The 55,198-nt window shown below is 72.4% G+C and carries 58 protein-coding genes and 1 pseudogene; 25 read left to right on the forward strand and 34 right to left on the reverse strand.

Annotated elements, in window-relative coordinates; genetic code table 11:
- The 7 genes from B073_RS0124040 to B073_RS0124070 all read right to left on the reverse strand — a co-directional run.
- A partial coding sequence (locus B073_RS0124040; protein WP_234025154.1) for an alpha/beta fold hydrolase occupies positions 1–923 on the reverse strand: 923 nt, incomplete at its 3' end.
- Positions 924–949: 26 nt separating this feature from the next.
- Positions 950–1,192, reverse strand: a complete 243-nt coding sequence (locus tag B073_RS40910; RefSeq protein ID WP_018540635.1) for an acyl carrier protein — start codon at positions 1,190–1,192, stop codon at positions 950–952.
- Positions 1,193–1,251: 59 nt separating this feature from the next.
- Positions 1,252–2,292: a beta-ketoacyl-ACP synthase III gene (locus B073_RS0124050; protein ID WP_018540636.1), complete on the reverse strand. Its 1,041-nt coding sequence runs from the start codon at positions 2,290–2,292 to the stop codon at positions 1,252–1,254.
- 289 nt (positions 2,293–2,581) lie between these two features.
- A complete protein-coding gene (locus B073_RS0124055) occupies positions 2,582–3,214 on the reverse strand; it encodes a GNAT family N-acetyltransferase (protein ID WP_018540637.1) in 633 nt (210 codons plus the stop codon).
- Between the two features lie 116 nt (positions 3,215–3,330).
- On the reverse strand, positions 3,331–4,545 hold the full coding sequence (locus B073_RS0124060; protein WP_018540638.1) for a cytochrome P450: 1,215 nt from the start codon (positions 4,543–4,545) through the stop codon (positions 3,331–3,333).
- Positions 4,546–4,606: 61 nt separating this feature from the next.
- Complete coding sequence (locus B073_RS0124065) at positions 4,607–5,974, reverse strand: NAD(P)/FAD-dependent oxidoreductase (protein ID WP_018540639.1); 1,368 nt, start codon at positions 5,972–5,974, stop codon at positions 4,607–4,609.
- A complete protein-coding gene (locus B073_RS0124070) occupies positions 5,964–6,185 on the reverse strand; it encodes a ferredoxin (protein WP_018540640.1) in 222 nt (73 codons plus the stop codon). Before B073_RS0124070 ends, B073_RS0124065 begins: the two co-directional genes overlap by 11 nt.
- Before the next feature lie 702 nt (positions 6,186–6,887).
- On the opposite strand from B073_RS0124070, the gene B073_RS40915 reads away from it, so the two are divergent.
- Both B073_RS40915 and B073_RS0124080 read left to right on the forward strand, forming a co-directional pair.
- Positions 6,888–8,045 (forward strand): acyltransferase family protein, encoded by a 1,158-nt coding sequence (locus tag B073_RS40915; protein ID WP_018540641.1) that lies wholly within the window; start codon positions 6,888–6,890, stop codon positions 8,043–8,045.
- Positions 8,046–8,112: 67 nt separating this feature from the next.
- A complete protein-coding gene (locus B073_RS0124080) occupies positions 8,113–8,385 on the forward strand; it encodes a hypothetical protein (protein WP_018540642.1) in 273 nt (90 codons plus the stop codon).
- A 54-nt stretch (positions 8,386–8,439) separates the two neighbouring features.
- Here the strand turns inward: B073_RS0124080 and B073_RS0124085 are convergent, their stop codons facing one another.
- On the reverse strand, positions 8,440–9,672 hold the full coding sequence (locus tag B073_RS0124085) for an FAD-dependent oxidoreductase (RefSeq protein ID WP_026247676.1): 1,233 nt from the start codon (positions 9,670–9,672) through the stop codon (positions 8,440–8,442).
- A 256-nt stretch (positions 9,673–9,928) separates the two neighbouring features.
- Here B073_RS0124085 and B073_RS0124090 point away from each other — a divergent pair, with 256 nt between their 5' ends.
- Complete coding sequence (locus B073_RS0124090; protein ID WP_018540644.1) at positions 9,929–10,390, forward strand: hypothetical protein; 462 nt, start codon at positions 9,929–9,931, stop codon at positions 10,388–10,390.
- 171 nt (positions 10,391–10,561) lie between these two features.
- Positions 10,562–12,469, forward strand: coding sequence for a serine/threonine-protein kinase (locus tag B073_RS48090; RefSeq protein WP_051094168.1), 1,908 nt, complete (start codon positions 10,562–10,564; stop codon positions 12,467–12,469).
- Positions 12,470–12,532: 63 nt separating this feature from the next.
- On the opposite strand, the gene B073_RS0124100 is transcribed toward B073_RS48090, so the two are convergent.
- The 3 genes from B073_RS0124100 to B073_RS0124110 are packed head-to-tail and all read right to left on the reverse strand — an operon-like array spanning position 12,533 to position 16,259.
- Positions 12,533–14,668, reverse strand: coding sequence for a xanthine dehydrogenase family protein molybdopterin-binding subunit (locus B073_RS0124100; protein ID WP_018540645.1), 2,136 nt, complete (start codon positions 14,666–14,668; stop codon positions 12,533–12,535).
- Entirely contained in the window at positions 14,665–15,675 is a 1,011-nt protein-coding gene (locus B073_RS0124105) for an FAD binding domain-containing protein (RefSeq protein ID WP_018540646.1), read from the reverse strand. Before B073_RS0124105 ends, B073_RS0124100 begins: the two co-directional genes overlap by 4 nt.
- Entirely contained in the window at positions 15,672–16,259 is a 588-nt protein-coding gene (locus tag B073_RS0124110; protein WP_018540647.1) for a (2Fe-2S)-binding protein, read from the reverse strand. Before B073_RS0124110 ends, B073_RS0124105 begins: the two co-directional genes overlap by 4 nt.
- Positions 16,260–16,730: 471 nt before the next feature.
- On the opposite strand from B073_RS0124110, the gene B073_RS0124115 reads away from it, so the two are divergent.
- Positions 16,731–17,312 (forward strand): TetR/AcrR family transcriptional regulator, encoded by a 582-nt coding sequence (locus tag B073_RS0124115; RefSeq protein WP_018540648.1) that lies wholly within the window; start codon positions 16,731–16,733, stop codon positions 17,310–17,312.
- Positions 17,313–17,362: 50 nt separating this feature from the next.
- On the opposite strand, the gene B073_RS0124120 is transcribed toward B073_RS0124115, so the two are convergent.
- Positions 17,363–17,848, reverse strand: coding sequence for a pyridoxamine 5'-phosphate oxidase family protein (locus tag B073_RS0124120; protein ID WP_018540649.1), 486 nt, complete (start codon positions 17,846–17,848; stop codon positions 17,363–17,365).
- A 158-nt stretch (positions 17,849–18,006) separates the two neighbouring features.
- Positions 18,007–19,410, reverse strand: a complete 1,404-nt coding sequence (locus tag B073_RS42940) for a globin domain-containing protein (RefSeq protein ID WP_018540650.1) — start codon at positions 19,408–19,410, stop codon at positions 18,007–18,009.
- A gap of 168 nt (positions 19,411–19,578) precedes the next feature.
- Here B073_RS42940 and B073_RS0124130 point away from each other — a divergent pair, with 168 nt between their 5' ends.
- Complete coding sequence (locus B073_RS0124130; RefSeq protein ID WP_018540651.1) at positions 19,579–20,313, forward strand: response regulator; 735 nt, start codon at positions 19,579–19,581, stop codon at positions 20,311–20,313.
- Positions 20,314–20,372: 59 nt separating this feature from the next.
- Here B073_RS0124130 and B073_RS0124135 read toward each other — a convergent pair whose 3' ends face one another.
- The 5 genes and pseudogenes from B073_RS0124135 to B073_RS0124155 form a co-directional block, all read right to left on the reverse strand.
- Entirely contained in the window at positions 20,373–22,022 is a 1,650-nt protein-coding gene (locus B073_RS0124135) for a GAF domain-containing protein (protein WP_026247677.1), read from the reverse strand.
- 359 nt (positions 22,023–22,381) lie between these two features.
- A complete protein-coding gene (locus B073_RS0124140; RefSeq protein ID WP_018540653.1) occupies positions 22,382–22,744 on the reverse strand; it encodes a putative quinol monooxygenase in 363 nt (120 codons plus the stop codon).
- A gap of 48 nt (positions 22,745–22,792) precedes the next feature.
- A pseudogene (locus tag B073_RS0124145) lies at positions 22,793–23,074 on the reverse strand (GNAT family N-acetyltransferase); the annotation flags it as partial.
- Positions 23,075–23,133: 59 nt separating this feature from the next.
- Positions 23,134–24,357: a globin domain-containing protein gene (locus B073_RS0124150; RefSeq protein WP_018540655.1), complete on the reverse strand. Its 1,224-nt coding sequence runs from the start codon at positions 24,355–24,357 to the stop codon at positions 23,134–23,136.
- A gap of 117 nt (positions 24,358–24,474) precedes the next feature.
- Positions 24,475–24,918, reverse strand: a complete 444-nt coding sequence (locus tag B073_RS0124155) for an RrF2 family transcriptional regulator (RefSeq protein WP_026247678.1) — start codon at positions 24,916–24,918, stop codon at positions 24,475–24,477.
- Between the two features lie 165 nt (positions 24,919–25,083).
- On the opposite strand from B073_RS0124155, the gene B073_RS0124160 reads away from it, so the two are divergent.
- On the forward strand, positions 25,084–25,533 hold the full coding sequence (locus B073_RS0124160; RefSeq protein WP_018540657.1) for a cupin domain-containing protein: 450 nt from the start codon (positions 25,084–25,086) through the stop codon (positions 25,531–25,533).
- Between the two features lie 186 nt (positions 25,534–25,719).
- Here B073_RS0124160 and B073_RS0124165 read toward each other — a convergent pair whose 3' ends face one another.
- Complete coding sequence (locus B073_RS0124165; protein WP_018540658.1) at positions 25,720–26,898, reverse strand: permease; 1,179 nt, start codon at positions 26,896–26,898, stop codon at positions 25,720–25,722.
- Between the two features lie 163 nt (positions 26,899–27,061).
- Here B073_RS0124165 and B073_RS0124170 point away from each other — a divergent pair, with 163 nt between their 5' ends.
- The 4 genes from B073_RS0124170 (at position 27,062) to B073_RS46605 (ending at position 29,861) form a co-directional block, all read left to right on the forward strand.
- Positions 27,062–27,643: a GNAT family N-acetyltransferase gene (locus tag B073_RS0124170; protein ID WP_018540659.1), complete on the forward strand. Its 582-nt coding sequence runs from the start codon at positions 27,062–27,064 to the stop codon at positions 27,641–27,643.
- 101 nt (positions 27,644–27,744) lie between these two features.
- Positions 27,745–28,590 carry a DUF4344 domain-containing metallopeptidase gene (locus B073_RS0124175; protein WP_018540660.1) on the forward strand — a complete coding sequence of 282 codons (846 nt, stop codon included), beginning with the start codon at positions 27,745–27,747 and terminating at the stop codon, positions 28,588–28,590.
- A gap of 107 nt (positions 28,591–28,697) precedes the next feature.
- Positions 28,698–29,255 (forward strand): hypothetical protein, encoded by a 558-nt coding sequence (locus B073_RS0124180; protein ID WP_018540661.1) that lies wholly within the window; start codon positions 28,698–28,700, stop codon positions 29,253–29,255.
- A 462-nt stretch (positions 29,256–29,717) separates the two neighbouring features.
- Positions 29,718–29,861, forward strand: a complete 144-nt coding sequence (locus B073_RS46605; protein WP_018540662.1) for a hypothetical protein — start codon at positions 29,718–29,720, stop codon at positions 29,859–29,861.
- A 15-nt stretch (positions 29,862–29,876) separates the two neighbouring features.
- Here B073_RS46605 and B073_RS0124190 read toward each other — a convergent pair whose 3' ends face one another.
- Positions 29,877–30,470, reverse strand: coding sequence for a TetR/AcrR family transcriptional regulator (locus B073_RS0124190; RefSeq protein WP_037812545.1), 594 nt, complete (start codon positions 30,468–30,470; stop codon positions 29,877–29,879).
- 100 nt (positions 30,471–30,570) lie between these two features.
- Between B073_RS0124190 and B073_RS0124195 the strand changes: the two genes are divergently transcribed.
- On the forward strand, positions 30,571–31,389 hold the full coding sequence (locus B073_RS0124195) for a class I SAM-dependent methyltransferase (protein ID WP_026247679.1): 819 nt from the start codon (positions 30,571–30,573) through the stop codon (positions 31,387–31,389).
- Positions 31,390–31,476: 87 nt separating this feature from the next.
- Here the strand turns inward: B073_RS0124195 and B073_RS40935 are convergent, their stop codons facing one another.
- From B073_RS40935 to B073_RS46610, 4 genes are all read right to left on the reverse strand, one after another.
- The gene (locus B073_RS40935) at positions 31,477–31,851 is read right to left on the reverse strand and encodes an SH3 domain-containing protein (protein WP_018540665.1); all 375 of its coding nucleotides are present in this window, start codon (positions 31,849–31,851) and stop codon (positions 31,477–31,479) included.
- 185 nt (positions 31,852–32,036) lie between these two features.
- Positions 32,037–32,681, reverse strand: a complete 645-nt coding sequence (locus B073_RS0124205; protein ID WP_018540666.1) for a DUF3558 domain-containing protein — start codon at positions 32,679–32,681, stop codon at positions 32,037–32,039.
- Between the two features lie 12 nt (positions 32,682–32,693).
- A complete protein-coding gene (locus tag B073_RS40940) occupies positions 32,694–33,314 on the reverse strand; it encodes a hypothetical protein (protein WP_018540667.1) in 621 nt (206 codons plus the stop codon).
- On the reverse strand, positions 33,311–35,053 hold the full coding sequence (locus tag B073_RS46610; protein ID WP_018540668.1) for a hypothetical protein: 1,743 nt from the start codon (positions 35,051–35,053) through the stop codon (positions 33,311–33,313). Before B073_RS46610 ends, B073_RS40940 begins: the two co-directional genes overlap by 4 nt.
- A 275-nt stretch (positions 35,054–35,328) precedes the next feature.
- Here B073_RS46610 and B073_RS0124220 point away from each other — a divergent pair, with 275 nt between their 5' ends.
- Entirely contained in the window at positions 35,329–35,520 is a 192-nt protein-coding gene (locus tag B073_RS0124220; protein WP_018540669.1) for a hypothetical protein, read from the forward strand.
- A gap of 104 nt (positions 35,521–35,624) precedes the next feature.
- Positions 35,625–36,794, forward strand: coding sequence for a macrolide family glycosyltransferase (locus B073_RS0124225; protein ID WP_026247680.1), 1,170 nt, complete (start codon positions 35,625–35,627; stop codon positions 36,792–36,794).
- Between the two features lie 50 nt (positions 36,795–36,844).
- On the opposite strand, the gene B073_RS0124230 is transcribed toward B073_RS0124225, so the two are convergent.
- Together B073_RS0124230 and B073_RS0124235 are read right to left on the reverse strand one after the other, a co-directional pair.
- Positions 36,845–37,735 (reverse strand): RNA polymerase sigma factor SigF, encoded by an 891-nt coding sequence (locus B073_RS0124230; RefSeq protein ID WP_018540671.1) that lies wholly within the window; start codon positions 37,733–37,735, stop codon positions 36,845–36,847.
- Between the two features lie 117 nt (positions 37,736–37,852).
- Complete coding sequence (locus tag B073_RS0124235; protein ID WP_026247681.1) at positions 37,853–38,224, reverse strand: ATP-binding protein; 372 nt, start codon at positions 38,222–38,224, stop codon at positions 37,853–37,855.
- 300 nt (positions 38,225–38,524) lie between these two features.
- Between B073_RS0124235 and B073_RS0124240 the strand changes: the two genes are divergently transcribed.
- Positions 38,525–40,015: a carboxylesterase/lipase family protein gene (locus B073_RS0124240; RefSeq protein ID WP_018540673.1), complete on the forward strand. Its 1,491-nt coding sequence runs from the start codon at positions 38,525–38,527 to the stop codon at positions 40,013–40,015.
- A 50-nt stretch (positions 40,016–40,065) separates the two neighbouring features.
- Here B073_RS0124240 and B073_RS0124245 read toward each other — a convergent pair whose 3' ends face one another.
- Positions 40,066–40,527, reverse strand: a complete 462-nt coding sequence (locus B073_RS0124245) for a hypothetical protein (protein WP_018540674.1) — start codon at positions 40,525–40,527, stop codon at positions 40,066–40,068.
- A gap of 167 nt (positions 40,528–40,694) precedes the next feature.
- Between B073_RS0124245 and B073_RS0124250 the strand changes: the two genes are divergently transcribed.
- Both B073_RS0124250 and B073_RS0124255 read left to right on the forward strand, forming a co-directional pair.
- Entirely contained in the window at positions 40,695–41,855 is a 1,161-nt protein-coding gene (locus tag B073_RS0124250) for a sensor histidine kinase (RefSeq protein ID WP_158690199.1), read from the forward strand.
- A complete protein-coding gene (locus B073_RS0124255; RefSeq protein ID WP_018540676.1) occupies positions 41,848–42,504 on the forward strand; it encodes a response regulator transcription factor in 657 nt (218 codons plus the stop codon). Before B073_RS0124250 ends, B073_RS0124255 begins: the two co-directional genes overlap by 8 nt.
- Before the next feature lie 66 nt (positions 42,505–42,570).
- On the opposite strand, the gene B073_RS0124260 is transcribed toward B073_RS0124255, so the two are convergent.
- A complete protein-coding gene (locus B073_RS0124260) occupies positions 42,571–43,839 on the reverse strand; it encodes a cytochrome P450 family protein (RefSeq protein WP_018540677.1) in 1,269 nt (422 codons plus the stop codon).
- A gap of 260 nt (positions 43,840–44,099) precedes the next feature.
- Here B073_RS0124260 and B073_RS44310 point away from each other — a divergent pair, with 260 nt between their 5' ends.
- On the forward strand, positions 44,100–45,041 hold the full coding sequence (locus B073_RS44310; protein ID WP_018540678.1) for a cupin domain-containing protein: 942 nt from the start codon (positions 44,100–44,102) through the stop codon (positions 45,039–45,041).
- Here B073_RS44310 and B073_RS0124270 read toward each other — a convergent pair.
- Positions 45,038–46,327, reverse strand: coding sequence for an MFS transporter (locus B073_RS0124270; protein ID WP_202487203.1), 1,290 nt, complete (start codon positions 46,325–46,327; stop codon positions 45,038–45,040). The two genes, B073_RS44310 and B073_RS0124270, sit on opposite strands and share 4 nt — an antisense overlap.
- A gap of 216 nt (positions 46,328–46,543) precedes the next feature.
- On the opposite strand from B073_RS0124270, the gene B073_RS0124275 reads away from it, so the two are divergent.
- Both B073_RS0124275 and B073_RS40945 read left to right on the forward strand, forming a co-directional pair.
- On the forward strand, positions 46,544–46,888 hold the full coding sequence (locus B073_RS0124275) for an ArsR/SmtB family transcription factor (RefSeq protein ID WP_026247682.1): 345 nt from the start codon (positions 46,544–46,546) through the stop codon (positions 46,886–46,888).
- Positions 46,889–47,021: 133 nt separating this feature from the next.
- Positions 47,022–47,945 carry an NAD(P)H-binding protein gene (locus B073_RS40945; protein ID WP_234025152.1) on the forward strand — a complete coding sequence of 308 codons (924 nt, stop codon included), beginning with the start codon at positions 47,022–47,024 and terminating at the stop codon, positions 47,943–47,945.
- Here the strand turns inward: B073_RS40945 and B073_RS0124285 are convergent.
- The gene (locus tag B073_RS0124285; protein ID WP_063740905.1) at positions 47,929–48,879 is read right to left on the reverse strand and encodes a CPBP family intramembrane glutamic endopeptidase; all 951 of its coding nucleotides are present in this window, start codon (positions 48,877–48,879) and stop codon (positions 47,929–47,931) included. The two genes, B073_RS40945 and B073_RS0124285, sit on opposite strands and share 17 nt — an antisense overlap.
- Positions 48,880–49,000: 121 nt before the next feature.
- Positions 49,001–49,186 carry a hypothetical protein gene (locus B073_RS0124290; protein ID WP_018540683.1) on the reverse strand — a complete coding sequence of 62 codons (186 nt, stop codon included), beginning with the start codon at positions 49,184–49,186 and terminating at the stop codon, positions 49,001–49,003.
- A gap of 20 nt (positions 49,187–49,206) precedes the next feature.
- On the opposite strand from B073_RS0124290, the gene B073_RS0124295 reads away from it, so the two are divergent.
- Complete coding sequence (locus B073_RS0124295) at positions 49,207–49,995, forward strand: phosphotransferase (protein ID WP_018540684.1); 789 nt, start codon at positions 49,207–49,209, stop codon at positions 49,993–49,995.
- Positions 49,996–50,033: 38 nt separating this feature from the next.
- On the opposite strand, the gene B073_RS0124300 is transcribed toward B073_RS0124295, so the two are convergent.
- Positions 50,034–50,678 carry a TetR/AcrR family transcriptional regulator gene (locus B073_RS0124300; protein WP_018540685.1) on the reverse strand — a complete coding sequence of 215 codons (645 nt, stop codon included), beginning with the start codon at positions 50,676–50,678 and terminating at the stop codon, positions 50,034–50,036.
- A gap of 84 nt (positions 50,679–50,762) precedes the next feature.
- On the opposite strand from B073_RS0124300, the gene B073_RS0124305 reads away from it, so the two are divergent.
- Together B073_RS0124305 and B073_RS47260 are read left to right on the forward strand one after the other, a co-directional pair.
- On the forward strand, positions 50,763–51,002 hold the full coding sequence (locus B073_RS0124305; RefSeq protein ID WP_018540686.1) for a hypothetical protein: 240 nt from the start codon (positions 50,763–50,765) through the stop codon (positions 51,000–51,002).
- Entirely contained in the window at positions 50,999–51,160 is a 162-nt protein-coding gene (locus B073_RS47260) for a hypothetical protein (protein WP_018540687.1), read from the forward strand. Before B073_RS0124305 ends, B073_RS47260 begins: the two co-directional genes overlap by 4 nt.
- Positions 51,161–51,254: 94 nt before the next feature.
- On the opposite strand, the gene B073_RS0124315 is transcribed toward B073_RS47260, so the two are convergent.
- Together B073_RS0124315 and B073_RS0124320 are read right to left on the reverse strand one after the other, a co-directional pair.
- Positions 51,255–52,034 carry an alpha/beta fold hydrolase gene (locus B073_RS0124315; protein WP_026247683.1) on the reverse strand — a complete coding sequence of 260 codons (780 nt, stop codon included), beginning with the start codon at positions 52,032–52,034 and terminating at the stop codon, positions 51,255–51,257.
- A gap of 262 nt (positions 52,035–52,296) precedes the next feature.
- Complete coding sequence (locus tag B073_RS0124320; RefSeq protein WP_234025155.1) at positions 52,297–53,427, reverse strand: MFS transporter; 1,131 nt, start codon at positions 53,425–53,427, stop codon at positions 52,297–52,299.
- Between the two features lie 286 nt (positions 53,428–53,713).
- Between B073_RS0124320 and B073_RS0124325 the strand changes: the two genes are divergently transcribed.
- Both B073_RS0124325 and B073_RS47265 read left to right on the forward strand, forming a co-directional pair.
- On the forward strand, positions 53,714–54,469 hold the full coding sequence (locus tag B073_RS0124325) for a DeoR/GlpR family DNA-binding transcription regulator (RefSeq protein ID WP_018540690.1): 756 nt from the start codon (positions 53,714–53,716) through the stop codon (positions 54,467–54,469).
- Between the two features lie 131 nt (positions 54,470–54,600).
- Positions 54,601–55,074: a hypothetical protein gene (locus B073_RS47265; RefSeq protein WP_018540691.1), complete on the forward strand. Its 474-nt coding sequence runs from the start codon at positions 54,601–54,603 to the stop codon at positions 55,072–55,074.
- Positions 55,075–55,198: the final 124 nt, after the last annotated feature.

Below are 55,198 nucleotides of genomic sequence, written 5' to 3' on the forward strand. Positions count from 1 at the left end.
CGCCCCGGCCCCCTGCCCGGCCTCTCGCCGGGCCCCGTGACGCAGTACGGAAGGTCTCGCACGGGTTGGTCGCGCAGGAATCGCGTGACCAGGTCCGCGTACTCGGCCTCGCGCTCCAGATGGGCCATGTGGTCGGCGTCGCGGATGAGGAGGAGGTCGCAGCCGGCGATGGTGGTGGCGACGGCCCGGTTCTCCTCCGGTGAACTGGCGCAGTCGTGTTCGCCGGTGAAGACGAGGGCGGGCACCCCGTCGATGCCGCCCGACGGGTAGAGGTCGGTGTCCAGGAGCCGTTCGTGGCAGGCCGCGTAGCGCAGCGCGGCGCTCTGCGAGGTGCGCATCAGCTGGCGTTCCAGGAGCCGGGCGACCGCCGGGCCCTGGACGACCCGGTGCCGGGTGGCGCGGTTGACCAGCATGTCGACGACGTTGCGGGCGTAGTCGCGGCGGGCCGCTTCGTCGGCCGGGCTGGATTCGGCGCTGCCCACCAGGGCCAGTCCCTGGCGGACCACCGCGGTCAGCCGGGGCCCGACCCGGGGTGTGGCGCCGGCGAGCAGCAGCCGGGAGACCCGGTCCGGGTGCGACTGGGCCAGGCGGTAGGCGATGGGGGCGCCGTAGGAGGCGCCGAGGACGTTGACGTGGTCCAGGGCGAGCTGGTCGAGCGCGTGCAGTACCGCCTCGGCCAGGACCTCGAAGCCGGCGCTGGCGGCCAGGTCGCCGGCGCTTCCGGTGCCGGGCAGGTCCAGCAGCACCACGGGGGTGTGCGCGGTGAGCCGGCGTTCCAGCCGTGGCCAGGAGCGCATGTCCTGGAGGGCGCCGCCGATCAGGATGAGCGGCTCGGTGCCGTACCGGTGCGGTGGCGTGAGGACCCGGCACGCGTAGGTCATGTCCCGGAAGGACAGCGGGACCAGGCGTTCGTCGGCTTCCATGGGTTCCACGGCGGGCTCCTCCTCGGCTATGGGGTGGAGGGGAGGGAGGCGGCGCGTGCGGCGATGAGGTCGGCGAGGGCGGCGACGGACGGGGCCGCGGACAGCTCGTCCTCGTCGATCACCACGCCCAGCTCGTCCTCAAGGGCCATGGACAGCACGGTGACGGCCATGGAGTCGATGCCGGCCCGGGCCAGGGACGCCTCCGGGACGATCGGTTCGCCGGGCAGTCCGGCGCGGGCGATGAGGAGTTCCTTCAACTGCGCGTACATGTGACGTCCTTAGGGAGGCGGGTCCTGGCGGTGACGCGGCCGTGGACGGGGCGTCGGGGTCAGATTTCGGCGCGGAGACCGGCGGGCCACACCAGTGTGGTGGCGGCCCAGGCGAGGCCGCTGCCGAAGGCGACCAGCAGGACGCGGTGCCCGTCGCGGAGGGCGCCTTGGACGGCGGCGTCCGTGAGGAGCAGCGGGATGGACGCGGCGGCGGTGTTTCCCACCGTCGCGATGTTCGACGGCACTCGCTCCGGCGGGATGCCCAGTGCCGAGGAGACGCCGGCGCTGATCCGGGCGTTGGCCTGATGGACGATCAGCCGGTCGATGTCCTCCAGGGCCCAGCCCGCGGCCTCCGCGGCCTGTGTGGCGGCGGCCGTCATCCGGCGCACGGCGTGCCGGAGCACTTCGTTGCCGCGCATTCTGACGTGCCGTTCGCCCGGTGGCGCGGCGTCCCGGCCGTCGCGGTTCCGTGAGCCGCCGACCGGGATGACGATGGCGTCGGAGCGGGCGCCGTCGCTGCCCCACACCACCTTGCCGAACGAGCCGGCCTGACCGGGGCGCCCGGCCTCCAGGACGGCGGCACCGGCGCCGTCCCCGAAGATCGGTGCCGTGGACCGGTCCTCGGGGTCGATGACGGCGGACATCGTCTCGGCACCGATCACCAGCACCCGCCCGGCCGTGCCGGAGCGGATCAGTCCGGCCGCGACCGTCGTGGCGTAGAGGAATCCCGAGCAGCCGGCGGCGATGTCGAACGCGGCGATGTTGCCCAGCCCGAGCCGGGCCGCGACGTCCGGGGCGGTGGCCGGGCACGGATGGTCGGGTGTGGTGGTGGCCAGGATGACCGCGTCCGCCCGGGTCACCCCGGCGGACCGCAGGGCGCGGGCGCCGGCCTCGGCGGCCAGATCCCCGGTGGCGGTCTTCGGGTCCGCGCGGTGCCGTACGGAGATGCCGATCCGCTCGCGGATCCAGGCGTCCGAGGTGTCCAGGTGGGCGCAGAGTTCGTCGTTGGTGATCTCGTGGGGCGGCAACCAGGATCCGAGCCCGGTCAGTACCGCGGTCGGGGCGGCTGGGGCCTGTGCGCTGTCCTCCGGTTGATACATGGAGTAAATGTAATCAATCGGGCGCGCGGGAGGGGTGGTGGAGGCACCGGCGCGTGGCGTGGGACGGCGCCCGGTACGACGGTGGTGTTCCTCCGTACCGGGCGGTGCCCTGCCGTCAGGCCGGCTGCCCGGCGGTGCTCCGGGCGTAGTTGTCCGGCGATCTCGTCGCTGGTCGTCGTTGCTCCAGTCCAGTACGTAGTCCAGGCCCAGTTCGGCGAGGAGTTCTGGGGTGTGGAAGGTCTCGGTGAGGGCCGGGCCCAGCCGGCCGCGGAGATCCGTCAGAAGCGCCCTAGGGGCGGTAGACGCAGGCGGCGAGCCCTGCGTGCCGTTGCCAGCCGAGTGACTCGTACAGGGCGCGGCCCGCGTCGGTGGCGCCCAGGATGCCGAGGGTCGCGCCCTCGGCCACCGCACGGTCGGCCAGCGTGCGCATCACGAAGCCGCCGAGGCCGCGCCGCTGGTGGGCCTCCTCCGTCTGCACCCGGTCGACGACGGTCGCCGGACCTATGACGGCCATCTGCCCCTTCGCCGCGAGCCCGCCGTGCGCGTCCTGGACCTCGACGTGGGTGACGCCGTCGGTGGTCTCCACGATGGCGCGGTAGCCCTCGGGCGGTACCGGGTGGGTCGCCCGCAGATCGGCGGCCATCAGGTGGCCCGCCTCTTCCTTGTCCGCCACCCAGCCCGCCGGGAGCCACGGCTCGACGGTCTCCGTCTCCACGGGCGCTTTGAGCCAGGTGTACGGGACGGTCACCGACGCGGCGGCCGCGTGGACGGCGGACTCGTCGGGGTCCGGCAGTACGTGCCGGCCCACCTGGTCCGGGAGGCCCACGTCGATGTAGAGCCCCCAAGGGTGCTCCACCGCGCGGGGGCGCCGGCGCGAGACCACCCAGCCGGCCGCCCACATCCTGACGAGATCCGGAAGCATAGAACCCTCCCCGAGTAAGCGCCACTCAATAGCAGTGAACATTACATTCTCGGGGTGGTGCGAGGCACCTCCATTTACCGTGACGGGGAACTCCTGATGCCTGACGGTGCGTCAGTTCAGTGTGTGTCCTTGCCGATCAGCAGGTGGCGTGGCCCGCGCAGGATCGGGCTGTGCCGGTACGGCGGGGAATCCTCGACGAGGCGAGGGGCGTCCAGGCGGTGCAGCAGCGTGGCCAGTGCCACCTGCGTCTCCGTACGGGCCAGGGGGGCGCCGAAGCAGTTGTGGACGCCGCTGCCGAAGCCGAAGTGCTGGTTGTCCCGGCGGGCCGGGTCGAAGCGGTCGGGGTCGTCGAACCGCAGCGGGTCCCGGTTCCCGGAGGCCAGGATCAGGAACAGCGGCGCGCCCTTGGGGACGGTCACCCCGCCCACCGCGACGTCGGTCAGCGGGGTGCGCTGCGGCAGCATCTGGACCGGAGGCTCGTACCGCAGCAGTTCCTCCACCGCCGAGGGCATCAGTTCCGGTTCCCGGCGCAGCCGCGCCAGTTCCTCCGGGTGGCGCAGCAGCGTGAGCATGCCGTTGGTGATGAGATTGACCGTGGTCTCGTGCCCCGCGATCATCAGCAGCGTCAGCGTCGTCATCAACTCCGGCCTGCTGAGCCGCCCTTCGGGCCCGTCGTCGTGGACGAGGGCGGAGATCATGTCGTCGGCCGGGTGCTCCCGCCGCCGGTCGGCGAGGTCGCCCAGGTACCCGCCCATCGCCATGCGCGCCTCCAGGCCCGCGCGCCGCTTCTCCTCAGGATCGTCGCCGGGGGAGTGGTCCAGGGAGGCGATGATGGTGTTCGTCCACGCGCGGATGGGTGGCATGTCCTCCCGGGGGACGCCCAACAGCCGGCAGATCACGGTGACCGGCAGCGGGTAGGCGAAGTCGTCCACCAGGTCGATCCGGTCCCGGTCCGCGAAGCCGTCGATCAGCTCCCGGGCGATCTCCTCGATGTCGTCGTGGAGCGCGTCGACCCGGCCGGGGGAGTGCGGCGGGCCGAAGGGGCGCATGGTGAGCCGGCGGAGCCGGTCGTGTTCGGGGTCGTCGACGCCGATGAAGGACGGCGGCAGGCCGTCCGTCCGGACCGACGCGTCCGGGGCGGTGCGGTGGCGCACGTCCGAGCTGATCCGCGGATCGTGCAGCAGCGCGGCGATCTCGTGGTACGTGCCGACCAGATAGCTGCCGTCGTTCTGCCGTGCCACGCCGTGTTCCCGGAGTTCGGCGTAGAGCGGATAGGGGTCGGGGCGGCTGGCGTAGTCGTTGATCCGCTCCAGCAGGGTCTCCGTGGACATGCGCGGGGCTCTCCTCGTCAAGGGCAGGGGCGGGGGCGGTCGGTGGTGTCCGGACCGGCGGTCAGGCCATCGGACGCACCACGGCCAGCCGCCGGTCCGGCAGATGCCCGGTGAGCGCGACCGTCGGGCCGTGCGAGAGCACCTTGGGGTCCGGGACGTCCGAGGGCACGACCTTCGGTGCCGCCGGCCGGTCGGCGGCACCCGGCTCCGGCGGGAACGGGGCGGCGGTCTCGATCAGATGCCGGTAGTGGTCCAGCCACTTGGCGCGGTTGACGCTGACCGCGGCGGTGACCCGGCCGCGGTAGCCGTAGACCACGACCAGCCGGCGCTCCTCGACCGAGCCCTGGGCGATGGTCACCTGGTCCGAGAAGGTCGGGACGCCGACGGACTTGATGTTCAGGCCGAACTGGCTGGACCAGAAGACCGGCACGGCCAGGTGCGGGCGCCGCAGCGGCCCGGGGTTGACCATGTTGTGCGCCGCCACCTCCGCCTGCTCCACGGCGTTCCCCCAGTGCTCCAGCGCCAACATCTGGTACTCGAAGAGCGGATGCGGAAAACGGGCCACGTCCCCGGCCACGAACACCTCGCCGGTGACGATCCCGTACATGTTGAACGCCTGGCAGCCGGCATCACAGGCCACGCCCCGCGGGCCCGCGGCGAGCCCCGAGCCCTCCAGCCACTCGGTGTTGCGGACCGCGCCCAGGGCGATCACCGCGACCTCGGCCTCGATCCGGCTGCCGTCGGAGAGTTCGGCGCCGGTCAGCCGCCCGTTGGCGCCGGTGAGCGAGGTGACCGTCACCCCACAGCGCAGATCCACGCCGTGCGCGCGCTGCAGCCGCGCCGCGAAGGATCCCAGCGTCCCGCCGAGCGCCCCGACCAGCGGCGCCGGCCCGCGCTCGGCGACCGTCACCGGCAGGCCGCGCTCCCGGCAGGCGGAGGCGATCTCCGACCCGCTGAAGCCCGCCCCGATGACCAGCACCCGGCTCGGTCCGGCGTCCAGGCGCTCGGCGAGCCGGCCCGCGTCCTCGATCGTGCGGACCGTCAGCACCCCGTCCAGGCGGGCCTCTTCGGGGTGCGGCCAGGGCCGGGCGCGGGTGCCCGTCGTGATCAGCAGCCGGTCGAACGGCAGCCGTTCGCCGTTCGCCAGCAGCACTTCCTTCGTGGACGGGTCGAGGCCGCTGGCGCGCACCCCCAGTTTCCAGCGCGCGTCCACCAGGTGGCGGCCGGGCAGCCCGACGTCCGTCGCGGGCACCCGGCCCAGCAGTACCTGCTTCGACAGCGGCGGGCGGTCGTACGGCGGATGCGGTTCGTCGCCGACGAGGGTGAGTTCCCCGGTGAAGCCCTCGTCCCGCAGGGTCTCGGCCGCGCGCAGCCCGGCGAGCGATGCGCCGACGATGACGATCCGGCCCTTCTTCAGGTCAGCGGACATCGGTACCGGCTCCCGCCCCGGCCTGCTCGCCGACGAGGATCGCCTGTACCGGGCAGGCCGCGGCCGCCCGCCGCACCCGCTCCGCCTGTTCTTCCGGGGGCGCCGGGGCGTACAGCAGTGCCTCCTCGCCGTGCAGCTCGAACACCCGGGGCGCGAGGAAGACGCACTGCGCGTAGCCCTGGCACCGGTTCAGGTCGACCACGATCTGCATTCCGCACCCTTCCTCCGCGCGAGCTGTCGACTCCGTCCTACTCGTCCTCGGTGGACGGCGCGGTCGGTGGTGGGCCGGAGGGGTGTGCACAGGGAGTGAGGGCGGGGAGTGCGGACGGCGGCTGTGACGAGCGGCACGAGGCGAGCATCACACCGGCGGCCCGGAACGGATCGTCGGATCCAAGCGTCGCTCCCCGTGCCCCGGCCGGAAATCGGCGGCGGGCCACCGCGGAGAATTTTCCGCCGGTAACGGGAAATACGCTCCGAACCCTTATGGCGCAGCATGGAATACCGGACATCGGGAAGGTTGTGGACGGCCGAAGTATCCGGGGAACGACCGTGCCGGACCGGGGGATCGGTTCCGGAAGTGGATGTTCCGGTTGTGTTCTCCGGGAGTTCCGGCTGGTCGGGAAGCGTGCGCCACCGCGTGGCCGATATCCGTATTGACCCGGATTGAGGCGGGGCACCCAACATCGACGGAAACGTGTTTCATGCAACGTCCCACCTGGCGCTGCGGAAATTTTTTGCGATCATTTCAACCGAACTTGCCTTCCCTGTCCCGAGTATGAGATGGGATAGGGGGAACGTTGCCCTACCAACTGTGAGGAACCACAGGATGCCCTTCGCTGTGCCTGGAACTCTGGCCGCACCAGGGAAGGGGCAAGGGCATTCCAGACTCTATGTCCTCGACGGCCTACGCCTCGTGGCCGCGCTCATGGTGCTGGCCTATCACTACATCACCCTCCGTGATGGTTGGGGCAAGGAACCGCACGCGATCTCGACCACCCTGCACCACGTCTCCCAATTCGGCTGGCTGGGCGTCGAGGTCTTCTTCCTCATCAGCGGGTTCGTCATCTGCATGAGTGCCTGGGGTCGCTCGCTCGGTGACTTCGTGAAATCCCGGGTCTCCCGCCTCTATCCCGCGTACTGGGTCGGAGTTCTGCTGACCACGGCCGTCCTCACGCTCTGGCCGCACGTCCGCAGCGCGGACAATCTGGAAACGGTGCTGACGAACCTCACCATGCTCCAGCAGGGCGTGGGGGTTTCCGACCTCGACGACGTCTACTGGTCGCTCTTCGTCGAGTTGAAGTTCTACCTGCTCTTCGCCCTCGTCGTGTACCGCGGCGTCACCTACCGCCGGTGCGTGCTCTTCTGTGCCCTGTGGACGGTGGCCGGAGTCGTCGCGCTCAAGGCCGACAGTGACTTCCTGTCGGTGTGGGCCATCGCCCCGTACTCGCCCTACTTCATCGCCGGCATCGCCTTTTACCTGATGCACCGCTTCAAGCCGACCCTGCTGCTCTGGGCCATTGTCGCGGTCGAATTCCTGCTGGCCCAGCACTACGTCCACTACCGCCTGCTGATGAACGTCGGCGCCAAGGCGAGCCTGGTGCACGGCTGGCCGGCCCGCGTCGGCGTCCTCCTGGCCTTCGGCGTCATGGCGGCGATCGCCCTCGGGGTATTCGACAAGGTGCGGTGGCGCTGGCTGGTGACCGCGGGCTCGTTGACGTACCCCCTGTACCTGCTGCACATGTACATCGGATTCACCCTCATCGACCTGCTGCGCAACAAACTCCCGGCACCCGTACTGCTGTCCGCCATCGTCGTCTTTATGCTGGTGCTTTCCTATGCGGTGCACCGGCTGGTGGAGCGGCCCCTGGGCAAATGGCTGCGGGACGGAATCCAAAAGGGCCTCCAGGAAATGCGTCGCAATTCCAAGAGCCAGGCGGCCTCGGAATCCGATACCGCCGCGCCGGCACCGCCTGCGGCTCCGGCCGCGTCCCCGGCTCCTGCCTCGGCCCCGACCGCGCCACCGGCCGTCACCGAGCAATACCGCGTGGCCGGTCAGCGGCCGTCCCAATGAGGCTCTGACGAGGTCCTGCCGCACCCCCTGATTGCCAGGTCGGTGCGGCACCGGGCACCCTTGCGTCATGTCTTACGTACGACTCGAAGCCTGGATCGGCGGGGAATGGCTGGAGGTGGGCGCGGTGAGCGTCACCGTGGAGGATTCCGCGCTGACCCTGTCCTTCGAGCAGCAGCGGACCGAGGCCGGATACCGGAGCATGATCTGGGAGCCGCTGGAGCACTTCCTGCGGGAGTACCGCGAGGAGCCGATCGTGGTCGTCCCCCTGGGCCGCACCCTGCCGGTGATGTACGCACCCGGCGCGGCCGGACCCTTCCGGCTGGCGGAAGTGACGGACTGACCGGGAGACGGCGGAACGGGCCGCGGCGCGCGATGCCGGGCCCGTTCCGCCGTCTCACCGCACCGACTCCGCCGGCGGCCGCTCGCGCACCGCGCCGTACGCCAGGAAGTACGCCGGGACCCGGTTCAGCCACCGCGAGGTGGTGAGCCGTTCGGCTACCCACTGCGCCCGCCGTGGATCGCCGAACGGCGGCCGGCCCGCCAGCACCGGCTCGATCACCCGGGAGTGTGCGAACCGCTGCAGCGCCTGCGTCAACGCCGCCGTCGGCCACCGCCGGCGCTGCACCGCCCGGACGTCCCGCAGGCCCACCGTGCCCGCCAGCAGCGGCCCGACCAGATGCCGGGCGGCCGCCACCGCGTCCTCCACCGCGAGATTGATGCCGATCCCGAAGACCGGCGACATCGCGTGCGCCGCGTCGCCGATGCACAGCAGTCCCGGCCGGTGCCAGCGCCGCAACCGGTCGAGCCGCACGTCCAGCAGCTTCACCTCGTCCCAGGAGCGCAGCGAGCGCACCCGGTCGCCGAGCCAGGGCGCGGCCGAGGCGTAGTTCACCATGAACGCCTCCAGGCCGGCGGCGCGCAGCTCGGCGTCCGTCCCCTTGGGGATCAGCGCCGCGCACTGCCAGTAGTCCCCGCGGTCGATCATCGCGCCGAGCAGCCGGTCGCCGACCCCGCCCACCAGCCCGTGCGGATCGCCGTCCTGCCGCGGCAGGCGGAACCACCAGGCGTCCATGGGGCAGCTGAACGTCCGCAGCCCCAGCTCCGGCAGGGCCCGGGCGAGCGATCCCCGGCCGTCGCAGGCCACCGTCAGCGTCGCCCGCAGCACCCCGGTCTTGCCGTCGGCGGTGCGGTACCGGACGCCCGTCACCCGGCCGCGCTCCTTCAGGAACGACGTCACCTCGGTACTCATGCGCACCGCGAACGACGGCTCGCGCCGGGCCTCGTCCGCCAGCAGATCGAGCAGGTCCCACTGCGGCACCATCGCGACGTAGTTGAACGGGCCGCTCAGCGCGGCGATGTTCCCCACCGTCATCAGGGAGCCCTCCGGACCCAGCGGCAGCTGAACGGTCGTCACTCGCCGCTGCGGCAACCGGGCGAAGCGCTCGCCGAGCCCCAACTCGTCCAGCAGCGCCAGTGTGGAGGGGTGCACGGTGTCCCCGCGGAAGTCCCGCAGGAAGTCCCCGTGCTTCTCCAGGACCGTCACCGCCACACCGGCCCGCGCCAGCAGCAGCCCCAGCACCATCCCGGCCGGGCCGCCGCCCACCACACAGCATGTCGTCCGCTCCACCACAACCGCTCCCTTCCGCCACGGCCCGGACCGGTTCCGGCACGGCCACCGGCACAGATACCCGGTATCACGGCGGACATCAGCCCCACGGCCCCCCGTTCGCCACACCCGGTACTGCCGCATCGGGCAGGGGCGGCGTGCCGGAGCCGGCCCGCGGCCGTACGGCAGCGGGCGCGCCTGTCTGGAACGCATCGAGCGAAACCCCCCTCTTATGGGGCGAGGCCCGATCGGGCCCACAAAAGGGGAGGACGGAAAGATGACCGACCAAGCGAAGAAAATACGCAACGGGCGCGCCGCGCGGGGGATCCTGGGACGCCGGGGCGGCCGCCTTGCCACCGTGACCGCCGTGGGCGCGGCCGCGGCCGTACTCGCCGTCACCCCGGCGTTCGCCAAGGGCAGCGCCGACCTGAGCGTGTCGCCCGGCACCGTCAAGGTCGGCCAGACCGTGCACATCAAGGGCCAGGGGGACAGTGACGCCCTCCAGTACGGCATGTTCTGCGCCCAGCAGCGGGTTGGCACGAAGGGTGCCTGGCACACCGTCAAGTGCGGCCCCATCGTGGACGCCGGCTCGGGCGAGGCCAAGGTCGACATGAAGGTCAAGGCCACCCACCGCGGTGTCCTGCAGTTCCGCGGTGCGCTCTACGGCGTCGACGGCCCGCGCGGCGGCCACCCGTACTTGGACCGCACCACCGACACCAGGACCGTCCACGTGAAGTGACCCGGCCGGGACCGCCGAGAACCTCCGCGAGCACGCCGCGGTCGTCTCCCCGTGCCCCTTACCTTCCTCAACTCGCCCCGTCATGACAGTGTTTGACGAGGTTGACGGCCGTCGCAGTCGCCTCACCGAACGGGGCGGGCGGCGGCCGGCACACGGGGGAGGGCGACAGGCATGGCCGGTACGGGCATCAGGGCGCTCGGGGGTGAGGATCCGCGGCGGTTCGGCACCTATGAGCTGCTGGGGCGGCTCGCCCCGGGCGGTATGGGGCGCGTCTATGTGGCGCGGTCCACGAAGGACGGTGCGCTGGTCGCGGTGAAGACACTGCCGGCCGAGGGCGCCCTCAGCGACACCGACCGGCGCCGGTTCGCCCGCGAGGTGAAGCTGGCCCGGCGGATCGACAGTGCCCACACCGCCCGTGTGCTCGACGCCGACGCGCACGCCGAAAGTCCCTGGATGGCCATCGAGTACATACCGGCGCCCTCGCTGGCCGAACTCGTCCGCGGCGCCGGGAAGTTGCCGACCCGGGCGGTGCACTGGGTTGCGGCGGGCGTGGCGCAGGCCCTCGTGGTGTTGCACGACGCGCAGATCGTCCACCGGGACATCAAGCCCCAGAACGTCCTGCTGCCGCGGTCCGGGCCCCGCCTCATCGACTTCGGCATCTCGCACGCCAACGACATGACCCGGACCCAACTGACGCTCGGCACCATCGCGTTCACCTCGCCGGAACAGGCCCGCGCTGAGCCCTCCACCAGGGCGTCCGACGTGTACTCGCTGGGCGCCACGCTCTTCCACACCGCCGTCGGCCGTCCGCCCTACCCCGAGACGTCCGACACCATCCGGCTCCTCACCCTCGTCCAGCGCGGCGAACTCGACCTCGGGGGGCTGCCGAACGGGCTCGCCGGTCTGATCCGGCCGTGTCTGGCCGCCGATCCGCGCGACCGGCCCGAACCCGCCGAGGTGTTGCGGTGTGCGCTGGCCGAACTCGACCGGGCCCCCGCGCCGCAACCCGGCGCCGGTCGGCTGCCACCGCGGTGGACGGCCCTGATCGGGGAGTACGAGGCGCAGGGGCGGGCACTGGCGGCGGGCGGGGGAGGCGTGGAGGCGGTCACGGTCGACCTGCGGACCCGCCAGGTGCCGCCGCCCGGGCCCACCCGTGTCTACACCGAGAAGCGCGGTGGGACGGGCCGTCCGTCGCGCCCCAAGTCCCCGACGCCGCCGGACCGGAAGCCCACCCGGCCGCCCGCCACGAAGCCACCGTCCACCGTCGGTTCCGCGGCGTCCGGATCTTCGTCGTCGTCCGGTTCCGCGGGGAGCGTGTTCTGGACCGTGATGGGGCTCATCGTGCTGGTGGTGATGTTCTGGAAGCCCTGGGAGCACATGGGGTCCGCCGGGTCGACGGGCGGCCTGTCGAGCGGTGGCAGCAGCAGTGGCCGTAGCAGCAGTACTTATGGGGGCGGGGGAGTGGGGGCGCTGTCCGGTGGGGGTGGTGGGGGCGGTAGTGGTGGTGCCGGCCACAGCTTCAGTCCCCCGCCGGCTCCGACTCCGACTCCGTCCTTGCCCTCCCCGTCGCCCACGCCGGTCGCGTCCCGTACCCCCAGCGCGGAGGACCTGGCCTTCTCGTCCGTACGGGCCGGGGACTGCCTGGACGGCTATGCGAACGGGTATGGCGGATGGAGCCGGGCGGCACCGGAGCGGGTGAACTGTCAGGCGGCCCATGCCTATGTGCAGGTCCGGTCCGTGCTCGGGTCCGGGAGCTGCCCGTCCGGCCCGGGGCTGGGCGGCTGGTGGCACGCGGCCGCGGACTTCTCGTCGGTCGACCTGTGTGTGGAGCGGCAGTTCCGTGTCGGCCAGTGCTTCCTCGCCCGGTCCAGCGGCGGACGTCCGGGCGGCGCCAATCTGCTCACCCTGTGGAACTGCGGGGCCGGCCGGGTGCCGCGGGAGTTCAGCTTCCTCATGCAGATCACGGCGGTGCTGCCGGCCTCGGCGGGGACGCGCGCCTGCCCGCCCGACCCCGGCCACTACACCTATTCGTGGCAGGTGTACGAGGGGCGGAGCATCCTTTGCACGAAGGTGGCGTGAGGGCGCTGCCCCGCCCCGGTTTCGGGGCGGGGCAGCGACCGACCGATGGTGCCTGTCAGACGTCTACGGCAGGATGCCGTCGCCAGACATCAGGACCCGGTCCGGGCGGATCGGCAGGTGGCGGTGGCGGACGCCGGTGGCGTGCCAGACCGCGTTGGCGACGGCTGCGGCGGCGCCGACGATGCCGACCTCGCCGATGCCCTTGATGCCGACCGGGTCGTCCTCCTCCGGGTCGTCCACCCAGTCGGCCTCGACGAGCGGTACGTCGGCGTTGGCGGCGACGTGGTAGCCGGCGAGGTCGGCGCCGACATGGGTACCCGTGCCGTGGTCCCGGACCGCCTCCTCGTGCAGGGCCATGGAGAGCCCCCAGATCATGCCGCCGACGAACTGGCTGCGTGCGGTGAGCGGGTTGACGATCCGGCCGGCCGCGAAGACGCCCAGCATCCGCCGGACCCGCACCTCGCCGGTGGTGACGTCCACCGCGACCTCGGCGAACTGCGCGCCGAAGGCGTGCCGTTCACGGGGCGGCAGCGCGCCGATGGCGTCCGCGGTGTTCGAGCGCGCGGTGATCCCCTCCGGCGGGATGTCGCCGCCCAGGGCCAGCTGTTCGCGCAGTTCGCGGGCGGCGAGGGTGATCGCCCAGGACCACGAGCGGGTGCCCGCCGAGCCGCCGGCGATCATGGCCGGGCCGAAGTCGCTGTCGCCGATCCGGATGGCCACACGGTCCGGCGTCACCGCCAGCGCGTCCGCGGCGACCAGGGACAGCGCGGTCCGCGCCCCGGTCCCGATGTCGGCCGCGGTGATCCGCACGGTGAAGGTGCCGTCCGCCTCCGCCGTCACCGCCGCGGTGCTCGGGCCGGCCAGCGTGGGGAAGGAGGCGGCCGCGGTGCCCGTCCCCAGCAGCCAGCGGCCGTCGCGCCGCACCCCGGGACGCGGGTCCCGTCCGTCCCAGCCGAAGCGGCGGGCGCCCTCCTCGAAGCAGGCGAGGAGCCGGCGGCTGCTGTAGGGGAGGCCGGAAAGGGGGCCCACGGTCGGTTCGTTGCGGGCGCGCAGGGCGATCGGGTCGACACCGCACTTCTCGGCGAGTTCGTCCATCGCGCACTCCAGCGCGAACGAGCCCGGGGCCTCGCCCGGGGCCCGCATCCACGTCGGCGTCGGCACGTCGAGGCGGACCACCCGGCTGATGGTGTGGTGTGCGTCCGCGTCGTACATCGCCCGCGCCACATCGGCGCTGCGCTCGACGAACTCGTGCACCGTCGAGGTCTGGTTGAGCCCCTGGTGGTCCAGGGCCCGCAGCCGCCCGTCGGGGTCGGCGCCGAGCCGGACCCGCTGTGCGGTGGGGCTGCGGTAGCCGATCAGCGAGAACATCTGACGGCGTGTCAGGACGACCCGTACGGGGCGGTGCAGGACCGTCGCCGCCATCGCCGCCGCCACCTGGTGCGGGCGGGTGCCCTTGGAGCCGAAACCGCCGCCGACGTGCTCGGAGCGCACCCGGACCGCGGACGGTTCGAGCGAGAACAGCAGCGCGAGTTCCTGGGCGACGAAGACGCTGCCCTGGTTGGAGTCGACGACCTCCAGCCGGCCGCTGTCCCAGTACGCGGTCGCGGCGTGCGGCTCCATCGGGTGGTGGTGCTCTTCCGGAGTGGTGTACTCCGCGTCCACCACGACGGCGGACGCGGCGAGTTCGGCCGCCAGGTCCCCCTTTCCCTGCTCCGCCTCGGCCCGCCCGCCCGCGGGGACGTACGCCTCCGGGTGCCCGGCGGTGAACGCCACGTCGTGCGGCTCCTCGTCGTAGGCGACCACCAGCGACTCGGCGGCCTCCCTGGCCTCTTCGGAGGTCTCGGCGACGACCAGGGCCACCGGCCAGCCGGCATACGGCACCCGGTCGTGCTGGAAGAGCTGGAGCGTCGGGTCGGCCGGCCCCATCGGGCCGGTGTAGCCCGAGGCCAGCGACTGGGCGTTCCCGTGGTGCAGGACGGCGAGCACCCCCGGCATCGCCAGGACCGGTGCGGTGTCGATCGAGCGGATCCGGCCGCGGGCGACGGTGGACACCACCAGCCAGCCGTGGGCGAGGCCGACGAAGGGGATCTCGGCGGCGTAGCGGGCCGCGCCGGTGACCTTGTCCCGGCCCTCCCGGCGGGTGTGCGCGGTGCCGACGGCTCCGGTCACCGGGGCGAACCCGGTCGTGGTGGTGGTCATCGGGCGGCCTCCTCGGTCTGCCGGCTCTCCTCGGCCAGCTCGGTGAGCACGGCGACGACGAGATTCCGGATCAGCGTCACCTTGTATCCGTTGCCGGGCAGCGGCTCGGCGGCGGCCAGCTCGGCGTCCGCGGCGGCGGCGAACGCCTCGGCGGTGGCCGGCCCGCCGCGCAGCGCCCGTTCGGCCGCCCGTGCGCGCCACGGCCGGGACGCGACCGCGCCGAAGGCCAGCCGGACGTCGTGGACCGTGCCGTCCCGGACGTCGAGCGCGGCGGCGACCGACCCGATGGCGAAGGCGTACGACGCCCGCTCGCGCACCTTGCGGTAGCGCGACAGGGCGGCGACCGGCGCGGGCGGCAGGGTGAGGCCGGTGATCAGCGCGCCGGGCGGCAGCGCGGTCTCGCGGTCGGGTGTGTCGCCCACCGGGAGGTAGAACTCCGCGAGCGGCACCTCGCCCGGCCCGTCGGCCGTGGCGTACTGCACCACGGCGTCGAAGGCGGCCAGGGCCACGCCCATGTCCGAGGGGTGGACGGCCACGCAGTGCGCGGAGGCGCCCAGGATCGCGTGGTTGCGGTGCTCGCCCGCGACGGCCGCGCAACCGCTCCCGGGGACGCGCTTGTTGCACGGCCTGGCGAGGTCGGTGAAGTAGGCGCAGCGTGTGCGCTGGAGCAGATTGCCGCCCACCGTGGCCATGTTGCGCAGCTGCCCGGAGGCGCCGGCCAGTACCGCGTGCGTCAACGCCGGGTAGCGGCGCCGCACTTCGGGGTGGGCGGCCAGGTCGCTGTTGGTGACCGTGGCGCCGATCCGCAGCCCGCCGTCGGCGGTGGTCTCGATGCGGTCGAGCGGCAGCTCGCGCACGTCGACGAGCAGCGCGGGCCGTTCCACGCCGCTCTTCATCAGGTCGACGAGGTTGGTGCCGCCGCCGAGGTAGCGGGCCTCGGGCTGGGCGCCCAGCAGCGCCAGGGCGCCCGGGACGTCGGACGCCCGCCGGTAGTCGAACTCCCTCATGCCACGCCCTCCACGTCCGTCACGTCCGCCACATCCGCCCGGCCCGTCGGGTGCGTCGTCTCCTCCGCCGCCCGCGCGACCGCCTGGACGATCGACACATAGGCGCCGCAGCGGCAGAGGTTGCCGCTCATCCGCTCCCGGATCTCGTCGGCGGTCAGCTGCGGCACGCCCGCCTCCGGCCGGACGTCGGTGGTGGCGGCACTGGGCCAGCCCGCGGCGTGCTCCTCGATGACCGCGAGGGCCGAACATATCTGTCCGGGGGTGCAGTAGCCGCACTGGAAGCCGTCGAGGTCGAGGAACGCCTGCTGCACCGGGTGCAGCCGCTCGCCGTCGGCCACGCCCTCGATGGTGGTGACCTCCCGCCCCTCGGCGGCCACCGCGAGCTGGAGGCAGGAGACCACCCGCCGCCCGTCGAGCAGTACCGTGCAGGCACCGCACTGCCCCTGGTCGCAGCCCTTCTTGGTGCCGGTCAGGCCGAGCCGCTCGCGCAGCGCGTCGAGCAGGGTGGTGCGGTTGTCGACGGGCAGCGTGTGCTTCTCGCCGTTGATGGTCAAGGTGATGGCACCGGCCGTCGATGGGGCCATGTTCTGCCTTCTTTCACGTCTCACACGTCGAGGGGCGGCAGGCCCGTTGGGGGCCGCCGGTCCGCCGCGGTGGGGCGGCGGAGTCGGGTCGTTCCCGGTGGCCGGGAACGACCGGAAGGAACCGGAACGAGCCGGAACGTCCGCGTGGGGGCGGGGTGGTGCGGTGGTGCGGTGCGTTGCGCGTCGGAGGGAGCGGTGCGGTCAATACGGATGGTTCGGGGGCGCGGCGGGACGCCGGTCGCGATGGCCGCCGGGCTCCTCACCGGCCGATCCGCCGCTCGTCTGCCGCCGGAGCTTTGTCCGACCCTGACCCCGCCCCTCGGACAGGCGCTAGGCTGGCGCTCAAGTGGACAGCTGTCCGCTACGGTTGAAAACCTAATGGACAGCTGTCCGGTTAGCAAGGCCGATTGCGCGCCAGGCTTGGTGAATCCACCAAGGCCAACTCATCGGCGCATTCCGGGAGGAGGACGCGTGCACCGTCCCGAGGACGCGCCGCTGCGCTCCGACGCCCAGCGGAACCGCGACCGCATCCTGGAGGCGGCCCTGGCCGAGCTGACCCGCTCCGCCGACGCCCCGCTGAGCGCGATCGCCAAGAAGGCCGGCGTCGGACAGGGCACCTTCTACCGCAACTTCCCCCACCGCGAGGCCCTCGTCCTGGAGGTCTACCGCCACGAGGTCCAACAGGTCTGCGACGCCGCGACGGACCTCCTGGCCACCCGCCCGCCCGACGACGCCCTGCGCGCCTGGATGGACCGCCTCGCGCGCTACGCCATGACCAAGGCCGGCCTGGCCGCCGCACTGCGCAAGGCCACCACGACCCACGGCACCCTCGCCGCCGTCGGCCGCGGCCCGCTCATCGCCGCCGTCACCCTCCTCCTGACCGCCAACGAGGAGGCCGGCACCATCCGCCCCGGTGTCACCCCCGAGGACTTCCTCCTCGCCATCGCCGGCCTCTGGCAGCTCGATCCGCACGCAGACGGGCACGCCCGCGCCGGCCGCCTCCTCGACCTGGTGATGGACGGGCTCCGCGCCGGAGCGCCGGAGCAGGGCTGACTCGGGCCCGGGGCTCGGCGCTTCTCCCGAAACCCTCGCGCGGCGCCGCGCTACCGGGACAGCCGCACCCCCGTGACGAGATCCGGGCGGATCCGCAGCGCATGGGTCATCCGGTGGTCGGTCCACGGGTGCAGCAGCGCCTGATAGTGCGCCAGATCGTCGGGATCCGTCACCAGGTGGCAGTAGCCGGTGACCACCACGCTCCAGCCGCAGTGCGTGGCGGGATCGATGGTGTCGGCCTCGTAGGCGACGACCACGCCGGTGTCGTCCGCGTGCTCGGTCAGGGTGGCCAGCGCCGCGCCCTCGTGGGTGCGGATGATCACCTCGCCGTGGTGCAGGAGGTGGTTCACCGGGCGGATCGCCGGCAGGGCGTCCTGGGTGAAGACGATCCGGCCCAGCGAGACGCTGCCCAGCAGCCGCAGGGCCTCGGTGCGGTCCAGTTGGGTGCTGCGGCGGGACGCCTCGCGATCGGCCCAGTCCACCAGCGCGCTGTCGGTGACGGTCCCGGCGGTGTGCCGGGCCGGGATGTCGTTCACGGCGTGCTCCCAGTCCTGTTGACGCTGTCGCGCTGTCGACGCACTGCTCTGCCGCCCAGTAGACGGCCCCCCGGCGGGCGTCCACCAGGGGCCGTTCGGCCCGCCCGGGGCGACGCGGCACTCGCCATGGCCGGCGCTCCGTCACGGGCGGGCACACGTCACCACGCCGCCCCCGTACCGGCCCCGTCCGCCGAGTACGCCGCGGTGCAGGCGGCCGACCCGGGCATGAGGTCCGGCACCGGGTCGTGGCGGATGCGGCCGGCCGGCATCCCGGCCGCGGTCAGCCGCGCGACCACGGCACCGACCATGGCCGCCGGCCCGCTGACGAAGGCCAGGTGGCCGGGCCACGCGCCGCCCCGGGCCACCGCCTCGGCCAGCGGACCGTACGCGCCCGGCGAGCCGCCTTCGTCCGCGGCGGCCTCGTCGTCCAGGACGCGCACCACCCGCAGCCGGCCCTGCCGCGTCGCGAACTGGGACAGCGCCTCCGCGTCGTACAGTTCGGCCCGGCTGCGGGCGCCGACGAAGAGACGGACCCGGCCGGCCGGGCGCAGCGAACCGCCGCCGGCCCCGCGGCGCCGGGCCACCCACTCCTCCAGCAGCGCCTTGGCCGGCGCCCAGCCGGTGCCGCCCGCCACCAACAGCAGGTCGCGGGGGTGGTCCTCCTCCCGGAGCGTCATCGTGCCGTGCGCGGGCCCCAGGCGCAGGGTGTCGCCCACGTCGGTGCCGTCGACCAGCGCCTCGCTCACCCCGCCGGGGCCGGTCCGCCGGACGTGGAACTCCACCTCGCCGTCCGGCCGCGGCGCGGACGCCAGGGAGTAGTGCCGCCACGCCTGCGGCATCAGCGGGGACTCCACCGCCGCGTACTGACCCGCCCGGTACGGGTACGGCTCGTGCACCCGGACCCGCAGCACGGCCAGGTCCGGGCGCCGCCGCTCATGTGCCGTCACCGTGCCCTGCCAGCACGGCGGTTCGGCGAGCGCGGCATCGGCGCCCTCGATCATCGACGCGACCGCGAAGCGCAGCATCCGCACCCACGCCTCCTCCACCGCCTCGGCCCAGCGCGGTCCGGCGCTGCGCCGCAGCGCCGCACAGAGCGAGATCTCGAACGCCTCGTAGTGCACCGGCCGCACCCCGAGCTTGCGGTGGTCGTGGCCGAGCTGCCGGAAGTAGGCGGCCACCTCGCCCGGGCGGTGCAGATTCTCGATCAGGTACCAGAAGGCGCGGGCCAGATGCGCGCGCTGGAACTCCATGGACGCCGGGAAGAGCGACCGCAGATACGGCCACCGGGCGAACATCTCGTCGTAGAGGTGCGCGATCAGGTCGCCGAACGGCGTGACCAGGTCCAGGTACTGGGTAATCAACCGCTGGTCCGCGGCGCCGTCGTAGGCGGCCGCAGGTAAGTCGGGTGCGGGCGCGGTCCGTTGGCCGAGGATCTGCCGGCGCAGGCGCATGGCGTCGTGCCGGGCGAGCAGGGCGTGGTACTCGCCGCCGACGGTGCCCGGGGCGGACCGTGCGGACGGCACGGACGGGGCGGGGCGCGCGGGCTGGCGGGACTGCGGCATGGAACGACCTCCTGACGGGGGCGTCAGTATCGCAACGCCGTTCCGTGCCCGAAGGACCCCGATTCCCCAGGGCCGTTCGACCCTTGCGCGGGCCGACGGGCCGGACGAACCTCGTGGTCGGGCCCGTTGTGCCCGGCCGAACCGCGAAGAACCACAGAGCGAGAGCGCATGAACCAGCACCCCGTCCCGCCCGCCCCCGCCTCGTCCGCCGCCGGAGGGGACGCGCCGCTGCGGGTCTTCATCCTCGACGACCACGAGGTGGTGCGCCGTGGCGTCCGGGACCTTCTGGAGGCGGAGGACGACATCGAGGTGGTGGGGGAGGCGGGGGACGCCCGCCAGGCCCTCGCCCGGGTGCCGGCGGTCCGGCCGCAGGTGGCCGTCCTCGACGTGCGGCTGGGCGGTACGGACGGGCCCGACGGCGACCACGAGGGGATCGAGGTCTGTCGGGAGTTGCGGGCCCGGGTCCCGGAGTTGGCCTGTCTGATGCTGACGTCCTTCGACGACGACGAGGCGCTCTTCGACGCCATCATGGCCGGGGCGGCCGGCTATGTGCTCAAGCAGATCGACGGTCCGGCACTGGTGCACGCGGTCCGCACGGTCGCGGCGGGGGAGTCGATGCTGGACCCGCGTACCGCGTCGCGGGTCATGGAGCGGCTGCGCGGCCCGGACCGCGACCAGGAGGCGGAGGCACCGCCGTCGGTGCTCGACCAGCTCTCCCCACGCGAGCGGGAGGTACTGGAGCTGATCGGTGAAGGATTGACGAATCGTCAGATCGCCGACCGGCTGTACCTCGCCGAGAAGACGATCAAGAACCGGGTCTCCGCGATCCTCGCCAAGCTGGGAGTCGGCCGCCGGGTGCAGGCCGCGATGGTCGCCGAACGGCTGAAGGAGCCGCGGGCGTGAGCATGTTGGGGGCTGCGGCGGCTGGCTGACGGGGTGTCACCGTATCCTCCGCCGCCAGGTCAATCCGGCAGCGGCACGCACCACACGAGGCGAGTGCCGCCGTCCTCCGGTGTCCCGACGGTCAGTCGGCCGCCGTGCATCGCGGCCCGCGCCCGCATGTTGGCCAGGCCGCCGGTGTGCGGGGCCGACCCGGCGCCCACCCCGTCGTCCGTCACCGTCAGCGCCAGCTCGTCCGCGGTCACCGCCACGGCCACGTCCAGGTGGCGGGCGCGGGCGTGCCGGGCGGCGTTGCTGAGCGCCTCGGCGGTCACCGCCAGCAGGTGCTCGGCCAGTTCGTCGGGGACCGCGGCGTCCACCGGGCCCTCGATCCGCAACGCCGGGGGGAAGCCGAGCGGTCCGGCCGCCCGCTGCACGGTCTCGGTGAGGTCCCGGCGCAGCCCCCGGCCCTCCCTGCCGTCGCCGGTCGACCGCAGCCCGAAGATCGTGGAACGGATGATCTTGATGGTGGTGTCCAGGTCGTTCACCGCGCGACCGACCCGCTCGGCGGCCTCCGGCCGCTCGATCAGCCGGGTCGCGCTCTGCAGCGTGATACCGGTGGCGAACAACCGCTGAATGGCGAGGTCGTGGAGATCGCGGGCGATCCGGTCCCGGTCGTGAAGGACCGTCAGCTCCTCCGACTCGGCCCGCCGGCGGGCGAGTTCCAGGGCGATCACGGCCTGGTCGGCGAAGCCCGATATCAGCGTGACCTCGGCGTCGTCGAACGCGGGCCGGCCGGCCAGGCGGCTCAGCCGCAAGGCGCCATGCCCGGTGTCCACCTGGAGCGGGACGGCGACGGCCGGCCCGTATGCCACGCCATGGCCCGCGGCCTCCCCGTCCAGTGCGCCCCCGCTCCCGCCGCCGGCGTCCGGGCCGAGCGGATACGCCCGCGGGTCGGCCCGCAGATCGGCGGTGACCACCGGCCGGCCGCTGCGCACCGCCATACCGGGCAGCGAGGCGTCGGCCGGCACCCGCAGCCCGACGATCCGGCTTGCGCCCGTCCCGCACGCCACCGACACCGCCAGCTGGTCCGCGGACGCGGCCGACGGCAGCAGGATCGCCGCGCAGTCCGCGCCGGCGACCTCCCGCGCCCGCTCGGCGATCAGCCGCAGCACGTCGTCGGCGCCCGTACCGGACAGCAGGCTGCGGGTGATCTCGCCCAGCGCCTCCAGCCACCGCTCCCGGCGGCGGCTCTCGTGGTACATCCGGGCGTTGTCGATGGCCACTCCGGCGGCGATGGACAGGGTGGTCACCACCGCCTCGTCGTCCGCGTCGAACGAGCCGCCGCCCCGCTTCTCGGTGAGGTAGAGGTTGCCGAACACCTCGTCGCGGACCCGGACCGGCACGCCGAGGAAGGTCCGCATCGGCGGATGGTTGGCCGGAAAGCCGTAGCTGTGCGGATGCCTGGTCAGATCGGTGAGCCGCAGTGGTGCGGGATTGCGGATCAGCTCCCCGAGGATGCCGTGGCCGCACGGCGTCCGGCCGATCAGCTCGATCAGCTCGTCCGACATGCCCACGGGCAGGAACTGCGACAGCTGCCCGTCGCCGACCACGCCCAGCGCCCCGTACTCCGCGTCGGTGAGGGTGACCGCGGCTTCCACGATGCCCCGCAGCACCTGCGGGAGTTCCAGCCCCCGGCCCAGGCCCATCACCGCGTCGAGCAGGCTGCGCATCCGGTCCGGCTCACGGAGCTGCGGCCCCAGCGGGCCGCCCGCGGCCGGTGCGTACTGCTGCGATTCGGACATGACCGTGCTGCTCCCAAAGATCCCGTACGTCTGTCCGGCAGCGTACGTGATCATCACGGCCGGTCCGGCGGGCACCGGTGCCGATCGGCCACCGCGGAGATCGGTCCCGGAGGCGGCCGGGCGGCCCGCACGAAGAGACCCGGAGAGAGCCGAATGCCTGCCGGCAGAGGGCCGTTCGGCCCTGCGGTCCGCGCCCGCCACCGGCCGACGATGGTCGCGCCGGGAAGGGCCGGGTCTCCCCGTGCCGATGGCCCTTCCCGGTCCCGGCCGCTGTTCCTACGCCCGTGTCACCGGCTGCCGGACGGTGTGCGGTCGCCCGTCCACTCCGGGTAGACCGTCGCCTGCGGATGGTCGCGCACCCACTCCCGGATGCCGGGGCCGATCTCGCCGTGGAGCTCGGCGAAGGCCATCTCCGCACATGCCCCGACCCGGGCCAGGAGTTGCGCCGCGCGCTCCTGGTGCGCCATGGCCGCGGCCGTGTCGGCGTACTCCTCCAGCACCAGATACCGGCCGGCACCCGCCGAGAACCACCGGTAGAGGAGCGTGCCGGGTTCCGCCTCCGCCAGCTCGCGCAGGGCGCACGCCAACTCCTCGAATTCCTCCCGCTGTTCGTCCCGGACGTCGAACCGCGCACGTACGAAGAAGCTCATGCGGGCATTCAAGCAGCGGCGTACGCGGCGACGCGTCGCCCGATCGGGTCACCTCAGCCGCAGGTCAATCCAGGGCACGGTCTCACCCGGCAGCACATAGCGTTCCAGTTCGACGAAGCCGTGCCGTTCGGCGGACCGCAGGCCGTCGGGGTTCGACGACAGGACGACGGTCTCGACGACCTGTGCCCCCAACTCCCGGGCGCGGTCCAGTCCGCGGGCGTAGAGCTCCGACCCGAAGCCGCGTCCGCGGTGGGCGGCGAGCACGCGGGCGATGACCGTCGCCGTGCGGGCCTCGTCCTCCGGCGGGCGCACGGTACTGCAGCCCACCAGCTCGGCGCGGGCTGTCCTCTCGTCGCTCGGGTGGGTGTGGTCGGTCTGCCGGGCGCGGCCTACTGCTGCGCCAGCCAGAGGTCGGGGCCGAACACCTCGTAGTGGACCGCCTGCGGTGCGACCCCGCGCCGGAGCAGGTTGCCCCGCAGGGTACGCATGAACGGCAGGGGACCGCAGAGGTAGGCGGTGACGCCCTCGGGCAGCGGCAGTTCGCCGACATCGGCACGGCCTTCGGACACCGCCACCGGAGCGGGGTCGGAGCCGGTCGCGGCCGCCTGCTGGTCCGCCTCCTCGTACCACAGGTGCAGCGAGCCATGGCGCAGCGTGCCGACCAGTCGGCGCAGTTCGTCGCGGTGCGCGTGGTCGGCCGGGGCGCGGTCGGCGTGCACGACGACGACCTGCCGGGGCGAGTTGGTGGCGGCCAGGTGGTGCAGCATGGCGAGCATGGGGGTGCCGCCGATGCCGGCGGAGGCCAGCAGCAGCGGGGCGTCGCCGGCCGGCAGGGTCAGATCGCCGAACGGCGCGGAGACCGCCAGCACTTCGCCGGCGTGGGCCCGCTCGTGCAGCCAGGAGGACACCTCGCCGGCCGGCCCGGCCGCCGCGCGGACGCGCTTGACGGTGATCCGCCACTCCGGGGCGCCGGGGGCGGACGACAGGCTGTACTGGCGGATCTGCCGTGCGCCGTCGGGGAGTTCGGCCTGCACGCTGACGTACTGGCCGGGGCGGAAGGCGCGGGCCGGGGTGCCGTCGGCCGGGCGCAGCGTGAGCGCGAGGGTGTCCGGGGTCTCCTGCTGCCGTGCGACGACTCTCATGGGCTGCCAGGTCCCGCCCTCGGGGGCGCCGTGCTGCTCGTAGAGACGGGCCTCGACGGCTGTCAGCGCGTTGGCCATCAGCCAGTAGACCTCGTCCCAGGCGGCCGCGACCTCCGGCGTGACGGCTTCCCCGAGGACCTCGGCGACCGCGGCGAGCAGATGCTCGTTGACGAGCTTGTACTGGTCCGAGGTGACACCGAGCGAGGCGTGCTTGTGCGCGATCCGGGCGAGCATCGCGTCGGGCCGGGCGTCGGGGTGCTCCAGCAGCATGCCCGCGAAGGCGGCGATGGAGCCCGCGAGGGCCTGCCGCTGCTCGCCGTTGGCCTGGTTGCCGCGGTTGAACAGGTCGCGCAGCAGCTCCGGACGGGCCTCGAACAGCTTCTGGTAGAAGAGCGCGGTGATCTCCTCGATGGCCGCGCCGACGACCGGCAGGGTTTCCTTGATGACGGGTGCGGACTGCTCGCTGAGCACGAGCCACCTCCTATAAGTAGTAGATCATCTACCAATTTGTGAGTGAGGTGGGCCGCCCTGGGAACGGGGTGGGCCCGGGGTGCGCCCCGGGGCGGGGCGCGGTGAGGTGGCGGTCGGTCAGTCGGGGCGCCGGCCGGTGAGGCTGATCAGCACCGGGCCGGTGGGCGACGCCACGACCTCGGAGACCGTCAGCGGGTCGAGCGTGGCGTAGAACGCCTCCTGCGCCTCGGCCAGCGCCCGGCGGAGCCGGCAGGCCGCGCGCAGCGGGCACGGCGGGTCGCCCTCGCAGGCGACGACCTCGTCCTCGCCCTCCAGTTCGCGCACCAGCCAGCCCACCGAGGCCCGGTGTCCCAGGCCGGTGAGGGCCAGTCCGCCGCCGCGGCCCCGGCGGGCCTCGACCACGCCGAGATGCTGGAGCCGGCTGATCGCCTTCGCCATGTGGGTGTACGGCACGTCCATCGCCTCGGCCACCTCGCGGGTGGTCAGAGGGGCGCCCGGCTCCGCGACGGCCAGGCGCATCACGGCGCGGAGTGCCAGATCAGTGAACTTTGTCAGCCGCACGCCATGACGGTAGCAAATGCGCATGTAAGGTTCGCATTCAGGGGCGGGTTCCGGTGGAGTGGCGCGGTGCCGGTGGTGCCGGGGGCCGCGCTGCACTAGGAAGGGACGCGCACGGACCGCGTGGATCATGCGCACCCCAGGACAGGCGACGGATGGTGACCACTGATGGCTGACGCCCCGCACACCGGCGGCGCCGACACTCCCGACAGCTCCGGTACTTCCGCTACTCCCGGTGGTGCCGCCCCCGTAGGCGACCCGGTGCCGCTGCTGCTCTGTGACGCGCAGAAGGTCGCCGCCCAGCCGCCCGCACCGGCCGGTGTGCTGTGGCGCCTGGCCGAGTCCGGCCGCCAGCTCGATGCCAACGTCGTCCGGATCCCGCCCGACGGCCGTATCGACACCCACGTCGAGCCGGACCTGGACGTGCTCCTCTACGTCGTGTCCGGCGACGGCGCCGTGGACACGGAAGACGGCCGGCAACCGCTCGCCGAGGGCGGCCTGCTGTGGCTGCCCCGAGGGTCCCGCCGCAGTGTGACCGCGGGCCGGGACGGCCTGGCCTACCTCACGGTCCACCGACGCCGCCCCGGCCTGCAGATCAAGAGCCGGCCGGGCTCCTGACGCCCGCGGGCGACCCCGGAAAGCGCCCGGGCAGGGCGACCGTGAAGCGTGCGCCGCCCCCGTCGGCGTGGCCGACCTCGATGCGGCCGCCGTGCCGGCGGCGCCGTGGCGTACCGCGACGCGTTCAGCCACCACACCGTCGATCACGACCACGACCTCGGCGCCGGCGCCTGGCCTGACGTCCCGTCACTGAGCGTCCGGCCCCGGCCCCCCTCCGCCGTGCTCGTGGCCGGTGGCGGGGGCGCCGCCCATCATGCGCAGCATGTCCCGGCCGCCGGTGCGGAAGAACCGCACCAGCAGGGCCGCGGCCACCACGAGGAAGGCGAGATTGAGCCACGTGGTGTAGTTCCAGCCGATGCCCCCCTGCGGGAGCCGCGCCCGGGCCTGGTCCGGTACGAGGCCGAGGCCACCGAAGGCGAACTCCACGACGTACCCGGCCACCACGCTCGCGACATAGAAGGTGCCGAGCAGGAACAGCGCGGTCCGAGTGCCGTAGTACTTCCGGTAGATGGCCAGAATCGGCAGGATCAGCAGATCGGCGAAGACGAACGCCACCACCCCGCCGAAGCTGATCCCGCCCTTCCACAGCACCACGGCGAGCGGCACATTGCCGATGGAGCACACGAACGAGGCCATCGCGACCAGCGGACCGACGACCGGCCCCCACAGTTTCGCCGCGAGCGGATGGCCGTCGAAGAAGAACGACCGCCAGAAGGCGTCGGGCACCCAGGCGGCGATGGCTCCGGCGATCAGCAGACCGATCACCAGATCCCGCAGGATCGCCGCCCACTCCATCACGAAGACGTGCGCGGTGGCCGTGATGCCCTCGGGGGACAGCAGCCGACGGAGGAACGAGCCCGGGCGCCGCACGGGCATGTCCATCGCGGCATGCCCCTCCATCGAGCCGGCCAGCCCGCGCTCGGCCTGGGTCCGCGCCGCACGCAGCAGCTCCTCGCGCAGGAACAGCCGCAGCAGCACCGCCAGCACCACGATCATGATCGGGCCGCCCACGAACTCGGCGACCGTGAACTGCCACCCCATCAACAGGGCCAGAATGACGCCCAGTTCGACGACGAGATTGGTGGAGGCGATCTCGAACGCCATCGCGGCGGTGAAGTCCGCCCCTTTGACGAACAGTGAACGGGCCAGCGCCACCGCCGCGTACGAGCAGGACGACGAGGCCGCCCCCAGCCCGGCGGCGCGGGCCAGGGTGCGCGGGCGGTCGTCACCGAGGAGCGCGACGACGGTGGATCTGCGCACCACCGCCTGGACGACGGCGGACAGCCCGAAGCCCAGGATCAGCGCCCAGGCGATCTCCCACGTCATCGACCCGGCGATCGACAGTGCGTGCAGGACGGCATGCATGCCCGCATCCTTCCCCGGCCGACTCACCCGGCCCACGACGGACACGCGACGCGCGGGGCCCGGTGGCCGGAGACCCGCGCCGCACAGGGGAACGCCACCGGGCCGGACCCGGCACCGGAAACCCCGTTGCGCAGCCCGCCCACCACCGTTACAGAATCGACCGGTGCAGATCCTCGCCTTCCCCGAAGCCGCCACCCCCACCGAACTCCGCACCCAGGTCCGGGAGCTCCAGGAGGCGGCCTGGCCGTCGGAGAGCCCCGCGCCGGTCCCCGACGACGCGCCCGTCCACGACCCCGCGTTGCGACCGCTGTCGATGCTGCTGGTGGACGGCGGGACGGTGCTCGCCGCACTGGACCTGCTCACCAAAGAGGTCGGCCACGCCGGGCAGCGCTACGCCGCCGGCGGGCTGAGCACGGTGGTGACCCGCCGGGAGGCCCGCGGCCGCGGGCACGGCCGGAGCCTGGTGGCCAAGGCCCGGGAGACCCTCGCCGCCCAGGGCCACGACCTGGGGCTGTTCACCTGCGACCGCCCGCTGCGGACGTTCTACGAGAGCGCGGGCTGGCACCATCTGCCCGGCACCGTCCTCGTCGGGGGCACACCCGAGGCCCCCTTCCCCAGCGACTCTCCCGGATTCGACAAGGTCACCATGGCCGCCTTCTTCTCCGACCGGGCCCGCCGGGCTCGTGCGTCGTTCCAGGGCAGCCGCATCGCCCTCCACCCCGGAGACATCGACAAGCTGTGGTGATCTCCGGCACGTGTGGCCAACAGGACGGAACCTCCACTTCCGGATCTTCCTCTTCCCTGCTCGGACGGACAGCCGCGGCGCGCGGCGGGGAAGGAGTGGACATGGGCCGCCGGACGGGAAACGGCACACGAGCACTGCTGACGCTGGCCCTGGCGGCAGCGGTGACCGGCTGCACGGCCGCCGAGGACACGGCCGACGCCAAGGACGCCACGGCCCGCCGGACGCACGGCAAGGACAGCGCGGGCGGCTTCACCGTCCAGTACCGCACCGGTGACAAGGCGGCGCGGGCCACCGCCTATCTGCGCTCGCGGCACATCCTGGAGAGCGCGGCCGACCGGCTCAACGACACCGTCAAGGTCCCGCACCGCATCCCCTTCGTGGTCCGCTCGTGCGGCGCGGCCGAGCCGGCCTACGACCCGAATACGGGTGCCGTCGACTTCTGTGTGGAGCACGTCGACGAGATACGCGACCGGGTCGCGCACGCCGGCCGGAACGCCGTGCCGCACGGCGGCGAGGACGCCCACGTGGCCGCCGTACTGGAGGAGACCGCCTACCACGAGGGCGCGCACGCCCTGATCGACCGCCTCAAGCTGCACTTCACCGGCCGGGAGGAGGACGTCGCCGACCAGTTCGCCGCGGTGATGCTGATCGACCAGGGCGGCGCCGGCGACACCAAGGCCCTTGCCGCCGCCGCGGATTACGCCCTCTCCGCCGAGGAGAGCCCGGTCGATGAGTCCGATCTGCTCGACGAGCACAGCCTGGACGGCCAGCGCGCGGCGAACTACGCCTGCTACGTCTACGGCGCGCACCCAGGCCGGCACGAGGACCTCGTCGGTGACGGCAAACGGGTCACCGAGGACCGCGCCGAGAGCTGCCCCGAGGAGTGGGCGCAGGCCCGGAACGGCTGGCAGCAGCTCCTGATCGGACACCTCAAGCACCATGTGTGACGCTCGCGGCCACGGCGGTGACGCTGCGCCCCCGTACGCCCGACTCGTTGCGCGACCCGCCGGACCCTAGACTGGAATGTTGGGGGTGAAGGCAAGGAGGTCGGCTCATGTCGACAGGGACCCTTCTCGCGATCATCGTCCCCGCCGTGGTCGTGATGGCACTGATGGCAACGGCAGTTACGCTCCTCATGCGCCGCAGACACCTCCGTGCACGCTTCGGGCCCGAGTACGACCGGACCGTCGAGGCCGCCGACAGCCGCAGGGCCGGCGAGCACGAACTCCGCGCCCGCGAGAAGCGCCACGACGACCTGGACATCAAGCCCCTGCCGAGCAGCAGCCGGGAGCGCTACACCCGGGACTGGACGGGAGTGCAGCAGGAGTTCGTCGACCGGCCCGAGGAGGCGGTCCACGACGCCGACCGGCTCGTCACCGCGCTGATGCACGAACGCGGCTATCCCACCGAGAACTTCGAGCAGCGCCTCAAGGACCTCTCCGTCGAGCACGGCCGCACGCTGGAGCACTACCGGGCGGCTCATGAGGTCGACGGCCTCAGTACCCGGCACCGGGCCACCACCGAGCAGCTGCGCGGTGCCATGGTGCACTACCGCGCGCTCTTCGAGGAGCTGCTCTCCAACGGCGGCCGGACCCACCGGGCCCCGGCCTGAACCGCCCCTCACAGAGCCCCAGCCGGCCATCACAGAGCCACCAGCGCCGGTCACCGAACGGAGGAACCATGCCCCGCGACCCCGCGCCGGATCCTTCGCACCCACACCCGATCTCTCGCGGCCCCCGGACCCCGCGCAGACCGCCGGCCGGCCCACGTCCGACCTGAGCGGCCCCGCCCCGGCCCGGCCGAGGGCCCACCCGAGCAGCACACCGGGCCGCCCGGCGGCATCCCGACCATCCCGAGGGAAGGCACGACCGTCCCGGGGGAGGGAGCCCCGGGCGCCCCCGTAGAGGGTCGCCCCACCCCGGACAGCCTCGGGGGAGACGAGGACGGGGCGCTGTCACTCCTCTCCACGGAGGACCAGGCGGCGTTCCGCGCCCGGTGGCACGACATCCAGGGGAGGTTCGTCGACGACCCGCGCCAGGCGGTCCATGCGGCCGACACGCTGGTCACGGACGTGATGCGGGCGCTCACCGACATCTTCGCCGAGCACCAGCAGTCCCTGGAAGAGCAGTGGCAACAGGGTGCGGAGGCGGACACCGAGCGCCTGCGGATCGCCCTGCGCCACTACCGCGCCTTCTTCAACCGCCTGCTGGCCGGCTGACGTTCAGCCGTCGCCTCAAGACCCCGGCAGCACCCCGGCGAGGACCGCCGTCACGACCTTGCGGACGGCATCCGCATCCGGCGCAGGCGCCTCCTGGTCGGCGAACAGCAGGTGCCCGGCCCCGATCAGGGTGGGGGCCAGGGTGTCGACGTCGGCGTCCGCCGCGAGGCGGCCCAGGTCGCGCTCGGCCGTCAGATATCCGGCGATCATCGTGGTGGCCTCGGCGAGCAGCGGCAGGCCCACCGAGCCGGCCTGCCGCAGGCGGGCGCGCAGACCGTCCCGGGAGATGACGAGGCCGACGATCGCCACGGCGACCGATCCGAACACCTCGGTCAGCGCGCCGGTGAGGTTTTCGGTCACGCCGCCGGTCCCGGCGGACGCGCGAAGGGCGGCGGCCTGGGTCTCGATGCGGCCGATGCGGTCCCGCACCAGCTCGGCGAGGAAGGCGTCGAAGTCGGCGAAGTGCCGGTGCAGGACGCCCTTGGCGCAGCCCGCCTCAGTGGTGACCGCCCGGCTGGTCAGCGCGTTCGATCCGTCCCGCAGCAGGACGCGCTCGGCGGCGTCGAACAACTGCTGCCGCACATCACGGATGGCCACCCCTGTCGGCACGGTGCACTCCCTGCTTCCTCGTCCTGCTCACTTCCTCGTCGGAACCGATTATCGCGCACCCCCGTTTGACGAGTGGGCATGCGCCCACCATAGTGGGCACATGCCCACTACCTCTTCTTCCGGCAGCACCGATCCTGGTCAACACCGCTTGGTGGCAGAGTCGTTCGGCATCGACGCCGCCCGCTACGACCGCGCCCGGCCCCGCTATCCCGAAGCCCTGGTGCGGCGCATCGTCGCCGACCGGCCCGGCCTCGACGTCCTCGACGTCGGCTGCGGTACGGGCATCGCCGCCCGCCAGTTCCAGGCGGCCGGCTGCCGGGTGCACGGGGTCGAGCCGGACGCGCGGATGGCCGAGATCGCGCGGCAGTCCGGCACGGAGGTCGACGTCGCGGCCTTCGAGGACTGGGACCCGGCCGGCCGCACCTTCGACGCGGTCGTCGCCGCCACCGCATGGCACTGGATCGACCCCGCCGTGGGCACCGCCCAGGCCGCCCGGGCGCTGCGGCCGGGCGGCCTGCTGGCGATGTTCTGGAACGTCTTCCAGCTCCCGGCAGACGTGGCGGAGGCGGTCGCCGGGGTCTGCCACCGGGTGCTGCCCGACGCGCCGTTCGACTTCACGGCGATGACGCAGGGAACCCCGGACGTCTACCGGCCGGTTCTCGACGGGGCCGCCGAGGGCATCCGCGAACGGGACGACTTCGGCGAGCCCGAACAGTGGCAGTACGCGTGGGAGTGGACCTACACCCGGGACGCCTGGCTGGACCAGATGCCCACCTTCGGTGCCTTCACCCGGGTCCCACCGGACGCGCTGACGGAGGTGCTGACCGGCGTCGGGTCCGCCCTCGACGCCCTGGGCGGCAGCTTCACCATGCACTACACGACGGCCGCGGTCGTCGGCCGCCGGGGCGGCACGCCCTGAACGACGAGCCGCCCCGGCCACTGCGCGTGGCCGGGGCGGAGGTGCTGGGGCGGATCGGGCTCGACGTGGTCGGATCCGACGGTGTCCTCAACGGCACCAGCGCGGCGTCTTCCCGATGATCCTGATGTAGCGCGCCGACGCCCAGGCCCGGCCGAACCGGCCCTCGCGGATCTTGTACCAGTGCGGATTGCCGTGGACCCGCTCGCCATTGACCTTGCAGCGGATGCTGACGACCGCGCCGTGCGGCAGCGATCCCACCGCCCGGTACGAGGTCCCGGGGCCGGCCCGCAGGATGAGGTGGTGCCTGGCGATCACCCGGCCCTGGTAGGAGCCGTGGGCGACGCCCGGAGCGGACGGCGAGGGGGCCGCGGCGGCGGCCACACCGCCGCCGAGGACACCACAGAGCAGCCCGGCGCTCGCCAGCACGGCGGCGCCTCGGCGGAACGAGGAAAGATGCGTCATGGCCAACCTCCCGGTTGCGATCCATCCGGCTGTCCGGATGTTTCGGTGCGGACCGAGGCTTCCCCGGCTGGCGGCCNGNACCCGCCACGGCCGCCGAATTCACCGTCAAGGGAGACTGTCGAATTTCTGCGCGAAAAATCCGTGGGGACCGGCCGGACGGGTCCGGCGCACGTCGTCAGGGGAGGTCAGGAGGGCACTCTCGGGGCCACCAGCGAGGCGAAGTTGGCCGCGGCGGTGCACACGTTCGCCTGCGTTCCGCTGTTGGGCCTGGCGTGCACGAACACCTTCCCGAACGAGGCGGACCACACGACCACGCACCCCAGGTCGTTCCCGGCGACCGAAGCGGACGGCACACCGGAGATGTAGGTCGGCGTGGGCGCCGGCGACATCGGAAGGTCCTTGGAGTAGATGAGCGTGTAGGTGAGGTACGCGCCGGTGGTGGACGCCGTTGCGCTCCAGCTGCACGCCTTGAGCCCGGTCTGCGCGCTCGATGCACTTCCCGCGGACAGGCCCCAGGACGACTCCGTGCTCGCGTCGATCACCGTGCACGGATCGGCGGTCGTGGTGAGGCCGCCGCCCGGTTCCGAGGAGAAGCCGGGAGTGGGGGTGTTCGTCCAGCTGCCGCTGGGCAGCGCGGACGGAACGCTCCAGTCCGGCGGGCCCGGGGCGTCGTCGCCCGCCAGTTGCCACAGACCGACGACGGCCCCCGCGACCAGCACGAGCACCGCGACCGTCACCATCAGCATGCGCCGGGTCCGGCCGTCCGCCGACGGGCGGTTCGGCCGGGAGGGCGCCACCCAGTCCTGCGCGTCCTCGTCCCATTGGGCCATGGCGATCCCCTCCTAGCCCTGGCCGCCGAGGAGTTGGGTGATCTGCTGTACGACGGCCGTGGCCGAGGCGAGCCCCGCCACGGCCGTCGCACCGAGGTCCAGACGGTCGCGCAGCCACTGCAGCCGGTCCCGCCGCACCTGGCCGGTGGCCTCGATCTCCTCCTCGGCATCGGCCAGTCGGCCGTCGATTTCCGAGGTCTCGTCGTCGGCGTTGAGCAGCGGCAGCTGCTGGCGCAGGGTGCCCAGCGCGGCGCGGAGTTCCGGCGGTGCGTCGACCGTCGCCTGCGTCGAGGCGTCGAGCGCCCGGGCGTCCGGGCCCGCCGCCGCGGCGCCGCCGGCCATCACGCCGACGCTGATACCGCCGGGGGCGCTGCGCGGTACGGCGATCCCGGCGGTGTCGGCGCCGGGCGGTACCGACAGCGGCGGTGCCGCGCGGCCGTCCCGGTGCGAACGGTCCTCGGCACTCGCCCGCTCCCCGGCCGCGACCGCGCCGCCGGTCAGCACGCCGATGCTGATCCCGCCGCCGCTGCCTGCGCCACCCTCCCCGCGCGGCGGGGGAGAGCCGTCCGCTTCGGTCGCCTCGCCGGCGGCAGCCCGCCGGCCCTCCTCCGGTTCCTGTTCCCCGGTCGTCATGTCCGACCGCCCCCCGTCTCCGTCGCTGTGTCCAGGTGTTTCGCCGAGGCCCGCTCGCCGGAGGCGACCGCGCCGCCGCTCATGTCGCCGATGAACACCCCGCCCTCACCCACGTTGATGATGTACTGATCGAACACGTTCGTCTCGTAGCCCTTGCTGCGCAGGGCATCCTGCACGCCGTTGGCGATCCGGTCCTGGAGCGTCTTCACATAGCGGCTGATGTCCATCTCCTGGAACAGCGAGATCTCCTTCACGCTCCCCAGCTCCCGCACGGACGCGGCCGGCGCGTCCGGCAGGGCGTGCTGAGGCATCGTCAGCCAGGTGCGGAACAGCGACAGCGCGGTGTGGCCCAACGAGATCCCGGCGGCGAACCCCGCCGAGGGACTGGTCAGCACCCCGCGCACGGCATCGCGCAGCGGCCCGTCCCCGCCGTGCGCCGCGAGCACGTCGGCCGACTTGAACTCCGGGCGCACCGGCGTCAGGACGTGGGGCGCGACCTCCAGCACCAGCATCCCGCCCTGGGTGTGGATGCGGACCAGCAGGCAGATCGCGACCTGCTCGTCCCAGGCACCGACCCGTACCCGCAGGAAGTGCCGGCGGGCCTCCGCGCCCTCGCCGACCGCCCGGTCCAGGTGCTCCTGGATGACCTCGGGGTCGTAGTCCACCTGGTCCCGCGCCACGCCGACCGGCAGATAGACCAGTTCCTCGACCTGGAGGAAGCGCAGGCGGTCCCGGCTGGTGGCCGCCGCCGAGGTGCGCAGCGCCGCCAGGCGGGGCTTGATCAGGTCGACGACCTCACGGCCGGTGAGCGAGGCGATGCCGCTCGCCGGCCCCGACTTGGCGAACGAGACGGGCGCGGGCCGCGACGGGGCGTCCGCCTGCTCCGCCTCCGGCGGGGCCGCCCACGACGTGTGCTTGAGCTCCATGGCGACCGACCAGGGCTTGTACGGTTCGCCGGCGCCGACGAAGGGCCGGAACGGGTCGTAGATGGCCAGCCTGGCGTGCTGTTCGCGGGCGATGGCCTTGCCGATGCGCCGGAACTGGTCGGTGGCCGGCAGCTCCGCGCGGCCCTTCTCGGCGAAGGCGTCGCGGCTCAGCTGATGGCGCATGACGGAGGCGACGTGGTTGCGGTACGCCCAGACCGGCGGCACCAGCAGGATCGGGAACACCACGGCGAGCCAGGCATCCGCGCCGCGGAACAGCGACAGCAGCACGGCCGCCCAGTACACCACCGCGAGCAGGAACGGCAGGACCGGCAGCACCGCCTTGAGCCGGCCGCGGGTCGCCTCCTTGATCACCGAACGTCCGAGGGTGAACAGGGAACTCCGGGTTCCGCGTGCGAACCAGGACAGGAAGCAGACCGCCCCGTACCCCAGACACCACGGAACGGGCAGCAGTGACTGCGAGCCGACCCCGGAAAGGTCGAGCACGATGAACGCCACCCAGACGGCCAGCAGCACCCCTCCGGTCATCGCCTCCCGGTGGCGGGCGCGCAGGGCATGGGCGAGGACGGGCAGTGCGTCATAGCCGAGCGAGGGGGCGATCGGCCGCTCCTCGTGCTCGACCAGCTCCTGGATGACTCGGCGGCGGAACTGGCCGTCGAAGTAGACCCCGGCGCAGAGCAGCCGGGTGGCCTCGCTCAGGCTGGGCTCCGGAGGCGGGGCGTCGGAAGGTGATGCGGTGGGTGAAGGCGGTGAAGTGGATGTCGGTGACGAGGCGGGTCGTTCGGGCACAGTCATGTACGTGCACCCCCCGTGATCGAACTCGGCCTCTGTTGCGAGGAGTTGAGGGAGTTGCTTTGGAGGCAGTATGACCCTCGGTCGCGGGGCCCGGAAGGGATTCCCGAGGATTGCTGGCTCCTGTGTGATCGTGGATGTCAAACAGGGTGCACCGATGGGAAGGCGAACGGAGGCGAGCGTTCGGCGACCTGACGGCCCGACAGGTTTGACTGTGCGTCCGGAAGGCCGCGCCGTAACCGGGCAAGTGAGTGGCCGTTAACCCGTCCATGAGTGCAATGAACGACCGTCTTCTCAGCCTCGTCGACGGTGTGGTGGATGCGGACGAGGAACGGCTGCCGCTGCTGACCCTGCGGGAGGCGCGGGCCGCGATCGAGCTGTTGCGGCTGTTGGCGGCCGGAAACGGTGAAGGCTCGCACGCCGCACGGCATCTGGCCCGGAATCTGGTGCGGCGGCTGCCGTCCGGGTAACGAGGCGCGGTGCCGCCGGCGACGGGACGACGACGGGATGGTGACGAGCCCAGTGCGGTGGGCGGGGTCGGGGGCGAAAATCCGGTATCGGTAGGATTTTCGATATGGCGAAACACTTTTTATTCGTGACCCTTGGCGGCCATGGGCACGTCAATCCCACCCTGCCGTTGGTCGAGGAGCTGGTGCGGCGCGGCCATCGCGTGGACTACGCCACCAGTGCGGAACACGGCGAGGCGGTCATCAAGGCAGGCGCACGCTGGGTGGAGCTGCCGGGGCTCCCGCACATGGACCTGCCCCTCGAGTTCGGGCCGGAAGCCTTCGCCCTCTTCATGGGCCACCTCTCCGCCGGCATGCGCGCGTCCTATCCGGTGCTGCGGGACCACTGCGCCAACGAGTCGGTGGACGCCCTCTGCTATGACGCGATGAACTGGTGCGGCCGGGTCGTCGCTGAGCAACTGGGCCTGCCGGCCGTCCGCCTCATACCCCACTTCGCGTCCAACGAGCACTACTCGCTGTTCAGCGAGTACACGGGCGCGACGGGCCCGGAGAGCCCGGTGGCCGGGGCGATAGCCGCCGGCTGTCAGGAATTCGCCGCGGAACACGGCATCGAGCTCGACCCGGCGAATCTGCTGGACGTGACGGACAAGCTCAACCTCGTCTTCATACCGAGGGAGTTCCAGCCGGCCGGTGACACGTTCGACGAGCGGTTCCACTTCATCGGGCCCTCCGTGGGCAGCCGGGAGAACGAAGCCTGGTCGCCGCCGGACCCCGAGACCCCGGTGGTGTTCATCGCGCTGGGCACGGTCTTCAACAACCGGCCCGAGTTCTACCGCACCTGCATCGAGGCTTTCGCCGACGAGCCGTATCACGTCGCGATGTCCGTGGGCGGGGTGGACCCCGCGGACCTGGGGCCGCTGCCGCCGTCGTTCGACGTCCGGGCGCGGTTCCCGCAGCCGGCCGTGCTCCAGCGGGCGACTGCCTTCGTCTCGCACACCGGCATGAACTCCACGATGGAGGCCCTGTACTACGGCGTCGGCCTGATCGCCGTCCCGCAGATGCCCGAACAGGCCGCCAACGCCGGACGGATGCAGGAACTCGGGCTCGGCGAACAGCTCGACACGAACGCGGTGACCGCCGAGTCGCTGCGCGCCGCCGTCGCCCGGGTCGCCGGCGACCCGCAGATCCGCACCAACCTCGACCGGATGCGCAAGATCGTCCGGGGGAGCGGCGGAGCCGCACGCGGTGTCGACCTGATCGAGGAGTACCTGGCCTGAGCAAGGGGTCGGCCCGTCCTGCGGTGATGCGGACGGGCCGGTCTCCGGCGTCATGGGCCGGGGGAGGGCGCGGCCTCGGGCGGCCGGTCGGCGAGCATGCCGCTGCGGAGTCTCGTCAGCGTGTGGTTGAGCAGACGGGAGACATGCATCTGCGACACCCCGATCTCCGCACCGATCTGGGACTGGGTCATCTCCTGGCCGAAGCGCAGCTCGATGATGCGGCGTTCGCGGGGCGCGAGCTGCCGCAGCAGCGGGGCGAGGGTGTGCAGGTCCTCCACCGCCTCTAGGGCGCGGTCCTCCTCGCCCAGGACATCGGCGAGCGCACGCCGCCGGCCGAGCGGATCGGGATCGAGCGGGGTGTCCAGCGAGTCCGCGGCATAGCCGTTCGCCGCGACGAGACCTTCGATCACCTCGTCCTCCGGCAGCCGCAGGTGCGCTGCGAGTTCCGGCACCGTGGGATCGCGGTCCAGCCCGGCGTGTAACTCCTCCTTCGCCTTGGCCAGCTCGGTACGCAGCTCCTGAAGCCGACGGGGGACGTGCACCGCCCAGCCGGTGTCCCGGAAGAAGCGCCTGATCTCGCCGAGGATGTACGGCACGGCGAAGGTGGAGAACTCCACCGCGCGCGAGACGTCGAATCGGTCGATCGCCTTGATCAGCCCGATCGTGCCCACCTGGACGATGTCGTCCATGTCGTCGCCGCGGTGACGGTACCGGCGGGCGACGTAGCGCACCATCGACATGTTCATCTCGATGAGGGTGTTCCGTGCGTACTGGTGGGCGCGGGTGCCCTCTTCGAGGTGGCGCAGCCGGTCGAAGAACAGCTTGGAGAGCTCGCGCGCGTCCTGCGGCGCCATCGCCCTCGGGCGCCTGATCTCCGGGAGACCGTCGTCACGTTCCGTGGTGAGCGCGGCTGTCGCGGTGCCGTTCACGACGGTGGTCATCACGCCTCCCTCCGTGCCCGACCCCGCGGGCACCTGTGCGGCCGTCTACCCCGGACACGCCGAGGACATGCCCGAAGGATGGTGATTCGGGGTGCAGTGCCCGCCCGGCGGGGCCGTTCACATGAGGCGCAGCGCGACGCTGATGCCCTTGCCGGCCGCGGACGGGACGACGGTGACGGAGGTGGCAAGGCGGTGGACGAGTGACCAGCCGTAACCACCGATCCGGCCTTCGCGGAGGTCGGACGGGGCGAACGGCTGGACGGGGCTGGCGTCCTCCACGGTCAGTTCGAGGAGGTCCCCGGTGACCCGGGCCACGAAGCCGGTCACCCCGCCGGCGTGCCGGAGGGCGTTGGTGACCAGCTCGGAGGTGATCAGCAACGCGTCGGTCACCACCACCTCGTCGAGCTGCCGGTGAAAGCCACGCAGCAGCGCGAGCACGCGGTCGCGTGCCTCGGCCGAGGTAGCGGGGAGTTCCGCTGTACGAGCCACCGTTCACCTCCCAGGCGATGCGGGATCCGGTCTCGGGACTGCGCCTACCCACCCACCTGCGCTTCGTGCATCCAGGATCACTTTGCCACACCAGGTCGAACGCCTGGACGGGTGCCCGCAGGAGCGGTCGACGCCCTTCGGCAGGGCATTCGCCCTCGTCACCCCACCCGCCCACGGCTCCGGCATGATCGCGGCACTGCCGGAACCGGCGGCCACGGACTCCGCTGGCCCGGATCGCCGCATCCGGGATAGAACGGCCGGAGCGCGCGAGCGGATGCAGGACTCACGAAAGGCAGCACGATGACGCAGGACAGCGACCAGGTCGTGGCCACCCACCAGGGCCGGGTCCGGGGCCGGGCCGAAGGAGGGGCGGCGGCCTACCGGGGCATCCCCTACGCGGCGTCCCCCGTGGGCGCGTTGCGGTTCGCGCCGCCGCAGCCCCACCCGCCGTGGGAGGGCATACGGGACGCGCGGCACGCCGGGCCGTCCGCGCCCCAGGCGCCGTCCCGCCTGGAGGCGGTCATGGGCCGCCGCACCCCGGACTGGAACGAGGACGGCTGCCTCACCCTGAATGTCTGGGCCCCACTGCATGCCCGCGAGGACGGGGCGGCCCGCCCGGTCCTGCTGTGGTTCCACGGCGGCGGCTTCAGCAGCGGCTCGGCCGGCTGGGACTGGTACGACGGCGCCCGGCTCGCCGCCCGCGGCGACCTGGTCGTCGTCACCGCCAACTACCGCCTGGGGCCGTTCGGTTACCTCCACCTCCCGGAGATCGGCGCGGACAACCTCGGCGTCCAGGACCAGGCAGCGGCGCTCCACTGGGTGCGGGACCACATCGCGGCGTTCGGCGGCGACCCGGACGCGGTGACCGTCGGCGGCCAGTCCGCCGGCGCCTACGCGGCCCTGGCGCTCGCCACCGACACCCGGACCACCGGACTCGTCCACCGCCTCCTGCTGCAGAGCGGCCCCTGGGGCCTGCCGCCGCAGGACCCCGCCCTCGCCACCGAGCACGCCCAGGCATATCTCCGCCTCCTGGACGTGACCGGCCAGGCAGACCCCGGCAAGGCCCTCCGCGCCCTCCCTGCCTCCCAACTCCTCGCCGCCTACGGCACATTGGCGAGGCAGCTCGCCCAGGCAGGCAGCGTCGCCCCGGCGATGTACCCGGTGCTCGGCGGCGCCGGCATCCCCCGTGCCTGGCGCGACGCGCTCACCTCAGGCGCCCTGGACGGCAAGGACCTGCTGATCGGCACCACCCGCGACGAGGTGACCGCGTTCATGGGACTCGACCCGGCCGTCCAGTCCCTCAGCCGCGCCGGCGCCCTGGCCCTGCTCGCCGGACAGGCCCCCGGCGAAGGCGAGGCGGAGCGACGCTACGAGCGCTACGCCAGGCAGCTCCCGCACGCCACCCCTGGCCGGATCGCCCTCGCCGCCACGACCGACGCCGAGTTCCGCGCCGGCGCACTGGAGATCGCCGACCACCACGCCACCGCCGGCAGCCCCACCTACGTCTACCAGTTCGACTACGCCGCCCCCGGCGACGACAACCCGCTCGGCGCCTGCCACTGCAGCGAACTGCCCTTCCTCTTCGGCACGTTCGACAACTTCCCCGACAGCCCCATGCTGGGCCGCCCGGACGCCGCCGCCCGCGCGCTCGGCGACCGCTTCGCCGGCGCCGTCGCCGCCTTCGTCACCACCGGCTCCGCGCACGGCATCCCCGCCTACGCCCCGGACACCCCCGCCCGCATCCGGCACTTCGCGCCCGAAGCCGCCGAGAACGAGAGCGCCCCGAGCTGACCGCGGCAGGCGGCCGCCGCCGGCGCGCGTCCTGGTCGGCGGCCGCAGCGTCAGCGACCGCCGAGGCCCGCCACGGCGGCCCGCCGCACCAGCACCAGCTGCTGCGCCAACAGCACCACCCCGAAGTAGAACAACACGGTGACCGCGCCCAGCTCGGCCGCGACCGCGGTGTCGATCAGGAAGTGCTGCCCCAGACCGACGACCCACAGCGCCGCGGTGAGCACCGTGCCCTGCCGCACCACCCGCCCACCGCGCACGGACAGCCGCACGGTGAACGCGCGCACCGCCGCCAGCAGCACCCCGACCGCCAGGCTCGCCGCGACCAGCGCACCGTCCCGCCAGGACAGCGGATGCCCGGTGACGTACCAGCCGGTCTCGACCGCGCCGATGACGATCAGCACCAGCCCGACCGGGGACTTCTCCCGCAGCGGCCGCTCCACGAGCTGCCTGGACAGCAGCCAGAGCAGCACAACGGCGGTGATGGCGAGATTGGTGGTGGTGGGATTGTTCATGACCCCCGTGACCTTGTCTGTGAGAACGAACGCGGACGGCGGTATGCCGCCACTCCTCACCCTGCGGCCCGGCCACCGTCCGCGGATCGGCCACCGGGGTGGAGAAAAGGGTGGAGATCGCGCCGGCCCGGATCGGAACACCCGCCGCACACCGCGACAATGGGGCCGTGCTGAACGACCACGACATACCCGGGCGGCCGGCCCGCGGGTTCCGGGACGGCCTCGACGCGCCCCGCCTGCGCAGGCTCGCCCTGCACTGCCTGGCCCTGGCCCTCGCCGTGACCTTCTACACGTTCGACGCCCACCCGGCCTGGCACGCCGTGGTCTTCTGCACGCTGCTCGCCCTGTGGGCGGCGACCGCGACCCTCCGGCACACCCTCGCGCCCCGCTGGCCGCAGGCGGCCTGGAGCGTGCTGCTCGTCGGCGGCGCGGTCTGCGCCGGCCTCAGCCCCACGAACCCGTCCGCCTCGGGATTCGTCGGTGCGACCGGTCTGTTCCTGCTGATCTCCGCCGCCGAGACCCCCGCACTGTGGATCAGCGCCGTCCTCGCGGCCGGCATCGCCGGTTTCGTCCTCGCCCACGAGGCCGCCGGCGGCGACGCCGCAGTGGCCGTCTCGGTGCTGATCTCCGCCGTGACCGGTGGCGGCTTCGGCTTCCTCGCCCGCCTCAACGCCCTCGACCGCCGCACCGAACGCGGCTCGGCCGAACGGCGCGCCGCGCACGCGGTCCAGGAGGAACGCGCCCGCCTCGCCCGGGACATCCACGACGTCCTCGCCCACTCGCTCGGCGGCCTGGTGATCCAGCTCGACGCGCTGGAGGCCGTCTCGGTGGGCCGGGGAGCCGACGACGACCTGGTGGCCCGGGTCCGCGGCGCACGCGCCATGGCGGCGGACGGCCTGGTGGCCGCCAAGCGCGCCGTGGACGCCCTGCGCCGGCTTCCCGCCGGCATCGACGCGGCGCTCGGCGAGATCGTCACCGGCGTCCGTGCCCTGGGCATGACCGTCGACGTCGACGTACGGGGCGAATCGGCGCGGGTGCCCGACCCGGTCGCGGAGGTCATCGCCTCCGTCACCGTCGAGGCCCTCACCAACGCCCGCAAGCACGCACCCGGCGCCCCCGTCGCGGTCGTCGTGGAGGCGGGCCGGGACGCCGCCCTGCTGCGCGTCACCAACCGGCTCGCCCCGCCCGGCGAACGGGCGGCACCGCACACCCCGGGTGGCCACGGCGTGCCGGGCATGCGGGAGCGCGCGGAGATCGTCGGTGGCAGACTGACCGCCGGACCAGTGGAGGGGGAGTGGATCGTGGAATGCCGGGTGCCCTATGAGTGAGCGACCGATCCGGGTGATCGTCGCCGACGATCAGGCCGCGGTGCGCGACGGCCTGGTGACCATCCTCGACCACGAACCCGACATCGACGTCGTCGGCGCCGCGGCCGACGGCGCCACCGTCGTCGACCTGACCCGGCGCCTCCAGCCGGCCGTGGTGCTGATGGACCTGCGGATGCCCGGCGTCGACGGCATCGCCGCCACCCGCGCCCTCACCGCGCTCGACCCGGCGCCCGCGGTACTCGTCCTGACCACCTACGCCGACGACGCCTCCGTCGTCGGCGCGCTCCAGGCAGGCGCCGCCGGCTACCTCACCAAGAGCGCCGGCCGCGCCCAGATCGTCTCCGCGATCACCGCGACCGCCGACGGGCACCGCACCTTCGCACCGGAGATCGCCTCGGCCATGGTGCGCGGACTGACCCAGCGCACCGCCCTGGAACGCCTCGCGGCCGCCCATGCGCTGACGGTGCAGGAGACCCGGGTCCTCCAACTCCTCAGCGAGCGCCGCACCAACCGCGCCATCGCCGAGGCCCTCTACGTCTCCGTCGCCACCGTCAAGACCCACGTCAACAACCTCTTCGGCAAGCTCCAGGTCGGCAACCGGGCGGAGGCGACGGCCCTGGTCGAGCGGGTACGCGACCATGGGCTCTGACGCCAGTCACCCCAACCTGCCCCACCCCGCGCCAGAGCCCGGTGCCTCACCCCACCCCACCTCGCCTCACCCCACCGACACCGGCAACCGCCGCAGCGCATGCGAACGGAACGAAGCCCGCCACTCCAACTGCCCGACTGGAAGAGCGAGTTCGAGATCGGAAAATCGATCCAGCAGCGTACCCAACGCGACACTGATCTCCATTCGGGCCAGCGCCGCACCCAGGCAGTAGTGCACCCCATGGCCGAGGGCGAGATGGGCCTTGTCCGCCCGATGGATGTCGAAGCGGTCCGGCTCCGGATAGCGGTCCGGATCGCGGTGCGCCGAGGCCAGCCCCAGCAGCACGGTGTCCCCGGCCGGAATCCGCGTACCGGCGATCTCGACGGCCTCGATGGGGAACCGGCGGATCGCCCACTGGTTGGGGTGGGCATAGCGCAGCAGCTCCTCGACGACCTCCGGCATCAGCTCCGGCCGACGGCGGAGCTCCGCGAGCTGCTCGGGATGACGCAGCAGGGCGAGCACCCCACCGGCGATGAGATGCTGAACGTTCTCGGTCCCCGCCATCAGCAACAGGAAGGCCAACGAGACCAGTTCGTCCTCGCTCAGCCGGTCCCCCTCGTCCCGCGCGGCGATCAGCGAGGACAGCAGATCGTCCCCGGGCCTCGCGCGCCGCGTCCCGATCAGCCCCAGCAGATAGCGGTGGATGTGAGCGATGGCCTCGGCGGTGTGCCCGGGATGATCGGGTGCGAACATCGCGGCGACCCACCGCGAGAACGTCCTCCCGTCCGCCTCGGGGACGCCCAGCAGATGACCGATGACGACCAGCGGCAGCGGATTGGCGAACTCCGCGAGAAGATCGGCCTCCCCGCACTCCGCGAGCCGTGCGGCCAGCCCGTCGGCGTAGTGCTCGGCCGCCGTGACGACGCGCTCGCGGAGCTGCTCGATATGCCGTGGCGTGAACCCCTTGGAGACCAGCCGGCGTAGCCGAAGGTGGTCGTCCGGGTCGGTGTTGAGCAGATTGGCGTCCAGGGCGGGCGGCAGCGAAAAGCCCTGATAGCCGTTGCGGGAGCGCGCCTTGTTCACCGACAGCCGCCGATCGGTGAACGCCGCCCGCACGTCTTCCTCACGGGTGACGAGCCAGGCCCGCGCCCCGTCGGGCAGCGCGACCGGCAGCACGGGGCCCAACTTCCGGAGCCGGGCGTAGACGGGATACGGATCCCGGAAGAACTCCGCGTCGAAGGGGCGGAGTTCGGATGGGGGGTGGGGGGTGGTGGGGCTCGGCTCGTGGGTGTGGGGGTGGTTGTCCTGAGATGGCCGCGTTGTGGGTGGCGTCATGGGGGCTCGGCGTCTCCGGTAGGGGTGGTTGGGGGGCCAGACAGGGGCAGGAGTACAGGGGTAGGGGTGGAGTGGCAGGGGTCGGGGTCGGGGACGGTCAGGGTGATGATCGCAGACGCCGCCAGGCCGGCCGTTGCCACCATCCGACGGGCTTTGACACCGCTTCGCGCTCCCTGCTATCCATAAAACGGAATCGGATTCCGGTTCCATATCGTAGCGACGACGGCTCGACTCGGCACGGTTCCAGAAGGGAACTCCGCATGTCCAAGGACCGCTTCTTCCTGCTCGACGCGGGCGCCTCGCGCCCCACCTCCGACCTCCTCCCTCCCGGGGCGACCCTCAAGGCCGGCGCCCACGACACCGAGGGCCGCTTCGTCCTCGTGGAGGCCCGAGGCGCGGGCGGCATCCCCGCTCAAGTCCTCGGCGCCACCCACCCGTTCGGCATCTCCGACGCCTCGGATGCCTCCGGCACCTCCGGCACCTCCGGCACCTCCGGCGCCTCTGCCGCCTTCGACGCATTCGTCTACGTGCTGGACGGCGACCTCGGCATCGACGTCGACGGCCGGACCCATCACCTCACCGGCGGTATGTGCGCCCTGATATCTCGCGGTGTCACCCACGTCGTGCACAACCTTGGCGGCGCCGAATCGGCCGTGCATGCGCTCAGGTTGTCGGCGACGGCTGTCGCAGCGGGGGAGGGGGCGAACCATCCCGAAGCCGACGGGGCCGATGCCCCGGAGCGCTTCTTCGTCCTCCCCCGTGGCGCGGCGCGACCCGGCCGGATCGCGGTGCCGCCCGCCTTCAGCATCAAGGCCCGTACCGCCGACACCGCCGGCCTCTTCTCGTTCCTGGAAGTCACGGTCGCCCAGCCGATCCCGCGACACACCCATCACGTGGCCGACGAGTGCATCTACGTACTCGAAGGCGAACTGCACATCGACTTCGGCGAGCGCCTGCACACCGCACGCCAGGGGCAGTTCGTCCTGCTGCCGCGCGGTGTGCCGCACGCGATCCGCCCCGGTTCCAACCCTCCGCCCCGCGTGCTCCAGATCTCCTCACCCGGCGGCTGGGAGTGCGTGGTCGAGACCCTGATCGAGCACCGGACCGAGGTGAGCAGAGCGGGCCGCTTCGATCCGGCCGCCCTCAACCGCTATACGCGCGAGCACGGCGTCACGTACGAAGAGGGCCCGGCGAACGGCTAGGAGGACTGCCCGTGCCGCCCCGGGCCGCCGGGGCTCACACGGGCGCCCGCCCCGTCGAGTTCCTCGTCGTCCGTGGTGTGACGTGTGGCGGAGAGGGATGTCGGCGGATTCGGTTCGGGCAGTCTCCGGAACAGCAGCCAGCTCAGCGCGGGCATCAGGATCAGCGGGGCCAGCGCCGTCCGGAGGGAGGTCGCATCCGCCAGGCCGCCCATCAGCGGACTGGCGAGACCGCCGATGCTGACGGCCAGGCCGAGGGTGATGCCGCTGGCCGTGCCGACCCGCGAGGGCAGATAGTCCTGGCCGAGCGTGATTTGGAGCGAGAACGGGACGTACAGACCGGCGGAGGTCAGGGCCACGAACACGTAGACCGCCGGGCCCGGCACGAAGACGACACCGGCGACGGCGGCGACGGAGAGCAGGTAGGACCGGCGGACGGCGGTGACCCGGTCCCAACGGTCGGCCAGTCTGCCACCGAGCACCGTGCCGACCGCCCCGCCGAGGTAGAGCACAGCCAGGGCTGCGGTGCCGGCTGCCGGTCCGCCTCCGGTGCGCTGCCGGACGTAGAACGCGAGAAAGGTGCTCAGGCCGATGAAGGCGACGGACCGGCAGGCCACGGCCAGGGAGAGTTTGACGAAGGAGGTCTTGTCGTCAGTGCCCACCCAAGTACCCAAGTTGGGAGCGGAGTTGAGGTTGCTGGCGGTGTCAGTGTCAGTGCCAGGGGTCTTGGTCGTCTGGGCCGGTCCGGCTGCACGTGTGACCCGACGTGTCCGGCCCAGCGCGCGGAGGACCGGCAGGCACAGCACGCTGCCGGCGAGGGCCGGTATCACCAGCAGCGGTGAGTGGTGCAGACCGCCGGTCGAGACGACGGCGGTGACCAGGATCGGCGCCGCGGCGAAGCCGAGGTTGCCGCCCAGCGAGAACCAGCTCATCGCGATGTGACTGCCGCGGCCGGCGATCCGGGCGATGCGAGCGGACTCGGGGTGGTACGCGGCCACCCCGATCCCGGAAACCGCGACGAACACCAACGTCAGCGGGTAGGAGCCGGTGAGACCGCTGAGCGCGATGCCCAGTCCGCCCAGCACCGTACTGACAGGCAGCAGCCACGGCAGCGCCCGGCGATCGGTGAGGGCGCCGAACAGCGGTTGCGCCACGGATGACAAGAGCGATGCGGCAAGGACGATGCCGGAGGCGGCGGCGTAGGTGTAGGCGCGCTCGGCGACGAAGAACGGGATGAGCGATGCCACTGCGCCCTGATAGACGTCCACACAGGCATGCCCGACCGACAGCAGAAGGACCGACGTGTTCCTGGCTGACGTGTTGAGGTTCCGTGGCGATTGGTTTCTTGGCACGGCGCCATGTTCACTGCCGCCCGCGGTGTCGTGCTTCCGATAAACCGCCATTGAGTGACGGAGATCCGCCAAGGCCCGCGTTTCCGCGATGTCGTGCTGTACATCACTTCGAGATTCTTCGAAATGTCGGTAGCCGGCTGTATCCTGGGGTTCATGACGGACAGCGCTACGGCCAACGCGACCTCACCGGATCCCGACCTGGTCGACGTATTGCGAGCGCTGTCGAATCCCATGCGGATGCAGATGCTGCTGTGGTTGCGCGACCCCATGCACCACTTCGCGGGGATGGAGCCGATCGCCGACCCGATCGAGGTGGGGGTCTGCGTGAGCCACATCCAGGCCAAGGCGGGACTCGCCCAGTCAACGGTGTCCGCGTACATGGCCGAACTCCAGCGGACGGGCCTGGTGCGGGCGACGCGCGTAGGCAAGTGGACCCACTACAAGCGCGACGAGCAGCGCATCGCCGAGTTCGTCGCAACCCTCGGCCGGACGCTGTAGGTCTTGGTGTTCGCCAAGCGTCGAGCGCCGATCGGTGATCGGTGATCGGCGTTGACGGAGAAGGCTGTCGATGACTGTGACTGAGACTGTGAACGCGACCGCGGCGACTGCGGCCGCGCAGGGAAAAGTGCTGGTGACCACGCCGAGAGGGGTCGTGGGCCGCCATGTGACCGAGGCGCTGCGCGACCGGAGCGATGTGCGGTTCCTGGTGCGCTCGGCGGCGAGCGCCGCGGCGCTGGAGGGTGTGGTCCGCGGAGAGGTTCTGCGGGGCGACGCGACGAACGCCGAGGACGTGCGGCGCGCGGTCGCGGGCGTGGACCGGCTCTTCCTTGCACACCCGTTCGCGGAGGACCAGATCGCCGCCGAGACGACCCTCGGCGTGGCCGCCGCCGAAGCGGGCGTGCGACGGATCGTCAAGCTCGGCGCCCGGCGCTTCGACGGCGGCCTCGTCCCCGACGCGGTCACCGGCAACCACGACATCATCACCGACCGCCTGCGCGACGCCGGGGTCGAGGAGCTGACGGTCCTTCAACCCGACCGCTTCCTGCAGAACTTCCTCCCCGCGGCAGCCACCATCGCCCAGGGCACCCTGGCCGACCCGGCCGGGCCCGGTGCCCGGGGCTATGTGGATGTGCGGGACATCGCCGAGGTCGCGGTCGCCGAACTCCTGGCGGACCGGCCGGCGGGTGGCGCGATCGAGATCAGCGGGCCCGCTGCGCTCAGCCTGGCCGAACTCGCCGCGTCCTTCGGCGCCGCACTGGAGACGCCGGTGCGATACGTGGATGTGCCGCTGGACGCTGCCTGGCGAACCGGCTTGGCGGAGCACGGGATCTCCCCGCAGATCATCGACGGGTTGCACGACCTGTACGCGAACTACCGCCGCGAGGGCGTTGCGGGCCTGGGCGACGGCGTCCAGCGCCTCCTCGGCCGGCCCCCACGCTCGGCCGACGACTTTGCCAGGGAGGTACTTCGGCCGGCCGCGTTGGACACAGCCGCACAGCGGCGGCCCATCACACACCGTCCGCCCCGCCCGCCCCAAGTCAAGCGCCCTCGGTGAGCGCTCCGCCGGCGCTGGGGAGGGGCCGGGAGGAGGCCGGGGTGCGAGGTGGGATGCGGAGTCTGCCGGTCAGGGCCAGGAAGGCGACCAGGGCGCCCGACGCGAGCCAGCCCGGCCAACCGGTGAGACCCATGTTCAGCGGGTCCAACTGGGCGGTAGGGGCCGCGAGTTCCTTGACCATGCCGACGCTTGCCGTGCTGACGAAGGTGTGCGCGAGCACGGCCGGGAGCACCGAGTCGGAGCGCAGTCGCAGCCAGGTGAAGACCGGCAGGATGAGCGTGCAGCTCACCAACATCGCGGGCACCGAGACGTACCAGGGCCGGCCGGGGTACTGCCCGCCCATCAGTAGCGTGGGCAGGTGCCAGAGCGCGAAGGCGCAGCCGGTGAGGAGATAGGCCCGCAGCAGATGCGTACCGCGGCCGGCCCGGGCCAGGCGCGGGAACAGGTAGCCCTGCCAGCCCAGTTCCTCGCCGAAGAACAACGGCAGCGACATCACCATCTGCACCAGCATCCCGCCCGCCCACGTGCCCAGCGTGCCCCAGTGCAGATCACCCACCTGGTAGACCCCGGCGGCGCTGCCGATGGCGAGCGCGGCGACGGTCAGACCGGCAGGCACGCCCAGTGCCATCAGACAGGCACGTAGGCCGCGACCCCAGGGGCGCGGCCAGCGCAGGGCGAGGGCGTCCCGCACCCGGCCGCGCCGTTCGACCAGGCGGATCACGAGGATCGCGGCGAGGGCGGGCGCGAACATCGCCACAGCGATGCAGGTTTCCGCCAGGCCGCCGGTCTCCTCCCGGGCGTCACCGCGCCGGAAGCCGCTGAACAGCAGCGGTGACATCGCCACCCACATGCCCAGATACGCAATCGCCAGGTACACCGCCGGCCCGCGCAGTCGTCGCCGCGCTCGCTCCCGCACCACAGAGTCCTTCGTCATGGCGGCGACGCTACGGATGCGCCACACACGGCAGAATCCCGCTACCTCCAGTCATTGCCTGGGGGTACCTCCAGGCTCATACACCCCTCATGACCGGTAGCTCCTGCATGACTCGGTCTGCTCACAGGAGTTCGAGCAGTGTCTCGGTGAACTGCTCGGTGGTGGCCGTGCCACCCAGGTCGGGCGTGCGGATGTCCGTCGTGGCCAGGACGGAGGCGAGGGCACTGGTGGCGCGTGGTGCGGAACCCGGCGTCCGCAGGCGGCCGCCGTCACCGGCTGTCGGGAAATGCCGCGACCGCGTGGCCATCTGTCATCTACGGTGGAGAGATGCCCACCGACCCCGCGATCACGACATTTCCCGACGGCTGGGACAGCGAGGCATGCCTGGTCGGCGGCCGTTGGGTGGAGCGACGGCCGCGTCGTCCGGAGGTCGCCGAGCGGCTCCGTACGGAGACGTGGCTGATGCCGTGGCTCGCCCCGCAGCTCCCGCTGCCCGTCCCGGTGCCTGCCGTCGTGGCCGACGATCCGCTGGTGGTCCGGCATGTAGTGGTACCCGGCGAACCGCTCGGCGCACCACTCGCCGCGCACGGACGCCGACTGGGTGCCTTTCTCCGCGCTCTGCACGCCGCCGACACGACAGAGGCGGTACGCCGCGGGGTCCCGGCGAGGGAGCGGACCTGCCATGAACGTGCCGACATGGTAAGGGAGTTCACCTCGCGGGTCCTGCCCCTTCTCCCGGCCGAGCGGCGCCGCCCGGCCTCCGCCCTGCTGGCGCAGGTGGCCGCGCTGCCGGCCCGCACCCTCGTCCACGGCGATCTCGGCCCCGAACACGTCCTGGCCCGTAACGGGCAGCTCACCGGCGTCATCGACTTCGGCGACGTACATATCGGCGACCCCGCCATCGACCTGGCCTGGGCCTTGCACGCCACCCCGCCCGCGTTCGCCGACGCCCTCGCCACCGCCTACCCGGTCACACCGCAACTTCGTCAACATGCCCTGATCTGGCACCAGTTGGGACCCTGGTACGAGGTGACGCACGGGTTGGACCTCGACGAACGGGACACGGTCCGCAGCGGACTGGACGGTGTCCTCGCTCGCCTGCCGGCCTCAGCCTGATGCGCCGCTGCGTGGGTGTCTGACGCCTCCGCCCCGCGCTACCGTGCCCCTGACGGGGCTTCGGTGAACAGTGAGAGTCCGCCGAGGTGCGTAGTCAGCACGTCGACGCAGGTCTGCGGGGCGAGAAGCTCGGGATGCAGGACGGCGCTCAGGCCCAGCCCGTCCAGCAGGGCCGTCAGTCGCTCGGTTTCGACGGTGAGGTCGAGGTCGGGGCGCAGGGTGCCCGTGGCGTCGAGGCGTGTGAGCACGCGGCACACCAGGCGCCGGGTGCCTTCGGCTGCCTGGTGGGACAGCTCGTGGAAGGCCGGGTTGGTGCGGGTGGCCGTGTTGAAGTCGAGGAAGACGGTGACCTCGGCCCGGCGGTTGTCGTCGAGGGGCAGTAGTTCCGCCAGGAGATCGACGGTGAGCCGGAGTTGTTCCGTGCGGGGATAGCGGCTCAGGTCCCCGATCTGCTCGATGTGCCGGAGCATCCGGCCGCCTACCCGGTCGAGCATCGACTGCATCGCGAAGTGCATCAGATCGTGCTGACTGGCGAAGTAGTGCCGTAGCGAGCCGATGTTGAGCTCCGCTTCGGCGGCGACGGCGCGCAGTGAGGTGCGTTGCAGGCCGTCGCGGACGACGACGCGGAACAGTGCGTCGACGACGAGGCGGCGGCGGGCCTCCGGATCCACGTACTTGGGCATGAAGCCTTTCTATCACGGCTGTGATACAACGGAGGCGTAAGGACGTATCACAGGTGTGACAGAAAAACGGGTGGAGGCTTCCTCGTGGAGACGGTTCTCAATCTGATGCTGGTCAGGTTCGGTGTGATCGTGGGCGGTCTGGTGGTGCTGGCGCTGCTGATCTTCGCCGTCGCCTTGACCCTCAAGCGCCGGGGGAGGCTCGATGACGTACGCCGGTACGCGGACCCCGCAGTGCGGGCCGGGTTGCGCGCCGCGGGCCGGCGGCTCGACGAGCGCGTGCGGCGCGGGGCGTCCGGGACGCAGCGGCGGGACGGCCGGCGATGATCGGCCTCGCAGCGGGATCGTCCGAACTCATCGAGCACCTGTTGCTCGACAGTGTCCTCAAGATCGTCATCGTGGTCGCGGCCCTGGGCCTCCTGGCGCTGGGCATGACGCTGATCTGGCGGAGGGCGGGACGACGTTCCAGGGATGACCGCGAGTGAACGGGGCGGCGGGTCCTGGCTCGCCGCCGCGCCCCGCCCTGTCCCGTCCCTCGCCCCTGCGCCGTGACCCGGTCGTCGCCCTGGCCGCTGTCCGTTATCCGTGCTCCGGTACGGCGAGCGCCGCCGCGCTGGCGCGGGCGAAGGCGTCCGGGTTGTCGAGCATGATGTTGTGGCCGCAGTCGGGGATGGGGACGACGGTCACCCCGGCGCCGGCGAGTGCGGCGGCGCCGGCGAGCGGGCCGTCGGCCTCCGGCAGCAGGTAGGTGCGCGGAATCTTCAGGTCCAGCAGGAGTTCCCGCATGGTGGGCACCGTGCCGCGGGTGAGATGGACCGCGCTGCGGTGCAGGGCCTCGCGGCCGGCCAGGCGCATCGTGGACCACCAGTGCGCGCCGACCCGGTCGCGGACCTCCTGCCAGCCACCGGCGAGGAATTCCCGCTCGGAGTAGCCGGCGATGCCGCTGCTGCCGCCCGCGCCGGAGCGGGGCTGGATCGGGTCGAGGTTGGCGTCGATCAGGACCAGGCGGGAGACCAGGTGCGGGTGCCGGACAGCCAGGACGACGGCCACCGCGCCGCCCATGCTGTGGGCGATCAACTGAGCGCCGGTGACCCCCGCCGCGGTCAGGGCGTCGGCGAGGGCATCGGCGTGGGATTCCAGTGTGTAGTCGAAGTCCGTCGGGCGGTCGCTGATGCCATGGCCGAGCATGTCGATCAGGATTGAGCGGTGACCGGCGAGCAGCGGGTGGACCGCGATTTCCGCGAAGTAGGCGGGCGACGTGGCGCCCAGGCCGTGCACGTAGACGCGGGCAGGCTCGCGTCCCGGAAGCTCGACCCAGCGGATTCGGTCACCTGCGGTTGTCACGACGGCGTTGCGCACGGCCTGGCCCCCTGGAGTTGCGATGGACGGAGCAAGAGCGTAACTGCCTGTCCGCAACCCGACTGTGGCAAACCCCGTCAGGTTGCCAGCCGCACCTGGCTGTCAACTCCACCGGCCCGCCGACCCGCCCGGTCGCCAACCCACCGGGTCATCGGCTCCACCCCGTCGTCGGCTTGTCTGGCGACCCGGCTCGAAGTCCGCGGAGCGGAATGGGCTGTCACTTAGGGCGCTTCTGACGGATCTCCGCGGAGGAAGGAGCGCCCTAACCCGGGGCTCCCGCTTCGTGCGGGTTGGGTGCAGGGGCTCCGGGTCGCAGGATTCCGGCGGTTGCGGCGGCCGTGACGCAGCAGGCCACGGGCAGGAACAGCGTGAGGTTGAGCGGTACGACGTGGGTGAGTGGGCCGATGACGGCGGGGCCGGCGAGCATGCCGAGGTAGCCGAGCCCGGCGACCCGGGAGACGTTGGCGCCGGCGTTGTCGGGGTCGAGATGGCCGGCGGCACTGAAGAGTTGGGGAACGCAGCCGGACAGTCCGGCGCCGAACACTGCCCAACCGGCCAGGGCCAAGGGGATCCATGGGGAGAGGGCCGCCGCGGTCAGGCCGACGGCAGCAGCGGCGGCACCATAGCGGAGGATGGCCACCGGGCCGAGGCGGGCGGCCACCCGGTCGGCCAGGAAGCGGCCGAGGGTCATGGTGGTGGCGAACGCCCCGTAGGCGAGGGCGGCGGTGGCGGCGGGCGCGTCCAGGATGGTGCGGAGGTGCAGCGCGCTCCAGTCGTTGGCCACACCCTCGCAGAGCATGATCATCAAGGCGAGGGTTGCCAAATACCAGATGTGGCGGGGAGCGCTGCGTCGAACCCGACTGGGCACGGTGGTCGCGTCGGTGCCCGCTGGGTGCGATCCGGAGGGCGGTAGCAGGGCCGGGGCAGCCAGCGCGGCGACGGTCAGTCCCAGGAGGGCCGCCGTGCCGAGGGTCCCTGCCGCACTCCAGTCCCAGGCGAGTGCGCGTGCGCCTGCCAGGGAGGCCAGCACGCCGCCGATGGAGAAGGTCGCGTGGAAGGCGGACATGACGGGTCGCCGATAGCCGCGTTCGACCTGGACGGCATGGGCATTCATGCTGACGTCCAGGCAGCCGTTGCCGAGCCCGAGCAACAGCAGCGCCGCCCCCAACGTCCAGGCATGCGTGGCCAGTCCGGGCAGGACGAGGGTGAGGCTGCAGACTGCCGCGCTGAGCGGGACGACGGTACGAGCGCCGAACCGGTCGGTGAGCGGCCCGACGATCTGCATGCCGGCGAAGGCTCCCGCGCCGAGCAGCAGCAGGAGCCAGCCGAGCACGGCATGGCTGATCCCCACCCGGTGCTCGATGCTCGGGATGTGGACGATCCACATTCCCATCAGGAAGCCGTTGAGGGCGAAGTAGGCGAAGGTGGCCAGCCGTCCGGCCCGCAACCGCCCGGCCCGCAGCTGTCTCCCTGCCGGCGTCCCCGGCGGCCGCGCCCCCCGTCGCGCCCGCGATCGTGACTGCGTCTCGTGCGCCTGTCTCTGCACCTGCGCCTCCACCTGTGCCTCCACCTGTGCCTGCGTCTGCCTCTTCGGCCGCATCTCCATGGGAACGAACATAACGAACAAAGAATCTGTTCGGAAGATTGTCTATCGCACGCACATCATGTTCAATAGCGTTATGGCTGGTGCAGAACGACTCAGACAGATCACCGAGGCGGTACGCGAGGCCGGGCGCCTCGGCGTTGCCGAACTGGCCGAGCTGACCGGTGCCTCGGAGATGACCATCCGCCGGGACCTGGAGGCGCTGGCCGCCCAGGGGGTCATCGAGCGCTACCGCGGGGGAGCGCGGAGTCTGCTGCTGCGCGGCGCGGAGCCCCCGTTCGCGATGCGTGCCCAGGAGGGGCTGGAGGCCAAGCGACGGATCGCCGCCGAGGTCGCCGGACTGATCGCCGACGGCGAATCGGTCGTCCTCGACAGTGGGACCACGTGCCTGGAAGTGGCCCGTGCGTTGGCCCAACGCCGGCTGACGGTCATGCCGTTGTCCCTGCATGCCGTCAATGCCCTGGCCGACGGCCCGCACCTCACGCTGCTGGTGCCTGGCGGCCGGCCCCGGCCCGGCGAGCTCGCGCTGACCGGCCCTCTGACCGAGGCGTCACTGACCGCGCTGCGCTTCGACACCGCCGTCATCGGCTGTTGCGGACTCAGCGCGGAGCACGGCCTGACCGCCTTCGACCTGGACGACGCCGCGATCAAACGGACCGCGATCGCCTGTGCCAGGCGCATCATCGCCGTCGCGGAGGCGGCCAAGCTCTCCCGTACCGCGCTCGCCCATGTCGCGCCCGCCGCAGCCCTGCACGCCGTCGTCACCGACGCCGCCCCGGACGAGCGGACGGAGCAGTTGGCCACGGCGGGCGCGATCGTACGAACGGTGTGAACGGGATGCCTGGGACCGTCTCTTCGACCTCTTCGGTGGCATCGCGCGGCAGCAGTCGGCCGAGGACCGGCAGTGCCTGGTCCGGACCGCGGGCGTGCCCGCGCCGGACCACCTGGGACGCATACTGGGCGTTGCGCCCGCCCTACGACCGTGGCGAGACCGACGGGCCGGGCTACTGGCAGCAGGTGGCCGCCCGCCTGGCCGTCCCCTTCGACGCCCGGCAGACCGCCGCACTCATCGCCGCCGCCGTCGCGAGTTGGAGCGCCCCCGTCGACCTCGAAATGATCGCTCTGGTAACGGAGTTGGCACCGTTGCCCTCTACGGCCAGGGTGGCGCACGTAAGGTGTGGACGGCGCCGGCCGCGCCTCGCCCTGCGCCGCCTGACCACCGCCGCCTTCGGCACGCTGATGAGCCTGGAACCCGCCATCGTGCTGCTGATCGGCCTGCTGGTGCTCGGCCAGACACCCGGCCTGGTATCCGCGGCCGGTGTCGTCCTCGTCGTCATCGCCGGAGCCGGAGCCGGCGCCACCCGCACCGGCGCCCGCCCACCGGCCGCTGACCAGGAAGACCGCCCGATCGAACTCGCAGTGGGCCTGCGCCAGTGACGGGTCGACGCCGTGAGGCGGTATCGCCGTGACGTGGTGATGCCGAGGCAGCCACCACGGGACGGGGCGGCGGAGGCGGCGGAAGGCGTACGACGGAACCGTCCGTCGAGGCACGGCGCCCGGC

The sequence above is a fragment of the Streptomyces sp. MspMP-M5 genome (assembly GCF_000373585.1).
In the GTDB taxonomy this organism is placed as follows: Bacteria; Actinomycetota; Actinomycetes; order Streptomycetales; family Streptomycetaceae; genus Streptomyces.

Excerpts from the sequence above, each read along its gene's own strand:
- B073_RS40910 (WP_018540635.1), bottom strand. The coding sequence starts at position 1,192 with ATGTACGCGCAGTTGAAGGAACTCCTCATCGCCCGCGCCGGACTGCCC.
- B073_RS0124050 (WP_018540636.1), bottom strand. The coding sequence starts at position 2,292 with ATGTATCAACCGGAGGACAGCGCACAGGCCCCAGCCGCCCCGACCGCG.
- B073_RS0124055 (WP_018540637.1), bottom strand. The coding sequence starts at position 3,214 with ATGCTTCCGGATCTCGTCAGGATGTGGGCGGCCGGCTGGGTGGTCTCG.
- B073_RS0124060 (WP_018540638.1), bottom strand. The coding sequence starts at position 4,545 with ATGTCCACGGAGACCCTGCTGGAGCGGATCAACGACTACGCCAGCCGC.
- B073_RS0124065 (WP_018540639.1), bottom strand. The coding sequence starts at position 5,974 with ATGTCCGCTGACCTGAAGAAGGGCCGGATCGTCATCGTCGGCGCATCG.
- B073_RS0124070 (WP_018540640.1), bottom strand. The coding sequence starts at position 6,185 with ATGCAGATCGTGGTCGACCTGAACCGGTGCCAGGGCTACGCGCAGTGC.
- B073_RS0124080 (WP_018540642.1), top strand. The coding sequence starts at position 8,113 with ATGTCTTACGTACGACTCGAAGCCTGGATCGGCGGGGAATGGCTGGAG.
- B073_RS0124090 (WP_018540644.1), top strand. The coding sequence starts at position 9,929 with ATGACCGACCAAGCGAAGAAAATACGCAACGGGCGCGCCGCGCGGGGG.
- B073_RS48090 (WP_051094168.1), top strand. The coding sequence starts at position 10,562 with ATGGCCGGTACGGGCATCAGGGCGCTCGGGGGTGAGGATCCGCGGCGG.
- B073_RS0124100 (WP_018540645.1), bottom strand. The coding sequence starts at position 14,668 with ATGACCACCACCACGACCGGGTTCGCCCCGGTGACCGGAGCCGTCGGC.
- B073_RS0124105 (WP_018540646.1), bottom strand. The coding sequence starts at position 15,675 with ATGAGGGAGTTCGACTACCGGCGGGCGTCCGACGTCCCGGGCGCCCTG.
- B073_RS0124110 (WP_018540647.1), bottom strand. The coding sequence starts at position 16,259 with ATGGCCCCATCGACGGCCGGTGCCATCACCTTGACCATCAACGGCGAG.
- B073_RS42940 (WP_018540650.1), bottom strand. The coding sequence starts at position 19,410 with ATGCCGCAGTCCCGCCAGCCCGCGCGCCCCGCCCCGTCCGTGCCGTCC.
- B073_RS0124130 (WP_018540651.1), top strand. The coding sequence starts at position 19,579 with ATGAACCAGCACCCCGTCCCGCCCGCCCCCGCCTCGTCCGCCGCCGGA.
- B073_RS0124135 (WP_026247677.1), bottom strand. The coding sequence starts at position 22,022 with ATGCGCAGCCTGCTCGACGCGGTGATGGGCCTGGGCCGGGGGCTGGAA.
- B073_RS0124140 (WP_018540653.1), bottom strand. The coding sequence starts at position 22,744 with ATGAGCTTCTTCGTACGTGCGCGGTTCGACGTCCGGGACGAACAGCGG.
- B073_RS0124160 (WP_018540657.1), top strand. The coding sequence starts at position 25,084 with ATGGCTGACGCCCCGCACACCGGCGGCGCCGACACTCCCGACAGCTCC.
- B073_RS0124165 (WP_018540658.1), bottom strand. The coding sequence starts at position 26,898 with ATGCATGCCGTCCTGCACGCACTGTCGATCGCCGGGTCGATGACGTGG.
- B073_RS0124175 (WP_018540660.1), top strand. The coding sequence starts at position 27,745 with ATGGGCCGCCGGACGGGAAACGGCACACGAGCACTGCTGACGCTGGCC.
- B073_RS0124180 (WP_018540661.1), top strand. The coding sequence starts at position 28,698 with ATGTCGACAGGGACCCTTCTCGCGATCATCGTCCCCGCCGTGGTCGTG.
- B073_RS46605 (WP_018540662.1), top strand. The coding sequence starts at position 29,718 with ATGCGGGCGCTCACCGACATCTTCGCCGAGCACCAGCAGTCCCTGGAA.
- B073_RS0124195 (WP_026247679.1), top strand. The coding sequence starts at position 30,571 with ATGCCCACTACCTCTTCTTCCGGCAGCACCGATCCTGGTCAACACCGC.
- B073_RS40935 (WP_018540665.1), bottom strand. The coding sequence starts at position 31,851 with ATGACGCATCTTTCCTCGTTCCGCCGAGGCGCCGCCGTGCTGGCGAGC.
- B073_RS0124205 (WP_018540666.1), bottom strand. The coding sequence starts at position 32,681 with ATGGCCCAATGGGACGAGGACGCGCAGGACTGGGTGGCGCCCTCCCGG.
- B073_RS40940 (WP_018540667.1), bottom strand. The coding sequence starts at position 33,314 with ATGACGACCGGGGAACAGGAACCGGAGGAGGGCCGGCGGGCTGCCGCC.
- B073_RS46610 (WP_018540668.1), bottom strand. The coding sequence starts at position 35,053 with ATGACTGTGCCCGAACGACCCGCCTCGTCACCGACATCCACTTCACCG.
- B073_RS0124220 (WP_018540669.1), top strand. The coding sequence starts at position 35,329 with ATGAACGACCGTCTTCTCAGCCTCGTCGACGGTGTGGTGGATGCGGAC.
- B073_RS0124225 (WP_026247680.1), top strand. The coding sequence starts at position 35,625 with ATGGCGAAACACTTTTTATTCGTGACCCTTGGCGGCCATGGGCACGTC.
- B073_RS0124230 (WP_018540671.1), bottom strand. The coding sequence starts at position 37,735 with ATGACCACCGTCGTGAACGGCACCGCGACAGCCGCGCTCACCACGGAA.
- B073_RS0124240 (WP_018540673.1), top strand. The coding sequence starts at position 38,525 with ATGACGCAGGACAGCGACCAGGTCGTGGCCACCCACCAGGGCCGGGTC.
- B073_RS0124245 (WP_018540674.1), bottom strand. The coding sequence starts at position 40,527 with ATGAACAATCCCACCACCACCAATCTCGCCATCACCGCCGTTGTGCTG.
- B073_RS0124255 (WP_018540676.1), top strand. The coding sequence starts at position 41,848 with ATGAGTGAGCGACCGATCCGGGTGATCGTCGCCGACGATCAGGCCGCG.
- B073_RS0124260 (WP_018540677.1), bottom strand. The coding sequence starts at position 43,839 with ATGACGCCACCCACAACGCGGCCATCTCAGGACAACCACCCCCACACC.
- B073_RS44310 (WP_018540678.1), top strand. The coding sequence starts at position 44,100 with ATGTCCAAGGACCGCTTCTTCCTGCTCGACGCGGGCGCCTCGCGCCCC.
- B073_RS0124275 (WP_026247682.1), top strand. The coding sequence starts at position 46,544 with ATGACGGACAGCGCTACGGCCAACGCGACCTCACCGGATCCCGACCTG.
- B073_RS0124285 (WP_063740905.1), bottom strand. The coding sequence starts at position 48,879 with ATGACGAAGGACTCTGTGGTGCGGGAGCGAGCGCGGCGACGACTGCGC.
- B073_RS0124290 (WP_018540683.1), bottom strand. The coding sequence starts at position 49,186 with ATGGCCACGCGGTCGCGGCATTTCCCGACAGCCGGTGACGGCGGCCGC.
- B073_RS0124295 (WP_018540684.1), top strand. The coding sequence starts at position 49,207 with ATGCCCACCGACCCCGCGATCACGACATTTCCCGACGGCTGGGACAGC.
- B073_RS0124300 (WP_018540685.1), bottom strand. The coding sequence starts at position 50,678 with ATGCCCAAGTACGTGGATCCGGAGGCCCGCCGCCGCCTCGTCGTCGAC.
- B073_RS47260 (WP_018540687.1), top strand. The coding sequence starts at position 50,999 with ATGATCGGCCTCGCAGCGGGATCGTCCGAACTCATCGAGCACCTGTTG.
- B073_RS0124320 (WP_234025155.1), bottom strand. The coding sequence starts at position 53,427 with ATGGGAATGTGGATCGTCCACATCCCGAGCATCGAGCACCGGGTGGGG.
- B073_RS0124325 (WP_018540690.1), top strand. The coding sequence starts at position 53,714 with ATGGCTGGTGCAGAACGACTCAGACAGATCACCGAGGCGGTACGCGAG.